Annotated in this window: 44 protein-coding genes; 24 read left to right on the plus strand and 20 right to left on the minus strand. The window is 66.2% G+C overall.

The features are described 5' to 3' along the window. On the minus strand, positions 1 to 1,491 hold a 1,491-nt coding region (locus tag ABZW16_RS20975), incomplete at its 3' end, for an acyl-CoA carboxylase subunit beta (RefSeq protein WP_354957614.1). Between the two features lie 439 nt (positions 1,492 to 1,930). Here ABZW16_RS20975 and ABZW16_RS20980 point away from each other — a divergent pair. From ABZW16_RS20980 to ABZW16_RS20990, 3 genes are read left to right on the plus strand one after another with little or no spacing between them, the layout of a single operon-like run. After that, on the plus strand, positions 1,931 to 2,899 hold the full coding sequence (locus tag ABZW16_RS20980; RefSeq protein WP_354957615.1) for a transcriptional regulator: 969 nt from the start codon (positions 1,931 to 1,933) through the stop codon (positions 2,897 to 2,899). Positions 2,900 to 2,947: 48 nt separating this feature from the next. Further along, entirely contained in the window at positions 2,948 to 3,898 is a 951-nt protein-coding gene (locus ABZW16_RS20985) for an acyl-ACP desaturase (protein WP_354957616.1), read from the plus strand. Further along, a complete protein-coding gene (locus ABZW16_RS20990; protein WP_354957617.1) occupies positions 3,895 to 4,920 on the plus strand; it encodes an alpha/beta hydrolase family protein in 1,026 nt (341 codons plus the stop codon). Before ABZW16_RS20985 ends, ABZW16_RS20990 begins: the two co-directional genes overlap by 4 nt. Positions 4,921 to 5,232: 312 nt before the next feature. Here the strand turns inward: ABZW16_RS20990 and ABZW16_RS20995 are convergent, their stop codons facing one another. Then, a complete protein-coding gene (locus ABZW16_RS20995) occupies positions 5,233 to 5,871 on the minus strand; it encodes an MspA family porin (protein WP_354957618.1) in 639 nt (212 codons plus the stop codon). Between the two features lie 532 nt (positions 5,872 to 6,403). Here ABZW16_RS20995 and ABZW16_RS21000 point away from each other — a divergent pair. Further along, positions 6,404 to 6,847 (plus strand): YbaK/EbsC family protein, encoded by a 444-nt coding sequence (locus ABZW16_RS21000; RefSeq protein ID WP_354957619.1) that lies wholly within the window; start codon positions 6,404 to 6,406, stop codon positions 6,845 to 6,847. A 260-nt stretch (positions 6,848 to 7,107) separates the two neighbouring features. Here ABZW16_RS21000 and ABZW16_RS21005 read toward each other — a convergent pair whose 3' ends face one another. From ABZW16_RS21005 to ABZW16_RS21020, 4 genes are all read right to left on the minus strand, one after another. After that, on the minus strand, positions 7,108 to 7,914 hold the full coding sequence (locus ABZW16_RS21005) for a hypothetical protein (protein WP_354957620.1): 807 nt from the start codon (positions 7,912 to 7,914) through the stop codon (positions 7,108 to 7,110). Between the two features lie 66 nt (positions 7,915 to 7,980). After that, the gene (locus ABZW16_RS21010; protein ID WP_354957621.1) at positions 7,981 to 8,394 is read right to left on the minus strand and encodes a helix-turn-helix transcriptional regulator; all 414 of its coding nucleotides are present in this window, start codon (positions 8,392 to 8,394) and stop codon (positions 7,981 to 7,983) included. A 174-nt stretch (positions 8,395 to 8,568) separates the two neighbouring features. Beyond that, complete coding sequence (locus ABZW16_RS21015; protein ID WP_354957622.1) at positions 8,569 to 9,036, minus strand: hypothetical protein; 468 nt, start codon at positions 9,034 to 9,036, stop codon at positions 8,569 to 8,571. A gap of 853 nt (positions 9,037 to 9,889) precedes the next feature. After that, positions 9,890 to 12,733: a discoidin domain-containing protein gene (locus ABZW16_RS21020; protein WP_354957623.1), complete on the minus strand. Its 2,844-nt coding sequence runs from the start codon at positions 12,731 to 12,733 to the stop codon at positions 9,890 to 9,892. A gap of 65 nt (positions 12,734 to 12,798) precedes the next feature. On the opposite strand from ABZW16_RS21020, the gene ABZW16_RS21025 reads away from it, so the two are divergent. Next, the gene (locus tag ABZW16_RS21025) at positions 12,799 to 13,842 is read left to right on the plus strand and encodes an LLM class flavin-dependent oxidoreductase (RefSeq protein ID WP_354957624.1); all 1,044 of its coding nucleotides are present in this window, start codon (positions 12,799 to 12,801) and stop codon (positions 13,840 to 13,842) included. Between the two features lie 178 nt (positions 13,843 to 14,020). On the opposite strand, the gene ABZW16_RS21030 is transcribed toward ABZW16_RS21025, so the two are convergent. Beyond that, positions 14,021 to 14,464 (minus strand): NUDIX hydrolase, encoded by a 444-nt coding sequence (locus tag ABZW16_RS21030; RefSeq protein WP_354957625.1) that lies wholly within the window; start codon positions 14,462 to 14,464, stop codon positions 14,021 to 14,023. Between the two features lie 693 nt (positions 14,465 to 15,157). On the opposite strand from ABZW16_RS21030, the gene ABZW16_RS21035 reads away from it, so the two are divergent. Together ABZW16_RS21035 and ABZW16_RS21040 are read left to right on the plus strand one after the other, a co-directional pair. Then, positions 15,158 to 15,577 (plus strand): YciI family protein, encoded by a 420-nt coding sequence (locus ABZW16_RS21035; RefSeq protein WP_354957626.1) that lies wholly within the window; start codon positions 15,158 to 15,160, stop codon positions 15,575 to 15,577. Between the two features lie 15 nt (positions 15,578 to 15,592). Continuing rightward, on the plus strand, positions 15,593 to 16,870 hold the full coding sequence (locus ABZW16_RS21040) for a sigma-70 family RNA polymerase sigma factor (RefSeq protein WP_354957627.1): 1,278 nt from the start codon (positions 15,593 to 15,595) through the stop codon (positions 16,868 to 16,870). 60 nt (positions 16,871 to 16,930) lie between these two features. Here ABZW16_RS21040 and ABZW16_RS21045 read toward each other — a convergent pair whose 3' ends face one another. Beyond that, positions 16,931 to 17,392, minus strand: a complete 462-nt coding sequence (locus ABZW16_RS21045; RefSeq protein WP_354957628.1) for a hypothetical protein — start codon at positions 17,390 to 17,392, stop codon at positions 16,931 to 16,933. A 277-nt stretch (positions 17,393 to 17,669) separates the two neighbouring features. Here ABZW16_RS21045 and ABZW16_RS21050 point away from each other — a divergent pair, with 277 nt between their 5' ends. Continuing rightward, positions 17,670 to 19,508, plus strand: a complete 1,839-nt coding sequence (locus tag ABZW16_RS21050; protein WP_354957629.1) for a long-chain fatty acid--CoA ligase — start codon at positions 17,670 to 17,672, stop codon at positions 19,506 to 19,508. A gap of 63 nt (positions 19,509 to 19,571) precedes the next feature. Here ABZW16_RS21050 and ABZW16_RS21055 read toward each other — a convergent pair whose 3' ends face one another. Beyond that, positions 19,572 to 21,320, minus strand: coding sequence for a GAF domain-containing protein (locus ABZW16_RS21055; protein ID WP_354957630.1), 1,749 nt, complete (start codon positions 21,318 to 21,320; stop codon positions 19,572 to 19,574). A gap of 145 nt (positions 21,321 to 21,465) precedes the next feature. Next, a complete protein-coding gene (locus ABZW16_RS21060; RefSeq protein ID WP_354957631.1) occupies positions 21,466 to 21,621 on the minus strand; it encodes a hypothetical protein in 156 nt (51 codons plus the stop codon). Positions 21,622 to 21,818: 197 nt separating this feature from the next. Here ABZW16_RS21060 and ABZW16_RS21065 point away from each other — a divergent pair, with 197 nt between their 5' ends. Continuing rightward, positions 21,819 to 22,739, plus strand: a complete 921-nt coding sequence (locus ABZW16_RS21065; RefSeq protein WP_354957656.1) for an NAD(P)H nitroreductase — start codon at positions 21,819 to 21,821, stop codon at positions 22,737 to 22,739. Positions 22,740 to 22,845: 106 nt separating this feature from the next. Further along, entirely contained in the window at positions 22,846 to 23,724 is an 879-nt protein-coding gene (locus tag ABZW16_RS21070; protein ID WP_354957632.1) for a universal stress protein, read from the plus strand. Between the two features lie 121 nt (positions 23,725 to 23,845). Here ABZW16_RS21070 and mgtA read toward each other — a convergent pair whose 3' ends face one another. After that, entirely contained in the window at positions 23,846 to 26,473 is a 2,628-nt protein-coding gene (mgtA, locus tag ABZW16_RS21075; RefSeq protein WP_354957633.1) for a magnesium-translocating P-type ATPase, read from the minus strand. 26 nt (positions 26,474 to 26,499) lie between these two features. Continuing rightward, entirely contained in the window at positions 26,500 to 26,823 is a 324-nt protein-coding gene (locus ABZW16_RS21080; protein WP_354957634.1) for a CBS domain-containing protein, read from the minus strand. A gap of 416 nt (positions 26,824 to 27,239) precedes the next feature. On the opposite strand from ABZW16_RS21080, the gene ABZW16_RS21085 reads away from it, so the two are divergent. Together ABZW16_RS21085 and ABZW16_RS21090 are read left to right on the plus strand one after the other, a co-directional pair. After that, positions 27,240 to 27,515, plus strand: a complete 276-nt coding sequence (locus tag ABZW16_RS21085; protein ID WP_354957658.1) for a hypothetical protein — start codon at positions 27,240 to 27,242, stop codon at positions 27,513 to 27,515. Next, complete coding sequence (locus tag ABZW16_RS21090) at positions 27,509 to 27,949, plus strand: pyridoxamine 5'-phosphate oxidase family protein (protein WP_354957657.1); 441 nt, start codon at positions 27,509 to 27,511, stop codon at positions 27,947 to 27,949. Before ABZW16_RS21085 ends, ABZW16_RS21090 begins: the two co-directional genes overlap by 7 nt. Positions 27,950 to 28,185: 236 nt before the next feature. Here the strand turns inward: ABZW16_RS21090 and ABZW16_RS21095 are convergent, their stop codons facing one another. From ABZW16_RS21095 to ABZW16_RS21125, 7 genes are all read right to left on the minus strand, one after another. After that, entirely contained in the window at positions 28,186 to 28,617 is a 432-nt protein-coding gene (locus ABZW16_RS21095) for a hypothetical protein (RefSeq protein WP_354957635.1), read from the minus strand. Positions 28,618 to 28,670: 53 nt separating this feature from the next. After that, on the minus strand, positions 28,671 to 28,943 hold the full coding sequence (locus ABZW16_RS21100; protein ID WP_354957636.1) for a hypothetical protein: 273 nt from the start codon (positions 28,941 to 28,943) through the stop codon (positions 28,671 to 28,673). Between the two features lie 142 nt (positions 28,944 to 29,085). Next, on the minus strand, positions 29,086 to 29,778 hold the full coding sequence (locus ABZW16_RS21105; RefSeq protein WP_354957637.1) for a hypothetical protein: 693 nt from the start codon (positions 29,776 to 29,778) through the stop codon (positions 29,086 to 29,088). A 94-nt stretch (positions 29,779 to 29,872) separates the two neighbouring features. Further along, complete coding sequence (locus ABZW16_RS21110) at positions 29,873 to 30,478, minus strand: hypothetical protein (protein ID WP_354957638.1); 606 nt, start codon at positions 30,476 to 30,478, stop codon at positions 29,873 to 29,875. Between the two features lie 455 nt (positions 30,479 to 30,933). Then, positions 30,934 to 31,413, minus strand: a complete 480-nt coding sequence (locus ABZW16_RS21115; RefSeq protein ID WP_354957639.1) for a GNAT family N-acetyltransferase — start codon at positions 31,411 to 31,413, stop codon at positions 30,934 to 30,936. 455 nt (positions 31,414 to 31,868) lie between these two features. Continuing rightward, the gene (locus ABZW16_RS21120) at positions 31,869 to 32,396 is read right to left on the minus strand and encodes a flavodoxin domain-containing protein (protein ID WP_354957640.1); all 528 of its coding nucleotides are present in this window, start codon (positions 32,394 to 32,396) and stop codon (positions 31,869 to 31,871) included. Positions 32,397 to 32,848: 452 nt separating this feature from the next. Next, positions 32,849 to 33,103, minus strand: a complete 255-nt coding sequence (locus tag ABZW16_RS21125) for a hypothetical protein (protein ID WP_354957641.1) — start codon at positions 33,101 to 33,103, stop codon at positions 32,849 to 32,851. Positions 33,104 to 33,766: 663 nt separating this feature from the next. Between ABZW16_RS21125 and ABZW16_RS21130 the strand changes: the two genes are divergently transcribed. Next, on the plus strand, positions 33,767 to 34,243 hold the full coding sequence (locus tag ABZW16_RS21130) for a DoxX family protein (protein ID WP_354957642.1): 477 nt from the start codon (positions 33,767 to 33,769) through the stop codon (positions 34,241 to 34,243). A 55-nt stretch (positions 34,244 to 34,298) separates the two neighbouring features. Here ABZW16_RS21130 and ABZW16_RS21135 read toward each other — a convergent pair whose 3' ends face one another. Beyond that, entirely contained in the window at positions 34,299 to 35,516 is a 1,218-nt protein-coding gene (locus ABZW16_RS21135) for a helix-turn-helix domain-containing protein (RefSeq protein WP_354957643.1), read from the minus strand. Positions 35,517 to 36,343: 827 nt separating this feature from the next. Between ABZW16_RS21135 and ABZW16_RS21140 the strand changes: the two genes are divergently transcribed. From ABZW16_RS21140 to ABZW16_RS21190, 11 genes are all read left to right on the plus strand, one after another. Beyond that, positions 36,344 to 36,607: an acyl carrier protein gene (locus ABZW16_RS21140; RefSeq protein ID WP_354957644.1), complete on the plus strand. Its 264-nt coding sequence runs from the start codon at positions 36,344 to 36,346 to the stop codon at positions 36,605 to 36,607. 3 nt (positions 36,608 to 36,610) lie between these two features. Beyond that, entirely contained in the window at positions 36,611 to 42,619 is a 6,009-nt protein-coding gene (locus tag ABZW16_RS21145) for an aminotransferase class III-fold pyridoxal phosphate-dependent enzyme (protein ID WP_354957645.1), read from the plus strand. Beyond that, positions 42,616 to 43,515: a hypothetical protein gene (locus ABZW16_RS21150; protein WP_354957646.1), complete on the plus strand. Its 900-nt coding sequence runs from the start codon at positions 42,616 to 42,618 to the stop codon at positions 43,513 to 43,515. The genes ABZW16_RS21145 and ABZW16_RS21150 overlap by 4 nt, the downstream gene beginning before the upstream one ends. Then, a complete protein-coding gene (locus ABZW16_RS21155) occupies positions 43,512 to 43,766 on the plus strand; it encodes a phosphopantetheine-binding protein (protein ID WP_354957647.1) in 255 nt (84 codons plus the stop codon). The genes ABZW16_RS21150 and ABZW16_RS21155 overlap by 4 nt, the downstream gene beginning before the upstream one ends. Next, positions 43,763 to 45,484, plus strand: coding sequence for a fatty acyl-AMP ligase (locus ABZW16_RS21160; RefSeq protein ID WP_354957648.1), 1,722 nt, complete (start codon positions 43,763 to 43,765; stop codon positions 45,482 to 45,484). The genes ABZW16_RS21155 and ABZW16_RS21160 overlap by 4 nt, the downstream gene beginning before the upstream one ends. After that, positions 45,481 to 46,872, plus strand: coding sequence for a cytochrome P450 (locus tag ABZW16_RS21165; RefSeq protein WP_354957649.1), 1,392 nt, complete (start codon positions 45,481 to 45,483; stop codon positions 46,870 to 46,872). The genes ABZW16_RS21160 and ABZW16_RS21165 overlap by 4 nt, the downstream gene beginning before the upstream one ends. A gap of 149 nt (positions 46,873 to 47,021) precedes the next feature. Continuing rightward, positions 47,022 to 49,763 (plus strand): PEP/pyruvate-binding domain-containing protein, encoded by a 2,742-nt coding sequence (locus ABZW16_RS21170; protein WP_354957650.1) that lies wholly within the window; start codon positions 47,022 to 47,024, stop codon positions 49,761 to 49,763. After that, positions 49,760 to 51,091 (plus strand): pyridoxal phosphate-dependent aminotransferase family protein, encoded by a 1,332-nt coding sequence (locus tag ABZW16_RS21175; protein WP_354957651.1) that lies wholly within the window; start codon positions 49,760 to 49,762, stop codon positions 51,089 to 51,091. The genes ABZW16_RS21170 and ABZW16_RS21175 overlap by 4 nt, the downstream gene beginning before the upstream one ends. Position 51,092: 1 nt before the next feature. Then, positions 51,093 to 52,496 carry a nucleotidyltransferase family protein gene (locus ABZW16_RS21180; RefSeq protein WP_354957652.1) on the plus strand — a complete coding sequence of 468 codons (1,404 nt, stop codon included), beginning with the start codon at positions 51,093 to 51,095 and terminating at the stop codon, positions 52,494 to 52,496. Between the two features lie 146 nt (positions 52,497 to 52,642). Further along, positions 52,643 to 53,344, plus strand: a complete 702-nt coding sequence (locus ABZW16_RS21185) for an HAD family hydrolase (protein WP_354957653.1) — start codon at positions 52,643 to 52,645, stop codon at positions 53,342 to 53,344. Beyond that, a partial coding sequence (locus tag ABZW16_RS21190; protein WP_354957654.1) for an acylglycerol kinase family protein occupies positions 53,345 to 53,603 on the plus strand: 259 nt, incomplete at its 3' end.

The following is a 53,603-nucleotide window of genomic DNA, read 5'->3' on the forward strand; positions in this document are numbered from 1 at the left end:
GGTGCCGAGGCCCTGCTTGGCGCCCTCGGGGGCGGGCGCGCCGAATAGCACGGGATGGAAGCTGCCCCGGGCGACGGCCGCGGTCCACGGGGTGGCCACGGTGGCGTTGTAGAAGTCGATCATCTGCTGACGCACCGTGGCGCGCTGGTCGGCCGGGGTCGCCTCGAGCTGTCGGCGACCGATGATGCCCACCATGCTCTCCGCGCCCATTACCGCGATCTGAGCGGTCGGCCAGGCCAGGGCGAGGTCGGCGCCGAGCGGCTTGCAGCCCATTACCGCGTAGCCGCCGCCGTAGGCCTTGCGCGTCACGATCGACACGATCGGCACCGTGGCCTCGATCACCGAGCGGAAGAATCGGCCACCGCGCTTGATCACCCCGTTGCGTTCCTCCTCGAGCCCGGGCAGCACGCCGGGGGTGTCGACGACGAAGATGACCGGCAGGCCGAAGGCGTCGCACAGGCGGATGAAATACGCCGCCTTGTCCGAGCACAGTCCGTCCAGCGCGCCGCCGAGCACCTGCGGCTGATTGGCGACCACACCGACGCTGCGGCCGTCGACCCGGGCGAAGCCGGTGATCAGATTCTGGGCGGTACCCGCGCTGATCTCGTGGAAGTCGCCGTCGTCGAAGATGCGCAGCAGCACCTCGTGCATGTCGTAGCCGGACCGGGCCGAATCCGGGATGATCGAGTTCAGTTCCAGATCGTGGCTGGTGAGCTCCGGCTCCAGGCCCGGATTCACCACCGGAGCCTGCTCGAGGCAGCTCGACGGCAGGTAGCTCAGATAGGTGCGAACCCAGTCGAAGGCCGCCTGCTCATCGGCGGCGACGTGGTGCACCGTGCCATTGGCCTGCAGGGCGGCGGCGCCGCCGAGATCGTCGGCGCTGACCACCTCGCCGGTGACGCCCTTGATCACCTCCGGACCGGTGACGAACATATAGGACTTCTCGGTCGCGACCAGCACATCCATATTGACCGGGCCGTACACCGAACCGGCCGCGCATTTGCCGAGCATGACCGCGACCATCGGCACGAAACCGGACAGATCCTCCTGGCGTCGGCACATCAGCGCGTACCAGGCCAGCGAGGTCACCGCCTCTTGGATGCGGGCGCCGCCGGAATCGTTGATCGAGACCACCGGGCAGGCGTTCTCCTGGGCGAACTCCATTGCGGCGGCGACCTTTCGGCCGAACATCTCGCCGACCGAACCGCCGTGCACCGTCTGATCGTGGGCGATGACGACGACCGGCCTGCCGTCGATATAGCCGCGGCCGGTGACCACGCCGTCGCCGTACATGCCGTCGGTGCTGCCGGGCTGGCGCATCAGCGCGCCCATTTCCACGAAGGAGCCCTTGTCGAGCAGCATCCGCACGCGCTCGCGGGCGCTGGGTATGCCCTTCTTCTTGCGCTTCGCGATGCCGGTCTCGCCTGCGGGCTCCTCGGCGAGCTCCAGGACGTCGCGGAGTTCCTCCAGCTTTTCTCGCGTACCGCTCATATGGGGTTCATCCTTCGAACTCGTCGCCAGTTGCACCGCCCGGGTTCACCGAACTGAGGCAAGGCGGTCGATGCTATCGGGCAGATGACCCGTAGCACAGGGATCCACTTTAGCCATGGGAGAGCTCACAGGTTCGGTCGGTGTGCTCTGGTTTGAACCACCGGTGTCTGGGTACTGCGCGCTGCCATGCCGATGCCGTCGGTAGATCGCCGCCGGGCGTTACAGCGGTGGTCGCGGTGCGCCACCCGTGCGCCAGCGGACCGGCGGTGGGCGGATCCGGCTGTCGCAATCTGATCATCCGGATGACCGGAATATTGCAACCGAGAATCCGCCCGCTGCTTGTGATTTCACCCAAGGCGGTCGGTACCAAGTGATGACTTTCCCAATTATCGGGCCGGATATGCGATTTCGGTGGGAACCCGGCTAGCCTTTCATAGTCATGGTGGGCAAACAGGCCGGTTCGGGCACCAAGACCTTGGAAGCAAAACTGGTCGAGCATTTGACTTTTCAGGCTCGGCGCGCACGTCGCGAAGATCTCGGTACTATCACGCGCGCCTGTTTGGTGGAGGCTGCGCGGATGCTGGAGGCGCGGTTGATTCCGGTGGCACAGCCAGCGGCGATTGCCGGATCGGCTGCGCGCTGGGCGCGTGAGGGGATAGCACTGGAAACCGTGCTCGACGCGTATCACGACGGGGTCCGCCTCGGTTTGGAATTCCTGTCCGAGCAGGCCGCAGGGGAAGATGCCGCTGCGGTGGCGGCGGCGGCCGGGCTGATCGTGCGGGTGCTGGAAACCGTGACGACGGCGACGCTGACGGCCTATCTCGATGAACATCGCCAGGTCGCGCGCGAGCAGCAGACCGCGGCGCAGACGCTGGTATCGGCGCTGCTCAGCGGGCACGGCGTCGCGCACCTGGCGCGCCGGGCCGGAATCAGTGTGGCCGCGTCGTACCAGGTCGTGGCCCTCGCGATTCCCGCGCATCCGGATGAGCGAAGACCCGGCATGGGCGCGCCGTCAGCGGCGCGTCGGAAGCTGCGCCGCGTTCAGGCGGCGCTGGCGACTCCGCTCGGTTCCCGGGCACTGTCGCTGCTGTCCGATGAGGGCGGCACGGTCCTGATTCCGATCGACGAGGTCTCGGCCATGACCTCGCTCGCACTCACCCCCGAGGTGCTCGAGCTGATCGGCGAGGCCGCCGAGGTTCCGCTGACCGCGGTGGTGACCTCTGGCGATGCCAGCCGGATTCCCGAACTGGCCGGGCTGGTCCAGGAGTTGCTCGCCCGACTGCAGGCCGATGGCCGACCGCCGGGGCTCTACCGACTGGCCGATCTGCCCGATTATGACGGGCTCCAGCAGGCCCGCCGCCCGGTCGTCAGCTCGCCCAATGATCACCGAATCACCCGTTCGGCCTGACCGAACGCCCTTGATCTGCGGTTCCGGGGTGTGAACGAAGGAGTACGTATGCCGACCACGCTGACCGATCTCGATACTGTGCGCGAACTCGAGCCCGTCGCTGAACGCCATCTCGAAGAGCATCTGCGCAAGGCCAAGGCCTGGCATCCGCAGGATTATGTGCCGTGGGACGACTGTCGGAATTCCGCGGCCATGAGCGGTGTCGATTGGGAGCCGGGACAATCCGAGCTGTCCGAGGTCGCCCGCACCGCGATGGTCACCAACTTGCTCACCGAGGACAATCTGCCCTCCTATCACCGGGAGATCTCGGAGTCGTTCTCCTTGGACGGGGTCTGGGGCACCTGGGTGGGGTGCTGGACCGCAGCGGAGAATCGTCATGCGATTGTCATGTGCGATTATCTGGTGGTCGCTCGCGCGGTCGACCCGGTGACCCTGGAGCAGGTCAGAATGGCGCATATGACGACGGGTGTCGCGAAACCTGTGAAGGGACAGCAGTTCCTGCGATCTGGCGCATATGTGACGCAACAGGAACTGGCGACCAGGTTAAGTCACAGAAATACCGGCGCGGCCTGTAATGAGCCCATCGCCGAGCGTATGCTGCAACGAATTGCCGACGACGAAAAGCTGCAGATGATCTTCTCTCGCAACCTCAGTGCCGCCGCCCTCGACCTGACGCCGAACCAGACCCTGCGCGCGTTCACCGATATCGTCACCCTGTTCCAGATACCCGGACTCACCCAGCCGAACTTCCGGCGAAATGCCGTGGTACTGGCCGAATACGGCATCTGCGATCTGCGCCAGCATCTCGACGGTGTGCTGCGCCCGGTGCTGCGCGCCTGGAATGTCTTCGAGCGCACCGACCTATCCGACGACGGCGAACGCGCCCGCGATGAAATCGCAGCCTACTTCGATGAGTTGACGCTCAGGGCAACGTGTTTCGAGGAGCAGCGCGACCGCGCCGCAGCCGGACATGCCGAGCGAGCCGGCGTCGCGCCATGAGTCTTCGAGCACCGATCACCGCGGCGGCGATGGCCCTCATCGCCGTGGTGGGGGCGGCGCCCGCGCTTGCGGATCCACCCGTAACACCGCCGCCGCCGGTGGATCCCGCCATGACCCGGACCGGCACCATCGCTATCGAGACTGTCGGCCCACGCCACGAACGCTTTTCGATCGCCTCGGCCGCCATGCGCCGGGTCATTACGGTGGATGTGCTGCGTGGCAGCGGTTCCGGGCCGCATCCGCTGTTATATCTGCTGGACGGCGTTGACGGCGAGCAGATCTCGGGGTGGCTCAGCAAAGGTCAAGCGGCGGAGTACTTCGCCGATAAGCCCGTCGATGTGGTCTTGACCAGCGGCGGCACCGGGAGCATGTACAGCGACTGGATGCGTCGCGACGCGAATCTCGGACTCAATCGGTGGGAAACGTTTCTCACCACGGAACTGCCGCCGATCGTCGAGTCGTATCTGAGAACCGATGGGCGGCGCGCGATCGCGGGCGTATCGATGGGCGCGCAGGCGGCCATAATGCTGGCCCAGCGGTATCCGGGTCGATACCGCGCGGTCGCGGGGATGAGTGGATGCTATTCCACCGCGGACGAACTCGGCCGCGCCGTCACCACCATCACGGTCGCCTCGCGCGGCGGCAATGTCGAAAACCTCTGGGGCCCACCCGATTCGCCGGAGTGGGGTGCGCACGATAGCGTGCTCGGGGCGGCCGATCTGCGGGGTACGTCGATCTATCTCTCCGCGGCGACCGGCCTGCCGACCGACGCCGATCTCGTCGCCGTATCGCATGCGCCGAACCTCGTCGAAGCCCTGCGGACGGCGGGTGGGGGACTCGCGCTCGAGGCCGGTGCGCGGCTGTGCACCGAACGCTTCGCCGCTCGACTCGCCGAGCTGAAGATTCCCGCCACCTTCGACTACGCCCCGGCGGGCATGCACACCTGGCCCGATTTCGAGGCGCAACTCCCGCGTGCCTGGCGCGTGCTCGCCCCGGCGCTCGGGCTGCCCGAGCCGCACTGATCCGCGCGACCCGGTGCCGAGCAGATCGTCGCGACCTGGTGCCGGCAGATCGTCGCCACCGCGAACAGCCTCATCGAAAGTGCCGATAAGAGGGTCACTTTCACCGCGCGCCCGCAGGTCGATGCGGCCGCCGTCGAACACCAGGTGTGCGACGGCACAGTGGATGTGGGGCTGGTGCCCGCGGCGGGTGGCGGCTGTTCGGCATGTCCATCGCGCAGAGCGTGGTCGAGGAGAAGATCTACCGTCGCTCGCTGATGCAAACCCAAGGGCGCCTGACGATTCGGCAGGTGCTGAAGGTGCAGGACTGAGGATTCACAGCACGATGGGGTCGCCGTAGCTGGCGCCGCTGGCGTCCACCGCCGCCGATTCGGCGGTGACCCTCGCGTACGCGCGGATGGTCAGCGCGCCACCGCAGCCGGATACCTGGATGTGGAAGTCTCGGCTGACCATGGTGCCGAGGGTGTCCGGTTGGAGTTTCTTGGTGCCGACTGCGATATCGGCGATTTTGCCCGGGGACATGGTCAGGTCGGCACCGAGCCCGCCGCTGAGGTCGGGGATGACATTGATATCGATGCTCGGCGTCAGCGAACCTGGCGAGATGTCGAGTCCGAGGTCCAGATTGGCATCGGCCTGGAGTTTGGTTTGGAGCTCGGCCTTGGGGTCGAGGTCCACCGCGCATGCTACGTAGTACCCGGATGTCAGTGTGCCGGAATCAGAACCCGAGATCTGGCCGTAGAAGTCGGTGTCCAGCAACACTTCCCGGTTGGTCGGCATGCCGTTCAGTGCGGTGAGTGGATGGGCATCGATGTCGCGCTGGCCGACGGTGAATTGCATTGTGCCGGAAACGGAGTAGATCTTCTCATGGGCGGCCGCGGCGTGCGCGAACGGGGCGGTGGTGACCGCGCAGCCCACCATCGTCAGGGCGGCGATCAGAACACACTTCCGGTACATCGTTCTCCATGCTCTCGGTGGCCGTACCCGGGCGCGCGGACGGCGATGGCTGCGTTCCCGGGCAGGATTCGGCGGCCCAGGACTGAGCCGTAGCGAGCGTGTCCGCTGAACCTCAGAGCTAGCTGGGACGCGGCTGGGAACTACCCGAATGCGCTGGCGCGGTAGGGGTTCGCCCCAGCGGGTCCGCGCCGGTGCCACCGACACCGCCGCGCGCCTGGCCTCCGCTATCGGCGCAACCGCGCTCGGCTGGCAATGCCGTCATCGCGGCATCGCACATCCCGCTTTTGATAGCACGGCTACGCTTGGCGCCCCTGGTACCGGTGGTGGCGGTAATACTTGCGGGATGCGGCGCACCGGATCGAACTTTCCGATCCCGTGCCGCGGTTTGTGTGGCGGCATTCGGCCATGAATTCGAGCCGGCGGCGCCTGCCTCGTCGAGGCATATCAGGGCTAGCATGAAGAAATAGGGCCGCCGGTTCGAAAGTGCTGCCAACCAGCCAGTGGAGGTTCCGTCATGCCCATATCACCCACCGTGGACACCTGCCTACGCAACGCAGGTGTCGAGTTCGACGTCGTGCGGCATCCGCACAGCCACAGCAGCACCGAGACAGCCGCAACCGCGGCTATCCCCGGCGACCGACTCGCCAAGACGATCCTGCTCGAAGACGAGCAAGGCTACGTCGGTGCCGTGCTGCCTTCCACTCATCACCTGCGGTTGTCAGAACTGTGGGACCACACCGGACGGCGTTTATCGCTGGCCAACGAGTCCGACATCCGCGCAGTCTTCAAAGACTGTGAACTCGGCGCCATCCCTCCGGTCTGCACTGCCTACGGCATGAAGACACTGATGGATGACAGCCTGAGCACACAACCCGACATCTACTTCGAGGCCGGTGACCACGAGACGCTCATCCACATGCGTACCGAGCAGTTCATGCGCTTGATGCAACAGGCAGAAACGGGACACTTCTCCTAGACGAGTAAGTCCGAAGCCCGGTCACTGGTCGTAGGCGATCAGTGACCGGGTCGCTGGTGCGCGTCGCGACTTCCTCGAAGCTGCGTCCGGTGTGATCCCTGGCCTTTGCGGGTGTCGTTGACCGACTCGATCAGCTGCCGCACCTGCTTCAGCAGCGCCTCACCGAACGGGCTTTCTCATCCTTGCGCGACTCGGTAGCGCATGTGGCGGCAGAACACGAGAGGGCAAGCTCGACAACACGTTTCGCCGAAATTGCCGGATCACCTGGTGATATTGCTGATGCAATTGCCTTCCGAACCGTAATCCACCGTGAAGACCGCAGGCTGATTGACACCGGCAGAATTCGTCACCGGTACGGTCACCTCGTGCTTGGGCGCCTGCGGATCGGGGCTCGCCAACGTCCGCGAGCTCATCTCGCCCTCGAGAAAGCCGGTGCTGCCCGAGAGCATGTCCGGATTGTTGTCCACGGCTGATCCGGCGCAGGCCAGACGGTATTTACTCTCGATATCGTCCTGATTCACCGGCTTTCCGATGACTCGGGACAGATAACGGCGGACAACATACCGAGCATCACCATCTGTCAAAGTGTCACGCGCTCCGGTTGCGTACACCCTCGGACACGCGTACCCGGACGCGATTTCGCTGCGCCGCAAACTCACCGTCCGCACCGGCCCCTTCCAGAGCACCGCAAATTGTCCGTCGGCGCCGGGCTGCGCGAGCGCAGCCAGAATACCGTCCTTATCCGCGTACATGGCTCGGGCATTGGACGGTTCAATCGTCCAGCAGTTACCAACCAGACGGTCCATATCACCGCCCACCAGATCGTTCGCCCAGGGCTGCACCGCGCTGGCAGCCTTCGGATTGCCGGATACCTCACCGATCGGCACAGTCGCCGGCGACTGCCCCGATGCCGGGTGCTGCGATTCGCCCGATGTCGCGTCCTGATGCGATATCGGCTGCTTCGCGGAACTGTCTGTTTGTGCGTTGTCAGAGCCACACGCGGTCAGTACCGCACACGCAGTAGCGGCGGCCAGCACACACACAGCTCGCATCGTGATCTTGATCATGATCATGACACTAAGTACGCGAATCGCCAGGCAAAAGCCATACCTTTTCGGGGGTAGCCACGAAAGTTATGGGCTTTCGCGCGAAAACATGGTGTCGCGGTTCCGTGGTACGTGGCGGGCGGATGGGCGCTCGAGCTGTTCACCGAAGGTGCCGCTCGCGCACACCATGATCTCGAAATCGGGGTCCCAGAAGCCAGATTCGGCGAGATCGTCGTCGCGTTTCCGGGCTTCGAATGGGATGTGATCGCAGACGGACGAATCCTGCCGTTTCCGGCGGAAGCCGAGAAGCAGCATCAGACGTGCCTCCAGATCCACTTCGCGCAGATGTACTACCGTCCCCTTCTCGATCCGCTGCAGAGTGCTTGGGCTGCGCTGTATCAGGTCGGCCGCTTGCCTTAGCGTCAGTCCGCACTCCTCGCGACCGTTACGCAGATACATGCCCAGCTGTCGTCGCGCCACCGTCGACCCGTGCTCCGACATACCCGCCTCCCTCCAGGATCGATTGCGCCCAGCACGCCACGATGCAAGTTTGGCATGGACCAGCACGGCGGATTTTCATGCAATCGGCGCATAGTCCCAGGAAGAGTTGCATCCAAAGGTGATTTAGCAGCCCGGTGCGCAGCCTCGCCTGATTCGGGGCGTCCGAGACTGCCGCTAACTCGGGAGCGAGGTGGTTACGTTGCAGACGGTGTCATGGAGCAGCTTTGGCGCGATATCGAGCGGAATGTCGTACCAGAGGTCGAGTTCCAGGCGGTTGCCCGCGCCGATGTTGACCTCGGTCGGTTGGCGTTTGATCGCCATGGCGTCATTGCTGACCGGATGGGCGGCGTCGGCCGCGTCGGACAGCTGATAGTCGGTTGTTCGCGTGGTATGAAATGTGTTGTCGGTATTGGTGATCGCCACTCGAATGCGCACGAATTGGCCCTTCGGCAGCCATTCGGCGTGGGTGCCGAAGAGGTAGCCGTGGCCGGGTTCGACGATCAGGGCTTCGACGGTGAGCTTGGCGCAATCCGTTGGCGTGCGGACGTATTCGGTAGGCCTGACCGGCGGTGGAGTCGACGCCGGTGTCGGACCCGAGGCGCAGGCCGCAAGAAGGAGTAGAAGCGAAAGGAACCAGCGCACCAACTCAGGCTAATGCTCGTCCGTTCCGGGCGATCTGTGACAGCGAAAAGTGCCGCCCCCCAACGGCGTGTCGCTACCGCACCCGATGACCTACGAAACTTGCCGGTCTCAGGTGCCCAGCCCCCAGTCCTGGACCGGTGATCACCATGCGCTGGTGCAGGCAAACGTCGAGAGCGCACATGCGCCAGCGCATTCTCGTCGGGGTGTGGGCGTTGTGGCTGGGGGGTTGAGGATGGAGTATTGCGGTGCGGGATCTGACGCGCGGTTGCCGATGGGATCTATCTGGACGAGGCGCTGCGAACGGACCGGTTGTGCCGTGCACGGATTGTGTAGCGAGAACGATTGGGCGAGAGGGGCGCGCGGTGTCGAAGGGGAGGGGCACGCGATGAGTGAGGTGGCGAAGGCGCGGGCGAAGTGGGCGTGGGCCGGTCGGGAGGGTGCTGGCCGGGGTGTTGGGGCTGTTGTTCACCCTCGGGGCGCTGTTCGCGTTGCTGCAGCCGATCAATACGGTCGCGTATTACGTCGGTTATGGGGACACGGTGCGGGTACAGGTGACCAAGAGTTCGCGCGCGGGTGTATCGGGGCGGGGCGGCCAGCTGGGTGAAGGAGGGATCATCGGCTCCGGTCGCGAGGTGTGGTTGAGCGATGTGGGCGCCGGGGGGAGACCGTCAGTGCCCGAACGAAGCTCATCAATATCGGGGCCAAGCCATGGGTGTATCGGAACTCCGCCGAGGTGCTGAGCGATCTGCGCTGGCTGATCGGCTTCGTGGTCTTCGGAATCCCGGCTCTGATACTCGATTTCAGTGTCTATGTGAGATGGAAGCGGCGTGCTGTTCGGCAGGATTGATCCGGATTATGTTCGGGGACCGGAGATTTCGAGTTCGCGGATGCCGGGGTGCGTGGTCGGGTCGGTGGCCGTGAGTTCGAGGCGCACGTAGCGGGCCGAGATCGGGCTGGGCAGGGTCCCCGTTGTCGGATCCACGGTCACCGGAGTCCAGGCGTGTTCGTCCGCGGAGACGGTGAAAACGGTTGTGGCGCGGCCGGGTTCGGTCCAGTGCGGAACGATTCGATCGATGCGGGTGTCCTTCCCGAGGTCGACGGTGAGCGCACCCTGCGGTCCGTCGGGTGCCCAGCCGGTGGCAGTGCTGCCGTCGACTGCTGCGGCGGCGTATTTGCCGGGCTCGTCGGAGGTGGTCATGACCGGCTTGCAGCGGGCGAGATCGGCGGTCGGGGTCAGGTCCGGGCGTCGGGTGGTGAAGGTGGCGTCGTCGGCGAGCAGGCGAGTTTCGGACTCCGTACGGACCTGCATCGGTTGACCGTGTGTCAGCGTCAATTTTGTCTCGTCGGGTCCGATGACGGCATCGAAAGTCCGCCCCTGCCAGTGGATTCCACGGATCGTGAGGCCCTGGCTCAGCTCGGGTGGAAGCGTGGGGGCGATGCGGATGCCGTCGGTGTCGAAGCGCAGCCCGAGCAGTCCATTGGTGAAGGTTTGCAGGAAACCGCCCGCTGCGGTGACGAAGGTGAAGGCAGGTGCGCCCGCGAGCGGGTCCTTGGCTCCGACCTTCTCGCCACGCGCCTCGGCGAACTGTCCGAAGGGTGTGCGCACGAACGGACGTGCGGCGCGCTCGAGGTAGGTGTCGGCCGCACAGCCGGGGACGCCGATCTTCGCGGCGTCGATGGCGTGCACCGAATCGGTCATGGCCGGACCGTCGGGATCGGTTCGCTGCGAATAGTATTCGAGCACATGGGCCGCGACATCCGGCGGCATCGGCCAGTCCAGGGGATAGATCAGCAGGACGGTGTCGGCCTGTTTGATGGGCGCGCCGGTGTACCCGTCGAATTGGGCGAAGAGCCCTTGCGAGCTGTCGAACGGCATACGTAGGCGGTCGGCGATCGTGGTCCATTCGTGCGGGTGCCGTTCGCCGAGAATCTGGGCGGCCCGTACGGCATTACGCAGGGCGAGCGCGGCGACCGCATTGGTGTAGACCGCGTCGTTCACGCCGTTGCTGTATTCATCGGGGCCCGCGACATTGCGGATGGAGTAGCTGCCGTCGTCATTGCGAGTGACCCGCGAAGCCCAGAATTCGGCGACCTCGCGCATGATCGGCCAGCCGCGGGTGCGCAGGTAGTTGGTATCGCCGGTGGCGGTGAAGTACTGCCAGGCCGCGAGGGATATATCGCCCTGCAAATGGATTTGGGTCAGGCAGTGTGGCGGATCCCAGCTGTGGCATTCGTCGAGATCGCCGCGACTCGCGCTGGTCCACGGGTAGAACGCGCCGCGATAGCCGAGCCGCTGAGCGTTGGCTCGTGCGGCGGGCAAGGTCCGATAGCGGTACTCCACAATGGATTTCGCCAAGTGCGGCGAAAGTTGCAATAGCACTGGGAACATCCAGATGTCGGCGTCCCAGAACACCGCGCCCGCATAGTTGTCGCTGCTGAGCCCAACGGGTGAAATGCTGTTGTCCTGTCGGGAATTCGTATTCGAGTACAGCGAGTAGAGCGCGCCGCGCACCCAGGTCTGCACCTCCGGCTGACCGGGCACCTCGATATCACCGCGCCAACGCTCCCGCCACGCCGCGGACGTATCGGCGAGCAGTTCCGCCCATCCGGACCGAACGGCTCGCTGTGCGGCCTCGTATGCCGAAGCGGCCGGATCGGTTGCGGTGCGGGCGGTGTCGATGCCGATGAACTTCGTCACCTGGTACGTGTCGCCGTCTCGCACCGGAAATCGGACATCTTGGCGCGCACTGAGGTCGCGTGGCGGGGGCGTCGGCTCGATCCCCGACGACTGGATGCCCTGTCCGGGCCGCAGCACCGAGACGATATCGCCGCTGATATCGGTCCCATCGGTGCGGAAGCCGACCTCGATGGCATCGTCATCGCGGGCACCGGCACCGGTGCGGCTCAGCCGCCGAGCCCCCGCACCATCGATGAGATCGGAGACCACCAGCTCGCCCGACCAATGCGGAACGATGGTGAGATGGACCGCGCCGACGTGCTGATCGGCCCGATCGGTGAGCACGTCGTAGACCAGATCGGTGGCCTTACCGTCGGGCGCGGTCCAGGTCAGGCGGGTGTGGACCAGTCCACATCGCAGCAGCAGTGTCTGTTCGAAGTTGGTGATCTGGGTCGGGGGAGTGGCGGGTGAATAGGTCTGATCGCCGACGCCGACCAGCAGCCCGGACCAGTTCGGGATGGCCGCGGCGACCTCGCGGTTATCGGCGACGCCAGGTGTGTGCGCGTAGAGACCCGCGACGAAAGCGCCGTCGTATGCGGGCGTGTACAGCGGCCAGCCGGTTATTTCATCGGTCGCGGCATAGCCCATACCCCGTGGTGGAACGCGCAAGCCGAGATAGCCGTTGCCGACGAACGGGTGCGCGTCGATCGGCGCGTCCACCTGCGTATTCGATAGTGCCCATGCCGGGGACGATGCGACGGGATCACCTGGACACGCATCGCTCGACGCCTGATCGGTATGGCGCAGCGCGACGATCACCACCGTTGCCACCACCGCCAGAATGACGGCGAGCGCGATGCCCACCAGCGTGGTGCGACGGCTTGCTCCTTGGAACGACTTGACGATCCCCGACATTCGCGCCTCCACGGCGTGCGCCGACATTCGTGCCGAGCCGCGATACGCGCCGACTACCGCGGGACCGACCACCGGATTTCGCAGTTGCGGGACCCATTCTCGCATCCAGGGTGTGTTGTCCAGCTCACCGCGCGGCGGAATGCGCCCGAACCGGGCGTGTTGACACAGATATGACTTCGGGATTCGATGCGGTGCGGTTTTCGATTCTGGATCGTTCGCGTGTTCGACGCGGACAAAGCCATCCGGAGGCGCTGCGGGAGACCGTCGAATTTGCGCGGCTGGCCGAGGAGTGGGGCTATCACCGGTTCTGGGTGTCCGAACACCACAGTGTGCCCGGGGTCGCGGGTTCGGCCCCGACGGTGCTCGCGGCGGCGGTCGCGGCGGCGACATCCCGGATCAGGATCGGGACCGGCGGGGTAATGCTGCCGAACCATCAGCCGCTGGTGGTCGCCGAACAATTCGGGGTCTTGGAATCGCTGTATCCGGGGCGGGTCGATATGGGGCTCGGGCGCTCGGTCGGCTTCACCGATGGGGTGCGGCGCGCGCTCGGGCACGACAAGACCGACGCCGATGATTTCGATCGCCAGTTCACCGATGTGCTCGAGTATTTCGCGCGCGGTCGGTCGGGTGTGCATGCGTGGCCCGCGCAGGGGCTGCATGTGCCCGCATTCCTGCTGGCCACCGGATCGGGTGCGGAGCGAGCGGCACGGTTCGGGCTGCCGCTGGTGATCGCCTCGATCGCCGGGGTGGACCGCATGGTCGAGGCGATCGAGCGGTATCGAGCGGAATTCCGTCCGACGCCATGGGGTGCGCAGCCGTATGTCGTCGTCTCCGGGGCGGTGGTGATCGCCGATACGACCGAGCAGGCCCATCGACTATTGCTGCCGGAGGCATGGTCGGCCGCATATGCGCGCACGCGGGGCGAATTCCCGGTGCTCATCCCGCCCGCGGAAATCGAGTCGACACCGATGACCGAGCGGGAACGCCGGATCTTCGACGACGCGCTGCGCGACCACATCCACGGCACCGAGGATGAGGTCGCCGACGCGTTGCAGGCGTTGATAGCGCGCACCGGCGCGGACGAGATCCTGGTGCACACCAGCACCTACGACCGGGCCGCGCGGCTGGACTCCCATCGCCGACTCGCGCGGCTCACCGGGCTGTTCGATATCGCTCAATCCGTCACGGGGAAGCGGACTTCCACGGCGGCATAGCCGAAAGGGCTACGGCCGTACGATCCTGCGTCCAGCGCGATCGTCGCGGTGCGGCGGTACCGGTCGAGCGAGTCACCCGGCCACGGAATTCGATAGTGCTGGCCTGCAACGGCGGGATCGCCGAGCCAGCCGCTGAGGAATCCGGACCAGCGCGGAACACCAGAACCCCGGTGACCGCTCAGCCGTAGACGAGGTCCTTATAGGCTTGGAGGATTCCGCGGATCGACGGCGTCACGAGCAATTCGCCATCCAATGGCGCCCATTCGTAGCCAGCGTGTGCGCTGAGCAGAATTGGACCGGTGGCTGCCACGTCCACGGCGAAATGCAGGCGCCGGACCGGTTTTCCGGCCGGAGACAGGTAGTCGAAGTCGCCGATGTGGTGGGCGATTCCGGTGACGGTCAAACCGGTCTCCTCGCGGACTCCGCGAATCACCGCCGCGGCAACCGACTCGCCCGGTTCCACGGTGGCACCCGGAAGCTTGCGGGTGAGCGGGATCGGCCCCGTGCTGCGGGCCTCCAAAAGCAGTACTTCCCCGCCCCGGTCGACGATCGCACCGACTCGCAGCCCGAAACCGTCACGTTCGCCGCGCGGAAGCGCCTCGTCGAATATCGATACCGACATCGGTGGACTCACCAACCTTTGTTCGGGGCGGATGCGCCGCATCAACGTAGAGCAACCCCATCAATGTTATCGCGGCATAACCGCCACATGACAGCCGGTACCAGAAGTGCTCTCGTGCAGTAGATATCGCTCGATATCGACAGCGGTGCAGTTCCGGCCCTGCCGAACTGACCGAGGATGGATCGACCTCGGCGACGGGGGCCAACGGCGAGCGCAGCAGCGGCGATTCATCGACACCGGAACGGGAGCGCCGATCGGCGGGGAGGGGAGTAGCTCGGTGGCGGCGCGCATTGTGGCGCGGTAACGACGTCGGTTCCCTCGATGCCGCCGACGTGGTGGACGTCACCAGCGCGTAGCCGATAGAGCGGGCGGTCTTTGGCGTGAAGCGTTGCGCGCGAACATGATGCGACCAGCGCGATGGCTCCGGTATCGTCCTGCACCCGAGATCGAACCCGGATCACGCTGGCCACGGACCTGCACCCGTGCCGCCATGAGCGAGGACCCGGCGGCGGGCCACTGTCCGGTTTGCCGCTGTTGTGCGAGAACGGACCTACCGGCGAATTCCGGTCCTGGGATGACATGGTCGTGCGCTGGTAAAGAATTTGTCGGCGGCATGTCGATCTATGACGTTCCCCGTTCGACTCAGGGATGAGAGGGTCCGAGCGGGACCCGGATACTCGAGGAGACAGAACCATGAAGTACATGCTGATCTGGCGCGCCACCGACGAGGCCTACGCGGGGATGGCGAGTATCGACTTCGACAAGATGCTCGAGACCGTCGGTCGGTACAACGAGGAGATGATCCGGGCGGGCGTGCTGGTCGCCGCCGAGGGCCTCGACGATGCCGGCGATGGCGTGGTCGTCGACTATTCCGCCGAGACGCCCGTGGTCACCGACGGGCCGTACGGCGAGACCAAGGAGCTGTTCGGCGGGTTCTACATTCTCAACGTGGCATCGAAGGAGGAAGCCGTGGAGTGGGCAAAGCGGTCGCCGATCACCGGTTCCGGCTTCAAGACCGAGATCCGCCGGGTCACCACGATCGATGAGTTCCCGCAGGACAACGAGTGGGTCCAAAAGGAGCGGGCGTGGCGGGAAGCGACCGGTCAGCTCTGACCGGATCCAACGGCGATGGCTGATCACACCGGCCGTGCGGCCGTCGCCGCCATCTGGCGGATCGAGTCGGCGCGGATCGTCGGTGCACTCGCGCGGTACACCGGCGATTTCGCGCTTGCCGAGGACCTCGCCCAGGAGGCGCTGGCCGAGGCCCTGGTGACCTGGCCACGTGACGGCGCACCCCGCAACCCGGCCGGGTGGCTGCTCACCGTCGGCCGGCGTCGCGCCATCGACGCATTCCGTCGGCGCTCCGCCCTCGACGAGAGATATGCCGTCCTGGCCCGTGATCTGGACGAGGGCGGTGTGGTCTCCGGGAGCGAACCCACCCGCGCGGCCGAGGACATGCTCTGGGATCCGGACCGGATCGATGACGACGTGCTCGCGTTGATGTTCATCTCCTGCCACCCCGTGCTGTCCCGGGAGGCGAGGCTGGCGCTCACCCTACGGGTGGTCGGCGGTCTGACGAGCGATGAGATCGCCAAGGCGTTCCTGGTGCCGACCGCCACCGTGCAGGCCCGGATCACCCGCGCGAAGAAGACCCTGGCGGCGGCCCGGGTGCCCTTCGAGGTGCCGTCGGCCCAAGAGCGGACCGAGCGCCTCGGCTCGGTGCTCAATGTGATCTATCTGATCTTCACCGAAGGTTCCTCGGCCAGCTCCGGTGACGAGCTGATCCGATTCGATATCGCGGGCGAGGCCCAGCGCCTCGCGCGGGTGCTGGCCCGGCTGATGCCGAGCGAGCCCGAGGTCTACGGTCTGCTCGCGCTGCTCGAACTGACCGCGGCGCGCTTCCCGGCCCGCACCGGACCGGACGGCGAGCCGGTGTTATTGGAGCAGCAGGACCGCCGCCGCTGGGACCGCGCCGCGATCCGCCGGGGGCGGGCTGCCCTGGCCCGCGCGGAGCAGGTCGGCCGTGGTCTCGCGGCCTACGGCTTGCAGGCGGCGATTGCCGAATGCCATGCCGTCGCAGCCAGCGTCGAGGCGACGAACTGGGAGCGGATCGTGCTCATTTACGAGGCGCTGGGCAGACTGGCTCCGTCGCCGGTGGTCGACCTCAATCGGGCGGTGGCGGTCTCCATGGCACAGGGACCGGCGGCAGCGCTGCCGATCGTGGACAGGTTGGTGGCGGCTGCGCCGCTGTCGAATTCGCATCTGCTGCCGAGCGTTCGCGGTGAGCTGCTCACCCGCCTGGGACGCACCGATGAGGCGCGCACCGAACTGGAGCGGGCGGCACAGCTGTGCGGCAACGAGCGCGAGCGGGCGGTGCTGCGCCGCAAGCTCGCCGAGCTCGGCTGACGGTGGGCGGTAGCGTCCCTGCGTACTCGAGCTTCACCCAGGACCTGAAATGGTCTCAGCTCAAAGTGTTGCTCCGTTGCGCTTCGGGCGCTCTCTGGGGACGAGCAGCGACAGCAGAGCGATGACCAGCCCGCCGCCGACCAGATACAGGCCCCAGCTGCCGGTGAGTAGATCGCGGTAGTCGCTGCGCAACTGTTGGTCGAACGGCTCGTCCAACCGCCACGCGAGCACGCCGAGTGCGGCCAGGCCGACGACGACGCCGAGCCAGCCGATCAGGCGGGAGCCGAACAGCGCGGCGAGCAACACCGCGACGGCGACGCCGACCACGACAACGGCCAGCGACGTCTGGAACGGAACCGACTGAGCACCGATCTGGTCCATGGAACGCCCGGAGCCGAAACCCGCACGCAGATCTTCGAGCCGAACGTCTCGGGCCCCGATCGTGCCGATGAGCGGACCGAACGCGCCGACGGCCACGGCGACAGCGCACACGAGCAGTAAAAGGTGGACAAAAGTTCGCATACTTCCACGGTATTGCGGTTCGGCTGTTCGCATGAGCCCCACCGGCGCACCCCGAGCTCTTCGACGCAATTTTTCACAAGATCGCCCAGCATGCCGGACAGTCCGGTCCGCGCGATCCAGTTGCGCCTGTTGGCGATTCGGGCGGCGGTCCGCGTCGTCGTGATCGGCGCGTTGGGTGTGGCCGGGCTGGTCGCAGGGATCGTGCCAGGCTGTCCTCGCGCCCATGTTTCTCGTCCGAACGCCCGAGCGATCGGCCGGGGACTCGTAGGATCAGACGATGACGTTCCTCCGAGAATCCGAGGAACCTCCCGACCTCAGCAAGATCGAGAAGCGGGCATCGTCGGTCGCCCAGATGCTGGTCGACCGGGTAGCCGCGACTCCAGCGGCGGAGGCGTTCCGATATCCCGATGGCGAGGGCTGGACCAGCGTGTCCTGGCGGCAGGTCGGTGACCGGGTCAACATCCTCGCCGCCGGGTTGATAGCGCTGGGAGTCGACGCTCAGGACCGGATCGCGCTCGTGTCGTCCACACGGTATGAATGGGTGCTCGTCGATTTCGCCGTGATGTGCGCCGGCGCGGCCACCACCACCGTTTACCCCACCACCAACGCCACCGGCGTCACGTTCATCGTCGCCAACTCGGGCAGCCGTGTCGTTGTTGCCGAGAATCAGACCCAGGTCGACAAACTGATCGAGCACCGCGCCGAACTGCCCGACGTACAGCAGGTGGTGATCATCGACGGCGAGGGCAACGGAGACTGGGTGATCACTCTTGATGACCTCGAAGAGCGCGGACGGAAATTGCTTGCCGGATCGCCCGATGCGGTGGTCGCCCGCATCCGCGGGATTCGTCCCGAGCACCTGGGCAGCATCATGTACACCTCCGGCACGACCGGTACTCCGAAAGGGGTTCGATTACCGCATTCCGCCTGGACCTACAGCGCCGCCGCGATCGATGCCCTGAATGTTCTCAGCCCGGATGACTTGAACTTCTTGTGGCTGCCGCTGTCCCACGCATTCGGCAAGGTGATGTTGGCGCTGTCACCGCTGATCGGCTTTCCCACGGCAATCGACGGCCGGGTGGACAGGATCGTGGACAACCTTGCGATACTGCACCCCACCATCGTGGGGGCCGCCCCGCGGATTTTCGAGAAGGCGCACGCGCGCATCGAGGGCATGGTGGCTGAAGAAGGCGGGATCAAGAAGAAGATCTTCGACTGGGCGATCGGGGTGGGCCTGAAAGTCTCGCGTGCCACACAGGCCGGTGCGAAGCCGCCGCTGCTCCTTTCCTTGGAGCACAAAATTGCGGACCGGCTGGTGCTCTCCACCATCCGTGAACGCTTCGGCGGGCGGCTGCGGTACTTCGTCTCGGCATCGGCACCCTTGGACCGCGATGTCGCGCAGTGGTTCGACGCGACCGGCATCACCGTGCTCGAGGGCTACGGTCTGACCGAGACCGCCGCCGCCTCGTTCATCAACCGCCCAGGCGCATACCGGTTCGGCACTGTCGGCAAGCCGTTCCCCGGCACCGAGGTCAAGATCGCCGAGGACGGCGAGATCCTCCTCAAAAGCCCGGGCGTGATGAGCGGCTATCACGACCGTCCCGACGCCACCGCCGAGGCTTTCGACGCGGAAGGCTGGTTCTGCACCGGCGACATCGGCGAGATCGACGCCGACGGCTTCCTGCACATCACCGATCGCAAGAAAGACCTGTTCAAGACCTCACAAGGCAAGTACGTCGCACCCTCCGCGATCGCCGCCACGTTCAAGGGACTCTGTCCGTATGCCGGCGAACTCATCGTCTGCGGCGAGACCCGACCCTATTGCGTCGCCCTGGTCGGTCTCGATGCCCAGGCCATCACCGAGTGGGCCGATAAGCACGGCCTGGCCGATATGCCGCTCGCCGACATCGCCCGGGACCAGAAGACCCACGACGTGATCGCCAGCTACATCGATGACCTGAACGCTCAACTCAATCGCTGGGAACAGATCAAGAGATTCGGGATCATCGACCGCGAACTGTCCATCGAGGCAGGCGATCTCACACCGAGTATGAAGCTGCGCCGCAAAATAGTCGTCGGCAATCTCGCGGACCGCATCGACGCCCTCTATGACTGAGGTCGAACGATGGAACGCGGAAGGCGCCACCTCCGGCGGACTGTAGTGCCGTACCGGCAGAAGTCAGGGCAGCGGCGCCGACCACCGCAGCACCGTGCCCCGTTCCTTGCCTTTGCTCACACTGAAGCTGCCACCTGCCTGTTCGGCGCGGGTGGCCAGATTCGCCAATCCGCTCATGCTGGTGATGTCGTCGGGGATGCCGATGCCGTCGTCGGTTACTTCGATGGTGACGTCATCGCCTACACGCAGATGGACCGTCATCGTTGTGGCGTGCGCGTGCCGCACCACATTGCTGACCGCTTCGCGCAGTACTGCCTCGACGTCTTCGGATAGTGGCGGGGCCAGCACGGACAGCGGGCCGGCGAGTCGAACTGTGGTGCGCAGACCGCTTTCTCCGACCATGTCGGCGACGACGGCGTGCAGGCGTTTGCGCAGCGTCGGGGCGTCCGCGGTGGTGCTGTGCAGGTCGAAGATCGAGTGCCGGATGTCTTGGACGATCGATTGGATATCGGCGATGGTGTCGGTGAGTCGGGATTTGACCTCGGGTGCGTGGGCTCGCTGCGCGGTGCTCTGCAGTGAGAGGCCGACTGCGAACAGCCGCTGAATGACGTGGTCGTGCAGGTCGCGGGCGATTCGGTCGCGGTCGGAGAGCACGTCGAGTTCGCGCATCCGTCGCTGGATGGTCGCCTGCTGCAAGGCCAGCGCAGCCTGATCGGAGAAGGCGGCCATCATCGACTGCCCGGCCTCGTCCAATGGCTGTGCACCGGCCGGTTGTACGGTGGCGAGCACGCCGATGACCGAATCCTTGGCCCGCAACGGAAGAATCAGCGCGGGTCCGAATTTCGAGGGCTCGTAGAAGACCGGCTGGAAGCGCAGTTCGTCGACCGCGACGAACTGGCCGGATCGGAACGCTTCGCCGGAATTCGATTCGCCCATCGGGATGTGCTCGCCGAGCAGTTCGTCGGCGCCGACGCCTGCGGCGGCGGCGACCACCAGCTCGGTGATGTCCTCGGTGGGGATGTCGGGGTCCTCGGGCAGGGCGAGGAAGGTGCACGCCGACTGAGTGAGGGTCAGGGCCCGATCGGCGACGAGTTCGAGGGCGGTGTCGGGTTCGCCGCCTGCGAGCAGTTCGGTGGCCACATCGCGATTGGCTTCCAGCCATTGCTGGCGGATTCGGGACTGTTCGTAGAGGCGGGCGTTGGCGATGGCGATACCCGCGGCGGCCGCCAGCGCCTGCACCACGACCTCATCGTCCTCGGTGAATTCCTGACCACCGGACTTCTCGGTCAAATACAGATTGCCGAACACCTCGTTGCGCACCTTCACCGGTACGCCGAGGAAGGTGCGCATCGGCGGGTGGTGGGCGGGGAAGCCGACCGAGGACGGATGCTTCGAAAGGTTGGTCAGCCGAATGGGCTTCGGTTCTTCGATGAGCAGGCCGAGCACACCGTGACCGCGTGGCAGATCGCCGATCATGACCCGGGTCCGGTCGTCGATGCCCTCGTAGACGAATTCGGCGAGCTGATGACTGGTCTTATCGGTTTCGCGCACGCCCAGCGCCCCGTATTCGGCGTCGACCAGTTCGATGGCGGTGTGCACGATCGAGCGCAATGTGTTGTCCAGGTCGAGTCCGGCGGTCACCACCAGCATTGCCTCGATCAGCCGGTCCATCTGATCACGAACCCCGGCGATCTGCGCGATTCGGTCCTGGACCTCACCCAGCAGCTCACGAAGCCGCAGTTGCGGCAATGTTTCGGTCACCGGCATCTGGTCGGGCACGAGGAACTCGCGATCCATACCCAATTTTTGCATGAGCTCCTACCCCACGCCGTCGCGTGTCGAACCCCGCCGATGCCGATCGGTTTCTTCGTCTTGTACGCATGGTCCCCGCACAGCACCACGACACCTGTATGGGTTTCCCGCAACTACGTAGCAGCGGCCGCGGTCGCTGCCACGTTCAGTGCGCTTCGGCCGGTTCGACGAGCGCCATACCCGCGGTAGCGCCACCGTCGATGACGAATTCCGGTCCCTCGAGAAGGTGGCCCAGTTGACGATGCAGCCAACCATCGACCTCCTCTGGCGCCGAAACGCGGAAGCGGCTGGGCCGCAGCAATACTCGTATCGAAGCCGACTGTTCGGGGTGTGGATCGGTCCGGGGTGCGAACAGCCCCTTCCGGACCGTCTGCGCGCTCCCGTAGCCGGCCGACCCCAGCCGGCGTCCGAAGTCCCGCCAGGAGGGGTCGTCTTGCCCTACCTTCGGTATCGCCGCGGTGCGAGGGTGAATCGGGAGGAAAGGAAGGGATGGCGGTGATGGACCACGGACTGCCCGATGATCACACCGTGCGGGCGGCACTAGCGCTCGCGGTGCGGGCACCGTCGGTGCACAACACCCAACCGTGGCGGTGGCGGATCGCAGACCGCAGCGTCCACCTGTATCTGGATCCGACTCGGGCATTGCCCTCGACCGACCCCGACCAACGCGATCTCGTCTTGAGCTGTGGTGCTGCGCTGCATCATCTGCGCGTCGCGTTCGCTGCGCTCGGCTGGTCAGCGGTGGTGCACCGGCTGCCGAATCCGGCGCAGCCGAACCACCTGGCATCGATTGAACCAGTGCGGCATCGGCCGATTCCCTACGAAATCGAACTGAGCGCCGCCATCACCCGCAGACGCACCGATCGCCGGCCCTTCAGTGCGTGGCCGGTGCCGCCGGGATACCTCGGGCTGGTCACCGAGCGCGCCGCGACCCTGGGTGCGACTGTGCGGCAGGCGGTCGATGGATCGCGGGACTGCTTGGTCGAGGCGATGCGGGCCGCGGCCGAGCGGCACGCGGGGGACCCGGGCTATCGACTCGAGCCGGCCGAGTGGAGTGGCAGGCACGATGGTGTGCAATGGTCTGACGAAGCGCACGAGTCCGACTGCGCCGAGCTGCTGGTGCTGAGCACCTCGGCCGACCACCGACTCTCGCGACTGTGCGCGGGTGAGGCATTGAGCGCGGTGCTGCTGACCGCGACGAATATCGGGTTGGCCACCTGTCTGCTGACCGAACCGCTCGAGATCCCAGCGCTGCGGGACCGGGTCCGCATCGGCGTCCTCGACGACTACGGCTATCCCCAAGCCGTGATCAGAATCGGCTGGGCGCCGACGAGTGCCGAGACGCTGCCCGCCACGCCGCGGCGGGCGGTCGAGGACGTATTGGATCCCTTCGACGCCACAGAGGCGGCAGCATGCTGAACGATCGGGAGGTCCGCGACCAGCCGATCAGCTGACCGGGCGGCCGGGCCACTCGCGACTGGGCTATTTCGTTTCCGGCAAGCACTTTTCGACAAAGGGAACGATTATGGGCAATTCCGCAGCGCCGCAGATCATTGCGGCCGTCGACGGCTCGGCGAGTTCCTATGAGGCGGTTGCCTGGGCGGCGGTCGATGCCGAGCTGCACCGTTGCCCACTGCGCATTCTGACCTCGGTGGCCGTCCCAGACTTCGGCCCCGACCGCACTCTGAGCGAGGCGGACGTGGAGTGGCTGCGCCGCGATGGCGAGCGCATCCTGGTCGAGGCGGCCAGCCTGGCACGGCACACCGCGCCGGGGGCGGAATTGGAGCTGGCAACCGAGGTGATCTTCGCCTCGATCATTCCGACCCTGATCCTGCGCTCGGCGCAGGCCAGGATGCTGGTCGTCGGCCGCCGCGGCGTCGGCGCGTTCCACCGTGGACTGCTCGGCTCGGTCAGCACCGCGGTCGCCCATCACGCGCATTGCCCGGTCGCGGTGATTCATGGCGATTCGGCGATCGACCCGGAATCGGCGAGTAAACCCATCCTGGTCGGCGTCGACGGCTCACGAAATAGCGTGCCCGCCATCGAGCTCGCGTTCGAGGAGGCCTCGCGACGCAAGGTGGGGCTGACGGCGCTGCACACCTGGAGCGATGCCAGCAGCGTGGATCTGCCGCATTCGGGCTGGGAGGCCGCGCGCGAGTCCGAGCAGGCGCTGTTGGCCGAGAATTTGGCCGGCTATCGCGACCGGTATCCGGAGGTGCCGGTGCAGCGGGTGCTGAAGCTGGATCGGCCGGTTCGAGCGTTACTGGACGAGTCGGCGAATGCGCAGTTGGTTGTGGTCGGCAGCCGCGGCCGCGGTGGGTTCGCGAGTATGGTCCTCGGCTCCACCAGCAACGCGTTACTGCACACGGTGGAGTGCCCGATGATCGTTGTACGCAACAGCTGACCTGATTCCGCCGACGGCGCGGGGTGTCCGGCAGACCGGGGTGGGGAACCGACCGACCTCGGCGAACCAGCCCCCGACTGGACGGCCGGACGCGCGTGGTCGAGCATCGTGCCGCAGCTGATCATGGACCCACGCGATGCGGTGTCCGGGACCGTCGGCCGGTGGTGAAGCGGGCGGCGCGTCGGTCCACGCGGTGGCTGGTGATGCGGAGGCGTTGTGGGGCAACGGGTTTCGGGGTGCGGAAGAAGTAATGTTTGCCGAGTTCGGCCAGCACCAGGTAGGCCAGGACCATAACGGTCAGGGTTAGGAAGAAAGCGCCGGGCAGCGGGGTGAAGCCCAGGCCACGGGCGAATGGTGTGACGGGGATCAGGGCGCCGGTGGTCACCGCGGCCAATGCGGCCAACAGCAGCGCGACGCTGGGGTGGCTGCGGAAGAACGGGGTGCGCCGGGTCCGGATGACGAACAGGACCAGGGTCTGGGTGGCCAGGGATTCGACGAACCAGCCCGTGTGGAAAAGGGTTTCGTCGGCGTGGAATACCGACAGCATAATCGCGAAGGTGGCGAAATCGAACAGCGAGCTGATGGGGCCGAAGACCAGCATGAAGCGCCGGATCAGCGCGACGTCCCACCGCGCCGGGCGCGCGAGTTGTTCGGGATCGACGTTATCGGTGGGGATGGACAGTTGGCTGGCGTCGTAGAGCAGATTGTTCAGCAGGATCTGCGAGGGGAGCATCGGCAGGAAGGACAGGAAGGCGGACGCGCCTGCGGCACTGAACATATTGCCGAAATTGCTCGATGTGCCCATCAACACGTACTTCATGGTGTTGGCGAAGATGCGCCTGCCTTCCAGCACGCCGTCGGCGAGCACATGCAGGTCCTTCTCCAGCAGCACGACATCGGCGGCATCCTTGGCTACGTCGGTGGCGGAATCCACCGAGATGCCGACATCGGCGGCATGCAGCGCCAGCGCGTCGTTGACGCCGTCGCCGAGGAATGCGACGTCGACACCGGAGGACCGCTGTGCGCGCACGATCCGAGCCTTCTGTTCCGGGTCGACCCGCGCGAATATCGTTGTGGTCGAGAGTAGTTCGCGCAACTCGGGTTCTTCGAGGCGGTCGATTTCGGGTCCGGTGAGCACACCGCCGTCCGGTAGCCCGAGTTCGGTGCAGACGTGCCCGGCGACGTCCGGATTATCACCGGTGATCACCTTGACCGCCATGCCGAGGTCGGCCAGCCGCCGCAGCGCGTCGCGGGCGGTGGCCTTCGGTGGGTCGAGGAACACCAGGAATCCGTGTAGGCGCAGGTCGTGCTCGTCATCGGGGGCGAGTGTGTGCTGCCCGGGCGCCGGGCGGGTCGCCACCGCGACGATGCGGTGACCGGCCCGGAATTCACTGTCCAGCACGGTCTGCGCGGTATGGGGCAAGTCGGTGCAGCGGTCGAGTACGGCCTCCGGCGCACCTTTGGTGATGATCAGCGGCTCGCCGGGCTCGTCGGCGGTGAGCACGGTGACGAGTCGGCGGCGGTGGTCGAAGGGCAGCACGGCTAACTTGGTGTACCGTTCGGCGGCCGCGCGCGGTGCGGTCGGGGCCTCCCATAGGGCGGTGTCGAGTGGATTTCCATCGACGACACGCGCGTCGCGCACGGTGGCGTCGGTGCAGACCAGGCCGAGCAGCATCGTTTCGTCCGACGCGGATCCGTCGGGACCGAGTGCACGCATGAATTCGATCCGGCCCTCGGTCAGCGTGCCGGTCTTATCGGTGAACAACACCTCGATATCGCCGAGATCCTCGATGCACACCAGCCGTTTCACCAGCACCTTTCGGTGTGCGAGCTGCCGGGAACCCGCCGCCAGGCTGGTCGAGACCACGGCGGGCAGCAGCTGTGGGGAGATGCCGACCGCGATGGCGAGGGAGAACAGCAGCGCGTCCAGGATCGGGCGGTGCAGCGCCATATTCACCGCGAAGATGCCGATGGTCAGCACCGCGGCGACTCGGACCAGCAGGAGCGAGAATCGGCGCAGGCCGAGCTGGAATTCGGTGTCGGGCTGACGTTTTCCGAGTCCGAGGGCGACCCGGCCGAAGACCGTCGACCCGGCGGTCGCGACCACCAGCCCGCGGCCCTGTCCGGCGCTGACCACCGTCCCCATCAGCGCGCAGCTGCTCAGCTCCGCCATCGTGGTTCCGGACGGCACCGGATCCACCGACTTCTCGACCGGAATCGATTCCCCGGTCAGGACCGACTCGTCGCATTGCAATGTCGTCGTACTCAGCAATCGGATATCCGCGGGTACGAGCTGTCCGAGCCGCAGTTCGACCAGATCGCCGGGCACCAGCTCGACCAGGCTGACCGACTGCGCCGCACCGTCGCGAATCACCGTGGTGCGGTGCTGGATTCGATCGTGCATCGCTTCGGCGGCACGCTCGGCGCGGTACTCGTTGATCAGGCCCAACCCGACCGAGGCGGTGAGGATGACACCGATGATGAGCGCATCGGTGCGCTCGCCGAGAAAGAATGACGCGGTGGCGGTGACCGCCAGCAAGAGCAGCAACGGAGACCGCAACTGCCGTGCCAACACCGGCAGGAGCCGGGCCTGATGTGAGCGAATCGCATTGGGCCCGACGGCCTGTCGGCGCCGTCGGAACTCCGCTCCCGTCAGGCCCGCGTCGGTGGTCGACAACGCCGAGAGCACGTCCGCGATCGGCATCGCACCGGCGAGTGTCACCTCGAGGTGGTCTGAAGTTGTTGTCACATGATCGACTCGGTGCGGTGCCGTCGTCATCGCGACCCGGTGTGGGTGCGGCGTGACCGTATCGATCGCAATCCCGCGCTGAGCATGCGGTGGGCGATCGTGGATATGCCGGTCCCGGGCTGGACGACTTCGACCGGAACCGTCATCACCGCGTCGACGATGGTGGTGTCCACTGCGGAAGACGTGGCGAGCACTTCGGATTCGGGGAGCATGCCGACCACCTGGTCCCGGTCGGCTACCACCGGCAGCGCGGCGAATCCGTCTTCGGTGAGTTGTTCGATGGCCTCGGTCAGCGGTGTTTCCGGCCGAACCGTAACCACTGGTCGGCTGAGGATGTCGCGTGCGTACATCGCTGCCACCTCATGAATAGTCCGGACCTCTCCGCTCATCATCGGCGCTGGTCCGATGCGGATTCGAGGGGCGAAGGTCCCGTTTCTGTCGAGGAGTCGGTCCCTTCGCCGCCCGGCGACCGGTCCGCTCGACCAGGCGGAAAGGATCAAGCTGGGTGCGCCTAGCGCGAACCCGCGTCGGTGGCTGCCGAAAGGGTGTTGTGCGCATACCGCCTCGACGAATTCGCCGACGTGGCTTGGGAGAAGCGCCGGAACAGCTCGGCCTCTCGGAATAGGTGGTGGCTATCCGCGTTCCGCGGTGTCGCTGTGATGGGGCCGACGTCCTCGATTCATGGGCCTTTCGGCCCTGTTCGGCACTGCCGCAGCAGGGTTGGATTGCCAGCGTTGCGCCGCCGTCGGTCGAAAGGGGTTGGCGAGTGAGTACATCCGAGCTGTGGTCGACCAGGACGACCGCGCCGTCGGTGTGCACCACCCAGGGGGCGGTGGATCCCGTCCAGATCACCCGCGCGTTGCGGGGGATCGACCGGGCGCTGCGCTGCCACCATGTCGGTGCACCGGCCCGGTTACGGTGCACCGGCCCGCAGTGTCTGGATGGGCCGATGCTGGCACAGGCGAACGTGGCGTTCCAGGGTGCTGCTGTACGCGTTCAGGTCCGGATCGGGCGACCGGGAGCGGAGGTCGCACGATCGTGATCGCCGCCGAAGACTTTCCGGGACGCGCGATCGTCGAACTCGATCGCGCGACGGCGCTGGACCTGCTCTCGACCGTCTCGATCGGTCGAGTGGTGTTCAGCCGCAACGCATTACCGGCGATCCGGCCGGTCAATCACATTGTCGAGGCGGATGGCAGCGTCATCGTGCGCACCCGCCTCGCGGCCCAGCTCACTTCCGCTGTGCGCGGCAACTCCGGTGTGGTGGTCGCCTACGAGGCCGACGAGATCGACCCGCACCTACACACCGGATGGTCGGTCGTGGTTACCGGTTTCGCTCGCACCGTTACCGATCCCGCCCGCATCGCCCGCTACGAGCGCCTGCTCCGTTCCTGGGTCGACCAGGTCATGGATACCGTCATCGAGATCGAACCCTCCATCGTCTCCGGCGTCCGCCTCGTCGACAAAGCCGCCTGAGCGGATGTCCGTGGATCGTCGAATCGCGGGTCGGCCAAGGGGGGCTCGGTCACTCGCGATCAGACAGTGGTCCTACAACGCTCCGCGTGGTCAGGCCCGGGGGACGAGTTCGTGCGGCGCGGCGTCGTGCACCAATGCACCGGTCACGGCGGGCGCAGCGAAACCCAGCAATTCCCCCAGCGTCACGCTGCCGAATCAGCGCCGCCAGCAGCCCCGCGGTGCGGTCGCGGCGCGCACTATAGGGCGATTCGATGCTCGTCAGCGCCTGCCAATTCGATCACCACGAACGGATCGGTCGACGGCATCCGCACCCGTGGAAATGCCGCCTGGTAGACCGCTGCCGCTTCTTCGCGTTCCAGCGAATCCGGTTGTGCCACATGGCCCGTACCGCGATACCACCGGCCATCCAGCAACACCGAGAGTGGCCGGGGTGTGCGGAAGTTGCGCCACCATGTCTTTGTGTCGGCGCGAGCGACCCGGACGACGATGCTGTCGCCCATACGGGCATACGACACTGGTAGGGCGATATGACGCCCCGAAAGCCGCGCTTGATAGCGCAGCTGGCACAGGTTGTGCCCCAGCCCGAGGGCGAGCGGGGAGCGCAGTGGCGACAAGATCACGGATGCGCCGAACGCCTGTTCCTGATACCGACTCGTGCTGGTTGTCATGTCTCAATGATCCTGCCGTCGCATGGTGCGACGGCAGGACCGAATGGCACCGGTCAGGTAGTCCTTTGTCCCTGAGAATTACCTTGGTCGCCCCGAGACCAGGCCATACGGTGCGGACTGCGGGCGAGACCTGTGGGGTTTCGGTCGAGCCGACGCAGCGGCCGGATGGTGAGTTCGGCGATCGAGTGCACCTCGCCACAGTCGCCCTGGCGCAGGATGCCGACGGTATCGGCCATCTCTTGGACCTCCCCGATTGCCGTGTCCAAGACCGCACCGATGCGTTCCGAAAGGTCCAGCCCGAGGCGTTCGGCATGCCGAACGCGCACCTTTTCCTGGACGCCGCCGCGCGAGATAGCTCAGGTACCGCTCAGCGGTCAGGTCGGGATAGCGGCGCTATCCCGAAACACCGCGCGTACCGCCCGACTCCGGGCGTTCGGTCGACTCACCGATCTGTCGGCCGTTGAGCGGTCAAGTCGAGTTGGTTGGCGGCGCTGAGACATCCGCGGTGGCCCGACGTAGCAATTCGGCTCCGGCGGCCCGGTGCAGCAGCGCGAGGACCTCGTCGTCGGGGGGGCCACGGAACAGCGAATACCATTCGCCGGCAGTGGCAAGACTCGGCGGTGTCTGCAGGCAGATCACGTCATCGGCGACCCCGGAAAGTTCGGTCACTACGGCGCTTGTGCCTACCGGGGCGGCCAAGACGATCCGACTGGCACCGTGGACCTTGACCATCTGGCAGGCGGCTCTAGCGGGGGCGCCGCTGACGATTGCGTCGACGACGATGACCGCGGTACGCCGGGTCAACGGAATGCGCGGACACCCTTCCCGAACTCTGCGGAGCTGAGTGTGCAGCATCTTGCGCTCTTGCAGGTCTATCGCTGCCATCTGCGCGGCGGTCACCGCGCTACGAGCGACTGCGGCGTCATCGATCACCCGGACACCACCCTCACCGATTGCGCCGAACGCCATTTCCGGCCGGTACGGGACCCTGAGCTCGCGCACCACGATCACATCCAGCGGCGCATTCAAAGCACGTGCGACCTCGAATGCGACCGGAACACCGCTCGGCGCCAGGCCGAGAACCACAATGTCTTGCCCTCGCAGGGACCCCAGGCGCATCCCCAGTTGCCGTCCTGCATCGAACCGATCGATGAACACCATCGCAATACTTCCTGTTCGATCTATCCAGATTCCGGTTCAGGGCACGCCCATAGGTCCTGATGTCGCCGATGCGAGTGTCGTTGCCCCGAGGTCGTCACCGCCGATCGCTGCCGGTCTGCCATCCGGTCTCCCGCCATTCCCGTTCCCAGCCGGCCCGACGTCGAGCGCCCAATGCCCACATATTGAGCGCGACCAGGGCCAGGACGGCGCCCCAGATTTCGACCAGAACGGCCAGGCCGACCTCGATCCCGTTGCCGACGGCGACACCGGACCGCTCCGGCGGACCGGTGGGAGTGCCGTCCGGGGCGAGCCACACCGTGACCGCATCGCCGCGGCTCGCCGTATCCGGGACCGTAATCGTCGCCGTGCCGGATCGGCCGTCCTGATTCCAGCGTACCGGCGCTTCGGAGTGGCTGTCGGTCATCGGTGACCGCGCCGACACCGTCGCGGTGTGCTTCGATTCGCCCGAAATCGTGCCCGTGACAGCGACTTTCACCGAATTGTCGGAGCTGATCCGCGCCGCCGCCGCGGTATAGCCCGCGGTCCCCACCGCACCCGCGATCGGAATGGCGACCAGCATCGCGGCAGCAGCCAGCATCCAGACCAGCGCCTCGATTCGATCCGACGCCCGCATCAGCGGACTGGTATTCCACGGTCGCGTCCGCCAGATACGGACCGACAGCGACGGGTACCGCGACACCCGGATCACCTCTTCTCGACGGCACCGCCACTTTGGTGAATTTCGTGGCTGGCTGCCTGGTTAGAGCATCTCGCTCGGCGCCGTCGCGGAGCAGAGACAAAGGTCACCGCGTTGGCGAGTCCTGTGGCCCTCGCATCCGAGGTCACAGGCCCATCGCACGCGCGCCGTCGTCGGCTGCCCGGCATAGCCGTGCGAGCCGAGTTTCATTCGGGCCCAGCCCGGGGTCCGGTGCATCGTGCGCCATATCGCACGTCTCCCGGCCTGATCTGCTGCGCTTGATCAGGGACGACACCATTGTCGAGGCCGAGATCGGCGTCCTGGTCGACAACTATGCGGGCAGCAGCAAAGAATGGACCATCGACGTGGCATCCGGCCGAAGCAGGCCACATCGCTCCCCTTGGAGCACGTGTCATCGGCCCCGATCCGAGTCGTATCCGCGGATCGGTGGCGGGCTGTCAGAGTTGGATGCCGACTCGCGCGATACCGTTCTGGCAGTAGGCCGACACCGGCAGGTTTGCGGCGGCAACCAACCGCATCAGCCTGGTATTCGCCGGAATCAGTTCGGCGACAAATCGTTCGACGCCGCGTTCACGCGCGAGTCGCGCCAGGCGGTGCAGGAGTTCGAGGCTGTATGCGCCTATCCGGTCGTCCTGATCGGGAGCGATGGTTATGGCTAACTCGGCCGTCCTGGTCGTCCCGAGCACGATGAAGTTGCCCAGGCCGACGATCCGGTCGTCGACGAAGGCACCGAGCGCACAGTGCGCAGGATCGCGCACGACGAGGGCGCGCGCGACATTGGGTAACTCGGTCGGGCGCGGCACGAGAATTCGGAAGAGGCTGTCCTTATCGGGCATCCCGGCGTGCAGATCCGCGACGGCCGCGGCATCGGCGGGGCCGAGCGGGCGGACGGTGCAGGTTTCGGTCGAGCTGATCATGCCGTGGTCTCCGAGCCGAGTCGAATAGCTTTCTAGAGCATCTCTGAACGGAGTCGCACCCGAATGGGGCCGAAGGTCCCCAATCGAGGACCGAACAGCACTGCTGGTCGCCCGGGCGTTCGGTAGGATCCGCGCTCGAACGATGGCGCCGCTCCGCGGTTCGGGTGACCATGACGGGGCAATGGGCGTGCTGCACAAGGAAATTGGATATAGGGCCGAGCAACAGGCGGGTGCAGCCGCCCGCCGACCATGATCCATTGCGCGTTATCCGTCATATCGTCGAGTGTCGTCGAGCGATACTTCGGTCGATATGGGCCTTACGCCCGGTCCCGAAAGTCCATGCTCACTGGCCGCCGATCGCGGCTGGTGCGACCGGACAGTGTGATGGCGGATGCGGTCTTTGCAGAGGTGCACTCGGCGCGCACCGGTTGTCGTCGGTCCGGCCGAGGTCGGCCTCAGAATTGATGCGCGATCCGGTCGGCCCCGGTATGTGCCAGGCGTTCGCCCCAAGCGCGAGCGCATTCCAACGCGCCTGCGGCCAATGGTCCGGTCACGCCGTCGACCAAGAAGTCCACCGGCTCGTCGACGAGTTCATAACCCAAGTGCCGCAATCGCTTACCGACACAGCGGGCGGCCGACCCCGGCAACCACGATGGCTTCACGGCCTTGGTGCCGAAGGCTGCGGCCTGGGTACCCGGTACTACCGGCAGCGCCCGGTCGAGCCATTCTCGGATGCCGATCTCGACCGGGACCAGCGCGTCGGTCGCTTGCGCAGCATCACGGCGGGTCCGGGGTCGGCTGAGCCCGAGCATATGCGTCGGCCCGCCCACCACCAACAGATCCGCAGTTGGCTGGGGCAGCTCCGCGGCGGCCGCCACGTTGAGCAACTCCACGGTGGCGTACTCGCTGAGCCCCTGAGCGATGGCGGCGGCGATGGCGGCCGTGTTGCCGAACATCGATTCGTAGATGACCCGCGCCAGCATGTCGGTCTCCTCGTACTGCGGAAGCTGGGTGAAGGTGAGGTCAACGCTACGGGCGGACGGTGCCGCCGAACAGGGCCGAACCGACGCTCAGCGGGGGACCTTCGGACATCCGAGGGAGTTTCCGATGGCTTTCGGCCGTCGCGTCGGAGTCTGCGGCGCACAATGCTGGAACGGTGCTGGCACGTTTTCCTAATGGTCTGCGCCGATTCGATGGCTACCAGTTGGCGCGCCGGGTGCGGACCTCGCCATTACTACCGCCGATCCGGTCTCGGCAGCGTTGCTCGAACGCTCCGTGCACGCCTGGATGCTGGTGGTCGGCAGCCGGGGCCTCGGCACGTTCGCTGCTGGCTCGGTCAGCACTGCGGTGGTCCAGCCACGCGCACCTCCCAGCAACGCCCTCCTGCATGCGGTAGAGGTCCCGATGATCGTGGTCCGCGCGCATTGAGCGGAGATCAGCCGCGGCGAGCGAGTCGGCGCAGGCGTTCGTGCTCGAGGACGAACAGTGTGACGCTGGTGATGAAGCACAGTGCGGTGACAATGGCCCCGAGAGCGGTCCAGCCCGCGAATCCATAGCCTGCCGCGGTGAGGGTGGATGCCAGGCCCACAACTCCGGCGATGAAAAGCACGATCCCGGGGATGTTGTATGGGTCGGCGAGGCTTTCGCCGGGCTTGCTGTGGTACGGCTCGCCGGATGTCCTGTCGCTCACGGTATTTCCTCCAGTGTCGGTTGAGATCGGGCCGCGGCGGGGCGGTTTCGCCGCGGCCCATCGATCACCCTGCCCGCGTGGAGCCCGTGCGGGCAGGGGCGTTGGTCCTGTGGGAATCGGACCAAGGTCATATTTCTCGCCGACCTTGTCCACATCAGCGAGTCGCAATGCGTCCGAACTCGCCACATAGTCGCCCGTTTCGACTCGGACCTCACGAAATATCCTGGGCGTGAGCGTCTCTCGAACTCGGAGCCGATCGCCACGGTTGAAGATCCCGGCTCACCGGCGTGGGCCTTCGGGGCGGGTCGGCCATACCTGAGGTCATGGCGTGAGCGTCGTCGACTGCGGCTGTGGCAGAGCCAGCGATTGCGCGATCATCGATGACCAGGTGGCGGATAGCGCCCAAGTCGCGCAGATCGCCGTAGCCGCGCATGAGGTGGTAGAGCGTGCGTGTTGCAGCGAGACCCCGGCGCGTTGACAATGCCGGGCGAAGGCCCGATAGTCCCACGGCGACCGATGCGACGCGGGCGTGATGCAGGGCGGGGCTTCACCGGTCAGCTAGCCGGGCTACCGGGACCAATGACCCATCGGAGGCAGTTCTGCCGAGGATCAGGTGTCGGCAGTGCTGGGTCTCATAGGATTGTGGTTCGAAAGGCAGGTCGCATGTCTACCAATGGCAACTGGCTCGCCCGGATTACCGCGACCACCGCGCCCGGCTCGGTGGTGCTGATCCGCCTGTATGTCGGCGCGGTCTTTCTCTTCGAAGGCATTCTGAAGTTCCTACGGCCCGATGAACTCGGCACCGGACGGTTCGACAGGGCCGATATCCCGGCGGCGGGGTTCGTTGCCCCACTCGACGGAGTTTTCGAAATCGGCTGCGGTGCACTGATTCTGGTTGGTCTGCTCACGCGGCTGGCCGCGATCCCGATGATCGTGGATATGGTCGGCGCACTGCTGATCACCAAATTGCCCATCCTCTGGGGTACGGCCGCATTGTTCACCGGCAAGTCCGGGTGGTGGGACTTCGTGCACGAATCCCGGGTCGACCTGGCGCAACTATGCGGCAGCGTGTTCTTGCTCATCGTCGGTGCGGGCGCCTACTCGGCCGACGCCGCGCTGGGCCGGGGCACTGCGTCCTGACGTACCGCGCGATGGTCCACCGAGCGACCCCCTGCGCTCGCCCGGTGGGCCCGCATCAGGTGCGGTATGTGCGCGCGACCAGGGCCGAGCGCAGGTACCAGAGCCCGGACGGCTGGGACGGATCGAATCCGGTGAGCTGTCCGATGCGCTTGAGCCGGTAGTCGACGGTATTGGTGTGCACGTGCAGAACCCGGGCGGTGCGCTGGCGGTTGAGGTTGTTGCCGATATGGCGTTGCAGGGTCTCCAGCAGTTCGGGGTGTTCGTCGAGGGGATCGAGCAGCGAGCCGAGGTATGCACGGCCTGGACCGGGCCGGGTGAGCTGGTATTCGAGGGCGAGTTCGTCGAAGTGATACAGCCCGGCCACCGCCTGCAGCCGCTGCACCATATCGAGCAGCTCATGCGCCTGGTCGGCCGCGTTCGGAATATGTTCCGGCGTGGCCTCGACCATTGTCACGGTGATCCCGACCTGCGCGGCATGCGACATGCGCGTCACCACGGCTTCGAGCTGATCGTTGTCGAATTGCGTCGCCGGGATCAGCACGGTGCCGCCGTCCACGCTGAGCAGCGACAGCGCGCTGGCACCGCATCGGGTCGCGAGTTCGGCCTGCAGTCGACGCAGCTTGCGCCGGGCCACCACCTGGGCGTCGAGCATCGGATTGTGCTCATCACGATGGGGCGGAATGGCAACGGCGAGAACACTGTAGGACTCGGCGATGGCGATGCCGCATTCGCGTGCCATGGTCGAGGTGCTGTGCCCGCCGAGCAGCGCCGAGGTGAGGGTGTGCACAGCGGTGTGGTGCTCGCTGACGACCGCGCGCAGCTCCCGGACATAGGCGACCGAGATCGCCGAGGTGAGCTTGTCCAGCAGCGCGATGACCATCTTCGCGCCGTCGACGAGATTGTCGTAGTCCTTCGTCGTCGCCTTGGACACCACCAGGTCGAGGCCCATCTGGAAGCCCTCGTGGATGGAATGCAGGATGGTGTCGATCGGCACGCCCTCGCGGGCCCACCCGGCGGCATGGTCCTCGAGCCGCCGAACCTTTTCCGGGATGTCCTTACCGTCCAGCATGCTGACCGCGATCTCGAGGCAGACGCGGGTGCTGGCGGTGAAATCGCCGGTGATCGCTTCGCCCGGCATCGTCGCGCACGGGATGACGTTGTCGACGAAGTGGCCGACCATCTGCCGAGACAGCGCGCGGACGTCCTTGAGTGGCGACGACATCGGCTTACCCGAGAGGGTCAGAGTCGGCCGGGTCGAGTGGTCGACGGACATAGGCGACTCCTTTGGCCCCCGATGTTGCTGTGTGGCGCATTCACACTAACTGTCCGAGGTCGGCCGTGGACCGGTTCGCTCGGTTCTGTGAGAGTGCGCTAGCCCGGCCGGGATGCCCTTGTGACCGGTCACAGTGTTTCAGAGGAGCTACCGACGAGTAATGAGAGCCGTCACATCCGTGGATCGGACCAAAAGTTAGCCGGGAGTCCGGGCCGTGCGTGCGCCGTGCGACATGACGTAAAAATGGGGTTACGTGACTTTGCATTCAGCGCGGAATGTGTTAGCGCCCAATGCAAAACAAAAATACCGATGAGTTGGTTTGGAATCTCCGCTGTCCGCTCAGTGAACCGGGCGTGAACAGCGCATTTATTGGAAATTGATCCTGTCGTCCGGCGGTGCGGCCGAATTGATGAATTATCGGTGACGTCGAATCGCGGAATGTGTTGTCTCAGACGGGGACTCGTCGGGCCCCCTTTTTGGCGGGTGTGCGTGGGTCTCGTGCACTTTGCCGAGTCGGATTAGCGAAACAGTTGCTGATGGATCGAACCGGCTGTACTGCAAGGCTATTGACATTGCCAGCTGCAAATCAGCGGTGTACAGATGTGTGCATGCGCCGCTGTGATTGCCAACAGTTGTGCACATGGACGAGATATTGGACGTGACAGTCCCGATTGCCGTAACGGAGGGCAAGTGAGCGCAGTCTCGACTGGCGTTGAATTCCGCAGTTACCAGCAAGGATTCATGATCTGTTCGGTGGAGTCCGCGGTCTCTGGCCGCGTTGCGCGCATGGCGGACGCGGCAGGTTCGAGCGCGACGGAGGGTGAGTGATGACCGGGTTGAACCATGTTGACGAGCAGGTGCGCGAACTCTTTTCGCGGGGTCTGCGGGTGTCCGAGATCGATGTAAATACGCCGTTGCTGGATTATGGCTTGGACTCGGTACGGTCGGCCGAACTCGTCATCGAACTCGAGCGCACCTTCGGCATCGAGATCTCCGACGAGGAGGCCGCGGCGCTGCACACCGCCCGCGACGTAATCGACTGTGTGGTAGCCAAGTCCGCCGCGAATCGGCACTCGGGTATCGGAGCATAGGCCTTGTCCGCGAGCGTTCTGTTTCCGGAACAAATAAATACCGCTGCCATTGTTTCCGAACACGAATTATTCGATGATTTCGCACGGTACAACCGTCCGGGGCTGGCTCGGCTGCTGCGTGCGTGCCATCTGGATCTGGTATATACGGGCGCCGAAAGTGACTACCTGATCCGCTCGGATGGTGCGCGGGTATTGGATCTGGTCAGCGGTTTCGGGGCGGCGCTGTTCGGGCACAACCATCCGACGCTGGTGCGGGTGGCGACCGCGCGGCTCAATCAGCAGACCCCGTTCGTCGCCCAGGGCAGCGTCCGGCCCGGAGCCGCGCGGCTGGCGCGTCGGCTCTCGGCGGCGGTGGCGGCCAGCACTGGCCGTGAGTACGTGGTGACCTTCGGATCGACCGGTGCGGATGCGGTCGAGGCGGCGATCCGGCACGCGGCCGTCGCGCATGCGCGTGCGCTCGGCGAGCTGGAGACCGAACTGCGCCGCACATTGCGCCGGGTTCGGCGCGACGGTCTGCACGATGTGCGTCCGATCGCCGTGGCCGACAATGGATCCGGTGCCACCGGCGACGACGGCCGTTCGGTCGCGGAGATTCTCGCCGAATCGTTGCGCGAGATCGATGAACTACGCCGTCGCGGACCGGTTTTTGTCTCGCTGGCCGGAGCCTTTCACGGCAAGACGGCCGGTGCGTTCGCGCTGACCGAGCAGGCCGATACCCCCGCGGATCTGGTGGTGCCGGGTCCGGAGCGGCGTAGGCTCGACACCTGGGAGCCGGACGAGGTCGCCGCGGCGTTCACCGAGGAACTGCGACCGATATGCCGGATCACCTTCGACGGCACCGGTCGGCCGGTCCGGTCGTGGACCCGGATCTCGCCGATCGCGGCGGTATTCGCCGAGCCGATCCAGGGCGAGGGCGGTGTCCGCGAAGTTCCCGCGGCGACCCTGCGCGCATTGCGCGGTTTGGCCGATCTGCACACGGCGGCCCTGGTTTTCGACGAGATCCAGTGCGGCATGGGCCGCACCGGAACCTTCCTCGCGTCGACGCCCTCGGGGGTCGCGGCGGACTACTACCTGCTCTCGAAATCGCTGGGCGGCGGCTTGGTGAAGATCTCCGCCCTATTGGTCGACCGGCAGCACTCCATCGCCGATTTCGGCCGCTACCACACCTCGACCTTCGCCGATGACGACCTGTCCTGCACCGTCGCCGATGCCGCGCTGGACCTACTGCGGGACAACCAGATCCGCATTTCCGACACCGGCGCGCAACTGCGGTCCCGGCTCGATGCGGTGGCACGACGCTGGCCGAAGGAGATCGTCGCCGTCCGCGGTCGCGGACTGCTGCAGGGCATCGAACTAGCGCCGCTGGAACCGGCATCGGCACTGCTGCGCGAGATCTGCGATCCGGAGATGTTCGGATACGTGGTGGCGGGTTATCTGCTGCACACCCATCAGATCCGTATGCTGCCAACGCTTTCCGCGCCGACCACGCTGCGTATCCAGCCCTCGGCTTTCCTCGCCGATGCGGAGCTGGACCGGCTGGCGGCGGCACTCGACGATCTCGCCGCACTGCTGCACCGCGGCGACTACCCGCGACTGCTCGCGCATCTGGCCGCACCGGTCACCACGAATTGGCCGGTGCCGGAACATAAGTCGCCGTCGCGGCGGCGCACCAACGAGGTCGCGCGCGACTGGAACGCCCCGACCCGGGTGGTCTTCCTCGCCAATCTGCCCGATGCCGCGGATCTGCGCAGATTCGCACCGGAACTGGCCGAATGGTCCGACGGTCAGTTCGCCGCACTGTTCGAACGGCTGCGCGGGGTGGCCGAACCCTTCGAACTGACCAGGCAGCTCGTCACGTCGCCGACCGGCGCCGCGGTCGAGGTCTGTCTGATCGCGGTGCCGATCTCGGCCGAACAGATCATCGAATGCCAGCGTGCCGGACATCGGGCCTGGCTGCGCGATCTGGTGCTGGAGGCGGTGGAGCAGGCGATCGCCCTGGGCGCCAGCGTGATCGGGCTCGGCGGCTACACCTCGATCGTCACCAACGCCTCGCGCGATGTCGTGGAGGACACCGTCAAGGTGACCTCGGGCAATTCGCTCACCGCGGCCTGCGCCTTCGAGGTGGTCCGGGCCGAACTCGCCCGCCTCGAACCGGGGCAGCGACGGGTCGGAATCCTCGGCGCGCTGGGCAATATCGGCGCGGTGATGGCGGAACTGCTCGCGCCGCTGGCGGATTCGGTGACCCTGGTCGGGCGCGCCGGATCGGCGTCGCGGCTGAATCGGGTCGCATCCTCGCTGCCCGGCGCGGTGACGGTCAGTGAGGACCTGACCGCGCTGCGCACCTGCCGCATCGTCCTCACCGCCACTAATTCGGCCGTGCCCGTGGTCACCGCCGAGCGGTTGGCCGGCGACCATCCGGTGCTCGTGGTCGATCTCGCGGTCCCCGGCGATGTGGATCCCGCGGTGTCCCACCAACCGAATATCACCCTGGTCTCCGGCGGGCGCATGGCGCTGCCGCTCGGCCAGACACCTCCATTTCCCGAAACCGGGCTGCCCGCCGGGGTGGTCTACGCCTGCATGGCCGAAACCATTCTGCTCGGTTTCGAACCGCGCACGGCGAGTCCGTCCTATGGCGGCCTGACCGCGGCAGGTGTGCGCGCCGCGCACGATCTGGCCGCCCGTCACGATGTGCGCCCGGTTCTGCTTCCGACAGGAGCTCCCACCGTGTCCGAAACTCCCACCGCAGCCACACCTGCCCCGATGTTCCTCGGCGCGGCCGATTTCGCACCGGACCGCGCCGGTGGCAAGGCGGGCACGCTGCACGAATTGATCGTCGCCGGATTCGAGGTCCCGCCCGGCTTCGTCGTCACCGCCGATCTCGATCTGACCCGGGTCTCCGACGAGGACCTGAGCGGCTGGGTGCGCGCACTGGGCGGATTCCCGGTCGCCGCGCGCTCGAGTGGTGTGCTCGAAGACCTCGATGACGCCAGCTTTGCCGGTCAGTACGAGTCCTATCTCGACATCACCGATGTCGCGGCCCTGCGCGGGTATATCGAGCAGTGCCGAGAGTCGGTGCACAACGAGCGAGTTCGCACCTATCTGGCCAGGCACGGGTACCGCGAGGCAGGCGCCTCGGTGGCCGTGCTGGTGCAGCGCATGGTCGAGGCCCGCTGTGCCGGAGTGGGTTTCAGTATCGATGCGCTCACCGGCATCGAGGACAATGCGGTCGTCGAAGCGTGCAACGGTCTAGGTGAACGACTCGTCTCCGGACATGTCACGCCGACCAGGTACACGCTGCGGCTGTTCGATGGTTCGGTGGTCGAGCGGGTGGCGGGCGATGAGGATGTGGCGTTGAATGCCAGCGCCACTGCCGAACTCGCCGCGCTCATGCTCGCGGTACAGGCGCACCGGCACCGTCCGCAGGACATCGAATGGGCCATCGACGGTGACGGAAAGCTGTGGCTGCTGCAGGCGCGGGCCATTACCGCAATCACCTGGCGCACCGATATCGACCAGTTCTCCGATGCCGATCTGCGTGACGGCGGCGTCTCGGCGCGGGTCTGCACGCCGATGATGTTCTCGTTGTACGACAACGCCTTCCAGCATTCGATGCAGCAGTTCATGGAGCGGTTGAAGCTGACCGAACCCGGTGTGGAGCCGGACTGGATGGCCATGTACTACGGCCGCGCCTACTGGAATGTCAGCGCGGTCAAGCAGTGCTTCTTCCGCATCCCCGGTTTCGACGAACAGCATTTCGATGATGACCTCGGCGTGCTCAACGACTACGGCCCCAACGGACCGCACCGCACCCCGACGAATGCCAAGACCATCGCCAAGGCACTGCCAGCGGCGTTGGCCGTGCCGAAGAGCTACCAGGATCAGTTGGCCGCGGTCGAGGCATTCGCGGCCGAATGGCCCGCGAAGCACGCGGTATGGCGCGAGCGGGTTCGAGAACTGCCGCGGACCGATGCGGCCACCTTCGTCGCCGATCTGGCGGACTGCCTGCTGACCTTCCATGCCAACACCGAGCGCGCCTACTTCACCACCATCTACAACAACTCCAGCGTGCAGACCGACTTCAAGCAGCTGCTCGACAAGGTCGACGCCGCGACCGGTGTGACCACTTCGGCGATCGATCTGATGGGCGGGCTCGCCGATATCAGCCATATGCAGCTGCAGCGCGGCATTGTCGAATTGCACCGGGTGGCAAGCGTGCACGGACTCGACAGTCCCGAGTGGACCGAGGCCATCGACGCCTTCCTGGACGAGCAGGGTTTCCACGCCGATGCGGAGCTGGATCTGACCAGCCCGCGCTGGTCGGAGGAGCCCGAGCGGGTGCGATCGATGATCGCGGTCATGCTCGAACACGGCACCGTGCCGGCGGATCCCGATGTGACGCTGGTGGATCAGCGCAAACGCTACGAGGACGAACTGGCCGCGGTGCGGGCGCGGGTGCGGGCCAAGCCGCTGGCTCGGGTGAAGCACGCCAAGGCGCTGGACAAGCAGGTCGATCGGATGCGGCGGTATCTGGTCGCGCGTGAACGCATGCGGGAGTTCTCCTCGCAGTGCTATGCCATCGTGCGCGCCTATGTCGTCGAGGCCGGGGTGCGGCTCGCCGCGGCGGGCACGCTCGAGCAGGCCGACGATGTGTTCCAGCTGTCCATCGACGAGCTGAGCGATCTCGCGGCCGGACGGGTGGAGATCGCCACGCTCGCACCCCAGATCGCGTACCGCCGTGCGGTTTACGCGGGCTATCGGGATCTGGTGCCGCCGCATGAGCTCGGCGGTGGTGTCACGGTGGGCGCGGTCCGCGAGATCGGCGACGGCGATCTGACCGGACTCGGGTGCAGTCCAGGTCTCGCGGAGGGCACCGCCCGGGTGATCACCTCGCTGGCCGATATCGATCAGCTGCGCGAGGGCGACATTCTCGTCACCCGGTTCACCGATCCGGGGTGGACGCCAGCGCTCGGACTGGTCGCCGCCGTGGTGACCGAGGTCGGCGGGATGCTCTCACATGCCGCGGTCATCGGGCGGGAGTACGGAATTCCGGCGGTGCTCAATGTCGCCGGTGCGACGACGGCGGTGCGCTCCGGACAGCGGATCCGGGTCGATGGCGGTACCGGAGTCATCAGTGTGCTGGAGGCTGCGGTCTCCGCCGAGGCAGCGCCGGTCGCGCTGGTGTCCGCCAGCGGCGACCACGAGCAAATCCTCGCGGCCGCCGTCCCGGAACCGGAGCCGTCGCGGGAGCGTCCGGTACCCGCCGAACCACTGGTCCCGCAGCCGGATGAGCCCGCGCGTGCGGTGCCATTGCGGCCCGCGCATCCCCAACAACAACTCCAGCCCCCGGAGCGTCCGCGTCCGGCGGCCAGCAGAACGGATGAACCACTGACTGCACGCAAGCGCCTGATCTGCATCGCCGGTGCCGACGGATCGGGTAAGACGACCCAGGTGGCCCGCATCGCCGCGGAATTCGAGGCACAAGGCCAAAGCGTTGCCGCCGTGACCATTTGGGACGCATTCCTCGATCCGAAGGTCTCCTCGAAACTGCCCTGGCGCAGCCCGGCCGAGATCTACGGTTACCTGAAGCTGCTGTCTCCGCTGAGCCGGGCGCACTTCCTGTTCCACGCCATGCAGCTGTCCTTCGATCTGGCCGCCGAGCGCGGCGCGGACATCCTGCTGGCAAATGCCTACTGGTACAAGTACTTCGCCACCGAGGTCGCCCACGGCGGCGATGCGACGGTGCTGCGCAAGCTGGCGGCCGGATTCCCGGAACCCGACCGCACCTTCTACCTCTCGGTGCGTCCGGAGGATGCGCTGGGGCGCAAGCAGTTGCGCAGCGACTACGAAAGCGGTTACGGCGACGAGGCGACCTTCCTGGAATTCCAGCGTCGCAGCCACGACACATTGGAGGCCTTGTCGGCGGAGTTCGGCTGGATCCGTCTGGACGGCACCGCGGCCCCGGCCGAGATCACCAAGGCCGTACTCGCCCAACTGCGGGAGGACGACCGGTGAGCACCGAGACAGTATTGCGCAGCGATTCGCTGGGAGCCGACGCTCGGGCGACGGGCCGGGCCCGCCGTGTCGCGATCGTCGGCATCGATGGCGCTGGCAAATCCTCGGTGCTGGCACGATTGCGCGAATTGGTACCGGCCACCGGCTCTTTCGCCTCGATGACCTGCCCGGACTTCCACAACACCAGGAATGTGCCGCTGTCCGAGCTGTCCGAGCAGCTCAAGGCCTTCAGCGTCGGATGTGACGAAATCGCCAGCCTGGAGATGAAGGCCACGGCGATGTATCTGCAGATGACGCTGTTCGGACCGGTGGAGCGGCATTTCCTGAACACCTGGTCGCCGGATGTGCTGGTCTTCGAACGGCATCCGCTGATCGAACTGCTGGTCTACGGACCGCTGTATGTCGCACTGGCCCGCCCGGAATGGAACGGTCACGACCGCGCGGCGGAGATCGCGACCGTACTGGAACGCCACCGGCCGGGCACCTTCGATGACATCCTGGCCTGGCAGCGGTCCGAATCCACCCGTCTGGGCAGCTCCCCGGACATCTGGGATCTGCTCTCGGAAATCGCGGATCTGGTGCGCCGGGACGTGACCGAATCGGTCCCCGGCTTCGCCGACCGGTTCCGCACCACACTGCCCGATGCGGTGCTCTGGCTGGACGCACCGCCGGAACAGGCAGCGACTCGGTGTGCGCAACGTTCGGGGGACGGGCCGAAGGAGGCCCACGAAACCGCAGAGCGGCTCGGAGCCCTGCGTGACGGATATCTACAGGTGCGCGACACCCTCGCGGCGGCCTTCCCCGAAGTGGAATTCCACCGCATCGACACCGCCGACGGTGTCGACCTGGAGGAGTCGGTGCGCGCCTGCGTGACGGAAGGGAAGTTGCTCGGATGAGTACACAGGCAGGTACCCCGGCCACCGCGGTCGAGGCGCGGGTGCGCGCCATTGTCGGTGAGGTGCTGTGGGTTTCGGCGGACGATATCGACTCCGCCGCCCAACTGATCGACTACGGACTGGATTCGCCGACGGCCATCGAGCTGACCATTCAGCTGGAGCAGGCGTTCGGCATCAGCATTCCGGAAGACGCTGCAGCACAGTTGAATACGGTCGGCGAGATCGTGCAGTACGTGCGGGGTGAGCAATGACGGTGCCGACTCCCCAGCATCCGACGATCGTGCACGCGCTGCTGGCCAATGCCGAGCGTGCCACGACCGGCCCGTCCACGATCTTCGTTCCGGAGCGTGGCGGTGACGGCTCCGGCGGCGAAACCGCCTGGCGTCATGATGATCTCGCGGCCGCGGCAGGACGCAGCGCGGCCGCATTGGCCGCCGCGGGAGTCGAGCCGGGCGATCGGGTGATGCTGTGCCTGCCCACCTCGCCGGAGTTCGTCACCGCATTCTTCGGCGCGCTGCTACTCGGTGCGGTGCCGACCGCGGTGGCGACGCCGGGTGGTTTCGGTTCGGCGGATATCTTCCGGGACAAGTTCACTCGGCTGGTCGCCTATCTGGAACCGGCGGCGGTGGTCGCGACATCGTCGGTGCTCGCTGGGGGAGCACTGCCGGATGCCGTGGCGGCCATCGACGGCGATGTGCTGCACGCAGTGGCCGGTACGGTGGATGCGCCCGCGCTGGCCCCCAGACTTCCCGAGCCGGGGGATCTGGCCTTCATCCAGGCGACCTCCGGGTCGACCGGAACACCGAAGGGTGTGCAGGTCACCCACGCCAATCTCGCGGCCAACTGCGAACAGATCGCCGGGGTCGCCTCGATGGGGCCGGGTGACACCTGGGTCGGCTGGTTGCCGCTGCACCACGATATGGGGCTGATCGGCGGATTCCTGACACCGGTGTTCCGTGGCTTCGATGCGGTGTTGATGCCGCCGAGCCGGTTCCTGCGCAGTCCAGGGGATTGGCTGCGCGCGGTCAGCCGGTATCGCGGAACAATCACGGCGGCACCGAATTTCGCCTACGGGTATGCCGCGGCCCGGATCACCGATGCCGAACTCGCCGGCGTCGACCTGTCGACCTGGCGATTCCTGTTCTGTGGTGCGGAACCCATCCATCCGCCGACCGTCCAGCGCTTCGTCGACCGATTCGCCGCGTGGGGGCTGCCGAAGGACGCGCTGGTGCCGTGCTACGGAATGGCCGAGGCCTCCCTTGCGGTCACGGTCAACCGCCCGCACGCGCCGATCGCCTACGACGCGATATCGCGCCGTGCGCTCACCGGAAACGGTGTGGCCCTGGATATTCCGCAGGACGATCCCGACGCGATGCACATCGTCGACTGCGGCGCGCCGCTGCCGGGCACCGAGGTTCGCATTGTGGCCGAGGACGGCGCGATCTGCGGTGCGGATATCGTCGGCCGCATCCAGTTCCGCGGTCCCTCCATGACCATCGGCTACTTCCGGCTACCCGCGGAGACCGCGGCCGCCACCAGCGACGGCTGGTGGGACACCGGCGATATCGGCTACCTGCGCGACGGCAGGTTGCGCATTACCGGCAGGCATAAGGACCTGATCATCATCCGCGGCGCGAACTACCTGCCTACCGATTTCGAGCTCGCCGCGCAGGAAGTCGCGGGCGTGCGATTGGGTGGTGTCGCCGCGGTCGGTCATGCCGATATCCAAGGGCTTTCGGAGGAACTGCACCTGATCGTCGAGTCCGCTGCCGACGCCGACGAACACGATACGCTGCGGCGCGCCGTGCGCGTGGCGGTGAGCAAGCGCACCGGTGTGTTGCCCGCCGGTGTTCGGGTGGTGCCGCCGCGCAGCATCCCGAAAACCACCAGCGGCAAGGTACAGCGCGCGGAGGCCCGGCGACTGTTCCTGGTCGAGGAAGATCTGGTCGGCGCCGGGGGAGCGGCATGAGCGAATGTGGCCGTCGACTCGCCGGTCCGACGCTGCGGCATCCGCTCGGCGCGTATCCGGACTACCGCGCCGACCCGCTCGCGCTGTTCTACGAGCAGGCGGTCGCGCACGGCGGCAGCGTCCGGCTGCGCCTGGTGCACCAGCAACTGCACCTGCTGGTGGAGCCGGACCATATCAACCAGGTGCTGGTCACCAATGCGGCCAAGTACGAGAAGGGGATCAGCTACCAGAGCCTGAACCATCTGCTCGGACCCGGCCTGCTCACCAGCGGCGGCGAACTGTGGAAGCGTCAGCGCGCCTTGATCAAACCGGCCTTCTCGCGCCGCCATGTCGATACCGAGATTCCGCTGATGCAGCAGTGCGGGCAGCGGATGCTGGACCGGCTCGACGGCTACGCGGCCGGCGGTGCGGCCTTCGACCTGGTTCCCGAGGTAATGGGCTTCGCGGCCGATGTGGTGTGCCGTGCGGTCCTTGGCGCCGATATCGACGGCGTGCTACCACAGATCGAAGACGATGTGCGCGAGGGTGTTTCGTGGGTGATGCGGCATATGTCCGCACCCATCCAGGTGCCACCGAGCGTGCCGACTCCGGCCAATCGGCGCTTCCAAGGTGTGCTCGAACGGCTGCATCGCGTGGTGGACAGCGTGATCCAGCGGCATCGGGCCGCCGAGGTCGACGCGACGTCCCTGCTGGCGCGGCTGCTCGCGGCGCGCGATGACGCTGGACACGCGATGGACGATGAGCAACTGCGACACGAGGTGCTCACCTTCCTACTCGCCGGACACGAGACAACCGGCGGTGCGATGGCGTGGACGATCTACGAACTGTGCCGCAACCCGGCCGTGCTCGCCCGCGTGCGTGATGAAGTCGATGTCGCGCTGGCGCTGACCGACGATGTCGGCCGCGCGCTGCCCGCGCTGGAGTTGACCGGTCGTGCGATCGATGAGGCGATGCGCCTGCACCCACCCGCGTGGGCGTTCAGCCGCACCGCACTGGAGCCGGACAGTTTCGACCGCTTCGATCTGCGACCGGGCGCGATCGTGGTGATCAGCCCGTTCGTCAATCACCGACTTCCCGAATTCTGGGATTCCCCACTGACCTTCGATCCCGACCGGTTCACCAAGGAACAGACCAAGGCCCGCCCGCCGTTCCGCTACTTCCCGTTCGGCTGGGGCGCACATCTGTGCGTCGGCCAGCATATGGCGCTGACGGAGGTGCGGGTCGGCATCGCGATGCTGTTGGCCCGCTATGACATCGAACTCGTCAACGGCATGCGGGTGCGGGAGAACCCCGAGATCTCCAATACCCCCGATCCGGTACTGGTGCGGCTCACCCCGCGTGCGCCCGCCGCGCCGACGGCCGAGCCCATGCAGGAGGCCGCCCAATGAGCACAGCATCGCACGGCGATTCGATGAGGGGTGGTGGCCGGGTGACGGGTGGGCGTACAGCATCGCACAGCGATTCGATGAGGGGTGGTGGCCGGGTGACGGGTGGGCGTACAGCTTCGCAAAGCGATTCTATGAGAGGCGGCGAACAGGTGGCAGCTGAGCCCGGAGCAGCCGTCGGCACAACAGTCCGCGACATCGCACTGGCCGCCGATGCCACGCTGACGACCCAGGTCGGCGCCAAGGCGGCGAACCTTGCCAGGCTGGTGGCGGCCGGATATCGGGTGCCGCCCTTCGTGGTGCTCAGCTCCGCGGCCTGCGCTCGCATACTCGAACCGATCCGCGGATCCATTGCCGCGGAACTCGATTCGCTCGACCACACCGATCCGGCCGCGCTGCGTGCGGTGTCGGCGCAGATCCGCGCGCTCATCCTCGCCACGGCGATACCGGCGGATATCCGAACCGAACTCGACGCAGATGTCGGCGAAATCGTCGATCGCACGTCGCAGTCCGGTGCCCGGCTGGCCGTACGCTCCTCGGTGAGCGGTGAGGATTCGGCGACCGATTCCTTCGCGGGTCAGCTCGATACGCTGCTGAATATCGCTCCCGCGGAGGTATCCGGGGCGGTGCTGGAGGTTCTCGCCTCCGCGTATTCGGAGCGGTCGCTGTTCTACCGGGCGCACCGCGGTCTGGACAACGCTGAGATCGACTGTGCCGTCCTGGTTCAGGTGCTGGTCGACAGTGCGGTATCCGGTGTCGTCTTCAGCTGCAATCCGCAGACCGGCGATCCGGCCGAGGCCGTGGTCTCTGCCGCGCTCGGACTCGGGGAAGGGGTGGTCGCCGGAACCGTCGAGTGTGACACCTATTTCGTCGATACTGCCGCACGCACGATCGTGTCCCGTTCGGTCGCCGAGAAGCAGAGCAGAGTGGTGGCCGCCGATGGTTCCGGCACGGTCATCGAACAGATGACCGCTGTCACCGAGCAAGCCCTCACCGACGCTCGAGTGGTCGAACTCGTCGACACCGCGACGGCATTGGCCGAAACCTTCGGCACCCCACAGGATGTCGAATGGGCCTATGACGCTGGCGGGGTGCTGTACCTGCTCCAGGCACGTCCGATCACCGCGACGGGCGCGCGCGAAACTATCTTCGACAATGTCAATGTGGCCGAGTCCTACCCCGGCCTGTCCACCCCGCTCACCTTCTCCATCCTGCGCAATGCCTACGAACAGGTATTCCGGGCCTGCCACAGGGACTTCGGCGCGAGCGACGCGATCGTCGACCGCAATGCCGCGAGCCTGTACCCATATCTGGTCGGCACCGCCCACGGCCGCATCTACTACAACATCAGCAACTGGTACCGGCTGTTCCTGCAGATTCCCGGCATGGAGTTCGCCATCGAGGGCTGGGAGGCGGCCCTCAATATCGAGAACCGCTATCAGCGTCCTGCCGCACCGAAGCGCGGACTGGCACGGGCGAAGATGTATCTGCTCCGGCTGCGCATCGCCGCCATTATCACCGTCGGCTGGTTGCGCCTGCCGCGCCGACTGCGCGCGTTCTTCACCGAGCTGCAATCCTTCACCGCCGATCTGGACCGCCGCCTCGCCCCGGATACGCCGGAGCGGGAACGGGATCCGGAGGCGCTACTGGAGTGGATGGAGCGCTGCCTGCACGAACTGGTGCCCGCCTATGCCGTGCAGATCTTCAATGACTTCCTGGCCCAGCAGATGTTCCACGCTGTCGGACTGCTGCTGGAACGCGAAGGTCTCACCGAGACCGCCGCCAGCACACTGCGCAACGAATTGTTCTGCGGCGAAGAGGGGGTCGACAGCGTCGACCCGGTGCGCTCCGCACTCGCTTTGACCGCAACGGTCCGGTCCGATGCCGCGCTGCGCGAACTGTTCGAGGGCCCGCTGGAGCCGCAGGAAGTGTGGAAAGCTCTGGCGCAAAGCGGATTCGCCGAATTCCGTGCGGCATGCCTGCGCCATATCGCGCTATTCGGCGACCGCACCGTCGATGAGCTGAAGCTGGAGACCGACCCGCTGGGCGAACATCCGGAGCGGCTGGTGCCGATGCTGCGCAACTATCTGCGTGGCGGTCAGAACATCGACGAGATGGCGGCGCGCGAGAAGCTGATCCGGCGCGAGGCCGAGGCCAGCGCGGCGGCACTGTTCCGCGGAAAGTTCGTGCAGCGGATGGCATTCCGGTTCGCACTCGGCCGTGCACGCGAGCATGTCAAGCAGCGCGAGAATATGCGCCTTGGCCGCAGCCGCTCATTCGGCCTGGTGAAGCGGGTGTTCCGCGAATACGGCAGGCAAATGTACGCGGCGGGACTGCTCGACGATCCGCGCGATATCTTCTGGCTCACCTACGAGGAGATCGCGGCACTGACCCGGGGCACCGCCATCGATACCGATGCCGCGCGCACCGTGGCCACCCGCAAACGCGACCACGAGCGCTGGCGCACCGAGGAGTTGCCGACACGGATCGTCACGGCAGGCATCGCGGCCGTCGGCATCAATGATCCGTCCTTCGAACATCCGGCCCCGACCGGCGATTCCGGCAGTGTGCTGCACGGAATCGGCTGCGCGCCGGGCCGAGTCGAAGCTCCGGCATTGGTGCTGACCACACCGGAGCCGGATGTGGTCGTCGACGGGCAGATCCTGGTGGCCGCCAGCACCGATCCCGGTTGGGTCTTCCTGATGGTGGCCGCAGGGGGACTGGTCAGCGAGAAGGGCAGTCCGCTCTCGCACACCGCCATTATCGGCCGCGAACTCGGCATCCCCACCGTCGTCGGCGTTCCGGGCGTCACCCGCCTGGTCGCCACCGGGGATGTGCTGATTCTCGACGGCAAGGCCGGAACCGCAACCATCGTTCAGGAACACAGCTCATGACTTCCACTGCGGCCGTCCCACACCAGAGCGGTGCTGGGCACGGCGAGAACTTCAGCCTCGAACATTATCTCGATCCCGCCGCACACACCTTCGAACAGCGCTTCGAGGAGTTCCGGCCCTATGTCGCGAATGCGCGCGGCACCGGGTTCGTGCTGCGCGAGATCACCGGACCGGCCGGACCCGTCGTGCAGGTGCGCGATCCCGACGGCGGTGCGGTCCGCGACCTGATCATGCTGGGCTCGAACAACTACCTGGGGCTCGGCAATGAACCCGAGATCGTCGAGGCCGCCGTCCGCGCCATTCGGGAATTCGGTGTCGGCCATGGTGGACCGCCGCTGCTTAACGGCACCACCTCGGTGCATCGGCGACTCGAGGAACGTCTCGCCGAGACCAAGGGCTGCGAATCAGCGCTGGTCTTCTCCTCCGGCTATGCCGCCAATGTCGGCTGGGTGACCGGTCTGCTGCGCAATGGCGACATCCTGCTCTACGACGAGCAGAGCCACGCCAGCCTCTACGACGGCATCCAGCTCGGCCGGGTCCGCTCGATGGCCTTCGACCACAATGACCTTCGGCATCTGCGGCACCGGCTGATGCAGATCCGCTGGCGCAATCCGGGCGCGAATATCGTGGTCGCCGTCGAGGGCGTGTACTCGATGGACGGTGATATCGCGCCGCTGCCGGAGATCCGGGCGCTGTGCGATTCGTTCGGAGCCTGGCTGGCCATCGACGACGCACACGGCACCGGTGTCCTCGGTGCGAAAGGTCATGGCACCGCCGAACATTTCGGCATGGGGCCCGGATCGGTCGAGCTCTATATGGGCACGTTCTCGAAGGTGTTCGCCACCACCGGCGGCTTCGTCGCCGGTTCCAAGGATCTGGTCGATACGCTGCGCTTCTTCGCGCGGTCCTACATGTTCTCGGCATCGCTGGCGCCCGCGGTGGTCGCCTCGGTGCTCGCCGCCATCGATTTCATCGACGCGCATCCCGAGCGCATCCGCCAATTGCACGACAATGTCGACTATTTCGTGCGGGAACTGCGGCGAATGGGCTTCGCGGTCGATCCGCAGACCGCGATCATTCCGATTCTCGTGCCGCAGCATCTGGCCGTTGCCGAGGTGGTGGCCGCGCTGCACGCCGAGGGCGTCTTCGTCAATGGCGTCGAATTCCCGGCCGTGCCACGCGAACAGCAGCGACTGCGGGTCAGCATGATGGCCACCCTCAGCCGGGAGCAGTTGGATTTCGCGCTGGCAAAGATCTCGACCGTTGCGCGCCGTTTCGGCTTCCATCCCGAACAGATCGGCACCACCGAATACGAAGGAATCCGCTGATATGACCGGAATCGAGATCGCCACTGGTGCAACGGCTTCCGAGCGCCTGCTGGTGCACGCCGCACTGGCCGAGCCGAGCCCCGACGAGCGGTCGCAATTGGCGAAGCTCGCCCATGAGATCACCAATTGGGCCGAGGTTTTCGAGCTGGCGAAGGTCAATGCGACCGTCCCGCTGGTGCAGCGCCGCCTGGAATCCGAAAACCTCTACGAGCTGGTACCCGAATTGGTGCGCGCGCATTTCGCGGGCGTGACCGATCACATTGCCGCCGTCAACGATCGGCGTCTGGCCGGTGCCCTCGAGCTATTGCGCCGCTTCGACGAACGCGGTGTGCGCTGTGTCGTGCTCAAGGGCATGCTGTTCTCGACGGAGATCTATCACGACCCGCGCTACAAGCGCATGAACGACCTCGACATCCTCGTCGAACTCGACCAGGTCGACACCGTCATCGAGATCTATCGGGAGCTCGGCCTTTTCGCCACCTCGGAACTGCTCGGCAAGGCGCCCAAGGTACGCGCCGAACGCTCCCACCACCTGCCGTCGTTCGTCTCCCGTGACGGTGCGCTGGTCGTCGGCACGCACTGGGGCCTGATCACCCCGTTGGCCCCGTACACCATCGACTACGCCGCCATCTGGAACCGGGTGCGGCGCATCGACTTCTACGGTGTGCCCGCCTGGGCCATGTCACACGAGGACAATCTGCACCACCTCGGCATCCACCTGCCCTACTACAAGACCGGCGTGCGCGAACTCGCCGATATCTGGAATCTGGCGCGCTATGCGACCGGTCTCGACTACGACCTGCTCGCCGGTGAAATCGCCAAGGCCGGCAGCGAAAACCTGATATACCACGCCCTTTCGCTGGCCGATCGGCTCGTCCCGGTCCCCGAATTCGCGGCTGTGGTCGGCTGGATCGCCCCGAAGGTCAACCGCTTCACCCGCTATGACACCGCGCGTAAGACCGCCGATATCCACGCTCTGCTGCGCAGCCGCTCGACCCACACCTCGCGCATCGAGAAGGCCTATACCGAATTCAATATGACCGCGGTCGCCGCGGAGAAGCGCGGCAGCTTCGCGCGGCTGTGGTCTGATCTGCTGCTGGTGCCCGGCGCGGAGGCGCGCAAGATGAGTTCGCTGCGCGACCCATCGGCGCTATCCGACCTCGGTGCGCGGATCGCTGCTCCGTACCGCCTGACCCGGGTATTCCAGCGTGACCTCGGCCGCTGGCTGTTTCCGGCGGCACTGGCCAAGACGGTCTTCGATCTCGGTGCCGCCTATGGTTCGGAACTGGCGAGCCGGGCGGGCATCGGTACGAGCGCGGCCGAGCGTCCCGGCATTGATGAATACGCGGCGCAGCTCGGCCTGACCCGAGACGATCTGCAAGCGGTTCTGGACAGCCAGGAATGAATACAGCGTCGCGCAGCGACCCGATGCGGGGTGGTGGCCGGGTGGCGGGTGGGCGTACCGCGTCGCGAAACGGCCCGATGCGGGGCGATGGTCGGGCGGCGGATGGGCACACAGCATCCCAAAGAGGCGGGTCCGGATATCGGACGGTGCTGTGGGACCTGGACGGCACCCTGGTGCGACTGCACCGGCGCCGGTTCAAAACGCTCATGCCGCTGGCAGCCGCACAGGTATTCCGCGAGTTGACCCCGCGGCATCGGTTTCTGCGCGTCCTCTACGGCGTGCTGAAGCAAGTGCGCGCCAACGACACCGAGCACACCAATACCGAACTCATGGTGCGACTGCTCGCCGACCGGCTCGGCGTCGCACCAGATGCCGTCGCGACGCAACTGAAGACCTTGGCGGAGACGGGCTTTCCGCGCCTGCGCCAGTGCTTTCCGCCCGAGCCGTGGGCGCTGGATACGGTGGCCCGGCTCCGGGAGGCGGGCACCGTGCAGGTGGTCGCGACCAATCCGCTGTGGCCGGACAGCACGGTCGTCACTCGGCTGGGTTGGGGCGGCTACGACCCGTCGGTTTTCACCTTTCGCACCAGCGGCGAGAATATGCGCCGTTCGAAGCCACGCATCGAGTTCTACCGAGAACTGCTGGCTCGGCTCGGCGCGGAGCCGGGGGAGTGCGTGATGATCGGCAATGACGCCGCCAATGATGCGCCAGCGGCGCGAATCGGGATCCCCGTCTTTCTGGTGAATGTGCTGGAATCGGCTGTCCCACAAGACTGTTCGGCTACCAGTCTAGTAAGCACCGGGGGTTGGCCTCGGCTGCGCGAGTGGCTGGGTATCGAGGAGGATTAAATGCTCGTCGTCCTGAATCCACAGTCCAATGCCGGGACGGCCCTACAGCGGTGGCGTCCGGTCGAACATGCCTTGCGCGAACGGGATACCGACCTCACCGTCGAAATGCCCAGCGACGCAGCGCAAGCCGCGAAGGTGGTGCGCGCGAGTTTCGAGTCGGAAGCACCCGATGTCATTGTGGCGGCGGGCGGCGACGGCATGGTCAACCTGGTCCTCAACGCGATGATGGATCCCGAGACGGACCGACCGCGGCGCGCAG

Source organism: Nocardia sp. NPDC004604, from assembly GCF_040609795.1.
In the GTDB taxonomy this organism is placed as follows: Bacteria; Actinomycetota; Actinomycetes; order Mycobacteriales; family Mycobacteriaceae; genus Nocardia.

Bases quoted from the DNA above. Each gene is read 5' to 3' on its own strand.
- ABZW16_RS20980 (WP_354957615.1), top strand. From the start codon at position 1,931: ATGGTGGGCAAACAGGCCGGTTCGGGCACCAAGACCTTGGAAGCAAAA.
- ABZW16_RS20985 (WP_354957616.1), top strand. From the start codon at position 2,948: ATGCCGACCACGCTGACCGATCTCGATACTGTGCGCGAACTCGAGCCC.
- ABZW16_RS20990 (WP_354957617.1), top strand. From the start codon at position 3,895: ATGAGTCTTCGAGCACCGATCACCGCGGCGGCGATGGCCCTCATCGCC.
- ABZW16_RS20995 (WP_354957618.1), bottom strand. From the start codon at position 5,871: ATGTACCGGAAGTGTGTTCTGATCGCCGCCCTGACGATGGTGGGCTGC.
- ABZW16_RS21005 (WP_354957620.1), bottom strand. From the start codon at position 7,914: ATGATCAAGATCACGATGCGAGCTGTGTGTGTGCTGGCCGCCGCTACT.
- ABZW16_RS21010 (WP_354957621.1), bottom strand. From the start codon at position 8,394: ATGTCGGAGCACGGGTCGACGGTGGCGCGACGACAGCTGGGCATGTAT.
- ABZW16_RS21020 (WP_354957623.1), bottom strand. From the start codon at position 12,733: ATGCGAGAATGGGTCCCGCAACTGCGAAATCCGGTGGTCGGTCCCGCG.
- ABZW16_RS21025 (WP_354957624.1), top strand. From the start codon at position 12,799: ATGACTTCGGGATTCGATGCGGTGCGGTTTTCGATTCTGGATCGTTCG.
- ABZW16_RS21030 (WP_354957625.1), bottom strand. From the start codon at position 14,464: ATGTCGGTATCGATATTCGACGAGGCGCTTCCGCGCGGCGAACGTGAC.
- ABZW16_RS21035 (WP_354957626.1), top strand. From the start codon at position 15,158: ATGAAGTACATGCTGATCTGGCGCGCCACCGACGAGGCCTACGCGGGG.
- ABZW16_RS21040 (WP_354957627.1), top strand. From the start codon at position 15,593: ATGGCTGATCACACCGGCCGTGCGGCCGTCGCCGCCATCTGGCGGATC.
- ABZW16_RS21045 (WP_354957628.1), bottom strand. From the start codon at position 17,392: ATGCGAACTTTTGTCCACCTTTTACTGCTCGTGTGCGCTGTCGCCGTG.
- ABZW16_RS21050 (WP_354957629.1), top strand. From the start codon at position 17,670: ATGACGTTCCTCCGAGAATCCGAGGAACCTCCCGACCTCAGCAAGATC.
- ABZW16_RS21055 (WP_354957630.1), bottom strand. From the start codon at position 21,320: ATGCAAAAATTGGGTATGGATCGCGAGTTCCTCGTGCCCGACCAGATG.
- ABZW16_RS21065 (WP_354957656.1), top strand. From the start codon at position 21,819: ATGGACCACGGACTGCCCGATGATCACACCGTGCGGGCGGCACTAGCG.
- ABZW16_RS21070 (WP_354957632.1), top strand. From the start codon at position 22,846: ATGGGCAATTCCGCAGCGCCGCAGATCATTGCGGCCGTCGACGGCTCG.
- ABZW16_RS21080 (WP_354957634.1), bottom strand. From the start codon at position 26,823: ATGTACGCACGCGACATCCTCAGCCGACCAGTGGTTACGGTTCGGCCG.
- ABZW16_RS21095 (WP_354957635.1), bottom strand. From the start codon at position 28,617: ATGACAACCAGCACGAGTCGGTATCAGGAACAGGCGTTCGGCGCATCC.
- ABZW16_RS21105 (WP_354957637.1), bottom strand. From the start codon at position 29,778: ATGGTGTTCATCGATCGGTTCGATGCAGGACGGCAACTGGGGATGCGC.
- ABZW16_RS21115 (WP_354957639.1), bottom strand. From the start codon at position 31,413: ATGATCAGCTCGACCGAAACCTGCACCGTCCGCCCGCTCGGCCCCGCC.
- ABZW16_RS21120 (WP_354957640.1), bottom strand. From the start codon at position 32,396: ATGCTGGCGCGGGTCATCTACGAATCGATGTTCGGCAACACGGCCGCC.
- ABZW16_RS21130 (WP_354957642.1), top strand. From the start codon at position 33,767: ATGTCTACCAATGGCAACTGGCTCGCCCGGATTACCGCGACCACCGCG.
- ABZW16_RS21135 (WP_354957643.1), bottom strand. From the start codon at position 35,516: ATGTCCGTCGACCACTCGACCCGGCCGACTCTGACCCTCTCGGGTAAG.
- ABZW16_RS21140 (WP_354957644.1), top strand. From the start codon at position 36,344: ATGACCGGGTTGAACCATGTTGACGAGCAGGTGCGCGAACTCTTTTCG.
- ABZW16_RS21155 (WP_354957647.1), top strand. From the start codon at position 43,512: ATGAGTACACAGGCAGGTACCCCGGCCACCGCGGTCGAGGCGCGGGTG.
- ABZW16_RS21160 (WP_354957648.1), top strand. From the start codon at position 43,763: ATGACGGTGCCGACTCCCCAGCATCCGACGATCGTGCACGCGCTGCTG.
- ABZW16_RS21165 (WP_354957649.1), top strand. From the start codon at position 45,481: ATGAGCGAATGTGGCCGTCGACTCGCCGGTCCGACGCTGCGGCATCCG.
- ABZW16_RS21175 (WP_354957651.1), top strand. From the start codon at position 49,760: ATGACTTCCACTGCGGCCGTCCCACACCAGAGCGGTGCTGGGCACGGC.
- ABZW16_RS21180 (WP_354957652.1), top strand. From the start codon at position 51,093: ATGACCGGAATCGAGATCGCCACTGGTGCAACGGCTTCCGAGCGCCTG.